Genomic DNA, 57,671 nt, shown 5'->3' with positions numbered 1-57,671 from the left:
TGATCCTGCAATTTTTTCAACATAGTCTCTGATTCAATCGCCAGCTTCGCGCTCGGTGCAGATGCTTTCTTGTATGCATCAAATGTGTATGCACCTAGCAGGTAACCAAGCGCAGCCTGTTCAACAAATGCCTCATCACCCTGCAGCTGATAGGTGCCTTGCGGTAACTGAGCAGGTAAATCACCAGCCAGCCACATATCATCCAGTGAATCGACCAGACTGAGTACGGCCTGAATGTCGCCGCTTTGAACGTCTGGGATCAATAAAGTTTTTTGTGCTTTCTGTCTGGTGGCCAGCGTGATGCTCTTGGCTTGTGGCGCATTTTCCTCTAGCCATTCGCTAAGCTGGTCTTCCTTTATGAAATGTACCGGTATTCCTTGTGATGAGTGAACAAGTAAATTACTCATACGTGCCTCTTGAATTACATAAACCTGACAAGAGAATACCAAGGTGGGAAAAATATTTCACTCACTGGATGCACAAAGCACAGTAATAAACTAGGAACAGTTATCTGCTGACTCTTAATCGGCTGATTTGTTAGAGTTTTTAGGCTTTTTACCTAATGAGAATGAGCTGGGTAGCACATCAACCCCTAACCACTGGCCGAGCTTAACAATCAGCGGAATGGTAATAGGCGCAAAAGGTAATAAAGCAAATACCCCAAGGCCCAGGCCCTTTAAAATATCAAAAAACTGATGATTTGCCGCCGCCAACTCTTGCTTAGACACTCCGCCCTGAGGGTATCGCTTGTATATGTCCAACATCTCTCGGGTTTCTTGCTTTTCCTGAGCCAATGCTATTTTCAAACCAACCAAAGCACGTCGGAGCTTTATTTGTTGACGCTTCTTACTGATCCTTGCAACTCGAATGGGTGCTTTGTGTACTACTTTAATTAATCGCATTAACATTCTTGGGAAATCTTAGTATCCCCAATATTAGCAGAAATAAAAACGAGACGTTAGCATACGTAAGTCTGATCAACAGCCCCTAACCAATTAGTCGAATACCCGCTTGGCAATAACATATGAGCGAGTTAGATGAAGAATACAACAGTTCACATTTTAAACATCTCGACAAAAAAACCCGACAGAGTGCGCAATAATGACATTTTGGTGAACATCTTTCATGCTGAAATGTACCTTAAAAACCCCCAAAAAAGATTGTTTTTTGTACCACAAACAAAAAGTTATTGAAAAATTTGACCTAGTAAAATTCACTGCTACCTTTAAAGGTGCAGTGAACATATTTGCAATTATCTTTAATAACTAGTACACATTAAGTTAATGTGAGATGTGCAACTTGTGTATATTGTAAGAAATGACAACATATAATAACTGGGGAAACAGGATGAAACTACAGACAAACGCGCTAAGTCGTGCGATTAAATTTGCATTAGCGTCAACAGCAACAATGGGGTTGGCGGTAACCAGCGTACAAGCAGAAGAGGCCGATGCCGGTGCCGAAAACAAAAAAATAGAGAAAATCGCGGTGGTAGGCTCACGTGCAGCACCACGCTCGGTTGGTGACTCTCCCGTCCCTATCGATATTATCGGTGGAGACGAGATAAGCAAAGCCGGTGGCGATGACATGCTGGAATTGTTGAAGGGGTCCGTTCCTTCACTCAACGTTCACGCCAATCCTATCAGTGACGCAGCCAGCCTGGTACGCCCAGCAAACCTGCGTGGCCTGCCAGCAGACTCTACTTTAATCTTACTCAACGGTAAACGCCGTCACCGCTCTTCCGTTATCGCCTTCCTGGGCGGTGGTATTAATGATGGTGCTCAGGGTCCGGATATTTCCGTAATCCCCAGCATTGCACTCAAACAAGTTGAGGTACTGCGTGATGGTGCTGCGGCACAATATGGTTCAGACGCCATTGCCGGTGTATTGAACTTTGTACTTAAGGATGCCTCAGAAGGCGGCAGCGTTTCCGTCAAGCAAGGCCAATACTATGAAGGCGATGGTGACACAACGACCATCGAAGGGAATATAGGTCTGCCCTTTACCGACCAGGGTTTTGCTAACTTAAGCTTCCAATATAAAGAAGCCGATCCAACCAGCCGCAGTGTTCAACGCCCTGACGCACAAGCATTTATGGATGCAGGTTTACAGGGTGTTCGAGACCCGGCTCAGGTTTGGGGTGCACCAGAGATCAAAGACGACATCACACTATTTGGTAATGTTGGCCTTGAACTGACCAACGATTCTCAGTTTTACATGTTTGGTAACTACTCTGAACGCGATGTGAAGGGGGGATTCTATTATCGTAATCCAACAACGCGTCCAGGCGTATACGGCGGTGTGATCCGTAATGTAGACGGCACCCCTGCAAGACGTCATTTAACAGACGAAGCGCAACAAGCAGCCTGGGACGCAGCAAACCCAACGGTACTAGTGGGCTCGTTAGACGGCTATGACCAGCAAATTAACTGCCCGGTGGTTGAAATTCAGGCCAATGGCCTGCCGGATCAAGCGGCGTTAGATTCACTTGCTGCCGCAAACTGTTTTGCATTTAACAATATCCTGCCAGCAGGTTTTACGCCGTTCTTTGGTGGCAACATTACTGATACTTCTTTGACCATTGGTACCAAAGGGGAATTCACTGATGGCTTCCTCAAAGGCGCCTACTACGACTTTAGTGGCTCGGTTGGCCGCAACGAATCGCGCTACTTTATAACTAACACGGTCAACGCGTCGTTGGGTCCGGACACGCCAATGGAGTTTAGCCCGGGTAAGTACATTCAGCTTGAGAAGAATTTTAACGCCGACTTCTCTAAAGGGTATGATTTTGACCTGGCCTACGATGTTAACGTCGCGGTTGGTTTTGAATGGCACGAAGAAACGTTTGAAGTGATTCCGGGTGATGAAGCCTCATTCATCGCGGGGCCATTAACGACCCAAGGGTTTGGTATCGGTTCGAATGGTTTTCCAGGCTTCCAGCCTTCAGCTGGGGGGGAGTTCTCGCGTCGTAACTACGCAGCTTACATCGATATCGAAACACCATTCACTGAAGAGTTTTTAATGGGTTGGGCACTGCGCTTCGAAGATTATGACTCGTTTGGCTCAACCACCAATTACAAAGTAACCTGGCAATATCATGTTACCGAAGACATTGCATTACGTGGCTCTGTCAGCTCAGGCTTCCGTGCTCCAACAGTCGGCCAGGCAAATGTGAGTAACGTACAAACCAACCTAAGTAGTGGTGTATTGGTTGACTCGGCGCTGCTGCCACCTACTAACCCAGTTTCCCAGATCCTGGGCGGTACCGAGCTTCAGCCTGAAGAGTCGCAAAGTTACACATTCGGTGGTGTTTATCAATCAGGTGACTGGTTCCTGACGATTGACTACTACAACATTCAGGTAGAAGACCGTCTGAGTCAATCGAATAAGATTGATTTGACCCAGGCACAAAAAGAAGCTTTGAAAGCAGATGGTGTACCTAACGTCGACAGCATTGCGCAGGTATCCTTCTTTACCAATGACTTCGATACCACAACTCAGGGTGTTGACGTTGTTGCTAACTACTCTATGGACCTGCTAGGCGGCTTTGCCACTTTCAGTGCTGCGTATAACTGGAATGAAACTGAAGTTGACGAGTTTTCTGTCATCACAGGTGATTTCAAGGTAGCCCGTCTTGAGAAAGACTTGCCACAGCACCGAGCAACCTATACCTGGACGCAACAATGGGAAGAATTCTCAGGCTTCCTGCGCTACAACTACTATGGCGAATATCAGGGTGTACACGTCGACTATGATGCTACCGCTATCATGGCTGACCCAACATTCACATTCGATGCCGAGTTGACTTACTTTGCAACTGAAAATATCAGCCTGACGGTCGGTGCTAACAACATCTTCGACCAGGATGCTGAGAAAGTGGTCGACTTCCTGGAAGGTGACAACACAGAGCTCACGCCTTCAAACACTTGGGGCGGTATCTACTACGAAACGTCTCCATTTGGCATTAACGGTGGCTTCTACTACGTAAAAGCAACATACACCTTTTAACGACTTACTGTAACCCAGAAACAAAGGGGGAAGTAGCTATAGCTATTTCCCCTTTTTATTTCTATCATGTATAAAAAACTATTTATAACCACATGTTACTGCTAGAAAGAGCCTCCGAATTACTCGAAGAAAATCGGCTTCGCGAAGCCGAATTTATGTTCAAACAAGTGCTTAAACAGAACCCAAAAAACGGCAAGGCCCTGTTTGGTCTTGGCAGGATCTGTATGCGGCTCGAACAATACGATAACGCTATCTATTATCTGAAACGCGCCTGCGAACACTTGCCTAAAATGCTCGACCCGCTCTATGCGCTGGCTGATGCGTTTGTCGCGGTTGGCTCACCCGTTGACGCAAAGACAGTACTTGAATACACCCTGAGCGTTGCCAGGCATAACGCCCAGGCTCACTATCATTTAGGGCAGTTTTATCTCGACTATGGATTTATCGACAATGCACGAAATGTGTTTGATGCTGGCCTATCTTGCCCTCATTCCGCCATTACGGTTTTTATGCTCCACGAGTTAATCAAACTCACAGAAGGCGAAAAACTAACCGAGTATTTAGCACTACTCGATACACTCGATGCAGACCTGGATAACCCCAGAATACACATTGTGGTTCATTACGCTAAAGCACATGCCTATGAAAAGCTGACAGATATTGATGCAGCTTTCGCACATTACCAGCAAGCCAATGCGGCCCAACATGCGCTCTGTGACTTTCACACCTCAGCCATGCAGCCCTTTTTTGAGTATTTAAAAAGCAGTTTTGATGAGGCATTTTTTTCAAAGCCGCCAGACAAAGTCAAAGCCACTTTTACCCCAGTCTTTATCGTTGGCCTGCCTCGCACAGGCTCCACTTTGCTGGAGCAAATGCTGATCCAGCACTCTCAAGTGGGTTCTATGGGGGAAAGTACGGTAATTAGTGACGATATTGTGCCTTATCTGAGCATGCGCAATGAAGCGCCCTTTCCGGATTGCACCAAAACACTAAGTACCTCGATGCTCGACCACTGCCGTAATTTATACGTTGATGAAATAAAACGCCATCGAGTTGCCGAAGAAGCCGTGATCAACAAGTTGCCTGCCAATTTCCAGAATATTGGCCTGATCTACAAAATGTTCCCGGATGCCCGTTTTATCCACATGACCCGGGACTTTATGCCAAATGCCTGGTCAGTGTATAGCAATCACTTTGCTGAAGATGAGCCTTACTTCTGCTCTTTACAAGAGTATCAGTTATATAGCGATTTGACCGATAACGTAATGACGCACTTTAAGACGATGCTACCACGCAATATCCACACAATGAGCTACGAAAAGTTGCTTGAGGAACCTGAGCGAGAGATCCGCAAGGCACTTAACTTTATGTATCAAAAGTACGAGCCTGAATGTATGGAGTTCTATAAAAGCCACAAGGTAGTGTCAACCCTAAGTAAAGCTCAGGTACGCAAGCCACTGAATACGGCGCCCCTGGTGAACTGGAAAAAGTTCGAAGTACAGATGCAAAAAGAACTGGCCCTGCCCGACTCGCATTGATCAGGTCTGTCCGTAACGTTCGAACCAGGCCAGTAGATCGGAAAACTGGTCGTGACGCGCGGCGCTGTGCGTTAGCATATTGATATGATCGTAATCATGCTGATGACCATAGCGCCGACCATACACAGTGATTTCCATAATGCCTGTGCCCGACTCAGCCATAAATTGCCTGATGTCTATCGGCTGTGCCAGTGCTTTATCTTTGACCCCCGCGATATGTAAAGTCGGTGGCAGTGCCGTGTCTTTTAATGCCGCAGCGTAATCAAAGCCGTCATCGCTGTCTACCCAAGGTCGGCGTTTCGCCCACTGCACACTCTGTGCATGAGATTTACGCGTTTCATTATCAGAGCCCCATTTAAGCTGACGAGCAGGCAAGTAGCCATGCTTCCTCACCTGCCAAAATGCGAGCGTATACCAGATCACATTGGCCTTTAGCAGCTTTTCTGGGTGTCGATTATAGAGGCTCCTTTTTGTGCCAAAGTAAACACACGCATTGATATGTTCAATCTCTTCAGGGAACCTGGCCAGAACACTATTCAATAACACCCCACCCCAAGAATGCGCTACCCAGAACTGAGGCCGTTTACCAGTCATTGCCGTGATGTGCGCCAGAATTGCGGGAATATCTTCGACAATTGATTCCGTCTGACCGTGTTTATCCCCTTTGCAGATGGCAGGTTTACTTCCCCCTCTGCCTCGTAAATCCGCCACAAAACACTGATAGCCCTGTTCGGCCAGAAAGGGGGCAAGGCCTTTATTGCTCTGAGTATAAAAGATCTTGCCATTTTCAACTGCACCATGGATAAGCAGCACTGCAGGGCCCATTTTCTGTTTCTGATAAATATGGCGAAGATGCAGCTGATACCCTTCCCCAACTGGCACATAAAGCGAGTTTTGTATGATCATGTCAGATTGTTACGTCATTTTTTAAACTCATCGTACCAGCGGAATTTTAACATCGCAAGCGGGCTCATTCGGTCTTTGCAGGGAAAGAGGCAGCGCAAAACACATAATTTCGATATAATGGTGTATCAATGAAGTAAGAAAACAATCATTTAATGCACCCCAGAAATAAACACCAACAGGGCTATGACTTCGCCCGTCTATGCCGGGTCAATCCGGCACTCACGCAACACCTGCGCAACAACCCGCATGGTGACAACACCATAGACTTTAGCGATCGCAATGCAGTGGTTGCATTAAATCAGGCACTGCTTGCCAGCGACTATGGGGTCAAACTCTGGCAACTGCCAGAACCTTTTTTGTGCCCACCTGTACCAGGCCGGGCTGATTATATTCATGCGCTGGCAGATTTACTGGCCGATGACAATCAGGGCGAAATCCCAACAGGGAAGCAGATCCGCTGTCTCGACATTGGCACGGGTGCAAACCTGATTTACCCGCTGATCGGTCAAGCTGAATATGGCTGGCAGTTTACTGGTTCTGACATCAACCCTATGGCCGTTTCGGTGGCACAAACCATCGCGAAAGCGAATGGACTGGGGATTAAAATAAAGCAGCAAAAAAATCAGCAGGCCATTTTCCACGGTATCATTGGTGCAAAAGAAAGCTACCATCTGACGATGTGTAATCCGCCTTTCCATGAAAGTGAACAGGCAGCTCAAGCGGGAACAGCAAGAAAATGGCGCAACCTGGGCAAAGCTCAAAAATCCGGGCAGTTGAATTTTGGTGGCCATGCACCCGAACTATGGTGTCCGGGCGGTGAACTGGCGTTCATTAAATCCATGGTCCACGAAAGCCAGGATTTTGCAGATCAAGTTGGCTGGTTCACTTCACTCGTATCGAAAAAGGATAACCTGCCGGCTTTGAAAAAAGCCCTGCAAGCGGTCAAAGCAACTAAAGTAAAAGTCATTGATATGCAACAGGGTCAAAAGGTCAGCCGTTTTATCGCCTGGTGTTTTTAACTAAGTTTGAGCTCAAAGTCTATTGAGCTCAGCCTTATAGTGCTTTCTGCAGACCGACACATAACGGTCATTTCCGCCAATCTCAACCTGGGCGCCATCAGCAATTGCATTTCCGGCCGCATCCAGTCGCAGAACGTGGTTCGCCTTGCGACCACAATGGCAGACTGTTTTCAATTCGATCAGTTTGTCGGCCCAGGCCAGCAAATACTGAGCACCTTCGAACAGCTCTCCCCGGAAATCGGTTCTGAGCCCGTAGCACAAGACCGGGATCCCGAGCAGATCAACCACATCGGTTAGCTGAGAGACTTGCTGTTTATTCAAAAACTGGCTTTCGTCGACCAAAATACAATCCAACGCTTGCTTATCATGCGACTGGTTGATTAGGTGCAACAGATCCGTTGCTGGCTCGTAAGTATGTGCATCCGCTTCAAGCCCGATACGAGAGGCGACCTTGCCAACGCCGGCACGATCATCAAGCGCAGCGGTCAGGATAAACGGATTCATACCCCGCTCACGATAATTAAATGCAGATTGCAATAATGTGGTAGATTTTCCGGCGTTCATCGCCGAATAATAAAAATAAAGTTGCGCCATATGCTCGTATCTGCCGCTAAAAAATTCGCGATAGTCTACCCAAACTCAGACAATTAAGCCAGCTTAGTCAAATACCTGCCATGGCACTTTTGTGGGGCTCCGACTGCTGTCCTGGGTATCACCTGGATAACTTTGACGATTAATGTACGCAATGTAGATATGGTGCAGCTCCGAGGTGCTTAAAGAAGACCATAAGGCTTTTGCTGTTGGCCCATGCAGCGCTTTAAATTGCTTCGAAAACGTCAGGTAACCAAAGCTGATATCCAGTGGCGGATAAACCGCAGCAAGCTGTCGTCGATAAGGAAAGGCTTCGACCGCTTTACCATCGACCTGGCACAAACCAAATGTGCCATGTACCTTGCCCTTGAGCACTAACTCAAAAGCATCACTTTGTGAGTCTGTGTTCAGGATCGTGTATTTATCACTCCCTACTGAATCGGCAACTGAATACCCTCTTGGCACAGCCAGATTGATGGGGTAACTACGTTCGTGAATCGCCGTTTTTAGTTGTGTCATGCCGACCAGACAAGTACCGAGTCGGCTGATAGAGCTCAGTGTGTCTGGGGATCCATCCTCATTAAGTGGATAAGACAAAAAGGCCTGACGCGCTTGTCGGTAACTGGCAATTACGGCATCAACACGATTGCGCTTGATCTCGTACAGACATCGTTGCCAAGGTTTGCGAACAAATTTAAATTGCACGTCATCAACCTGGGTTTCAAGGTGTCTAAGTATCTCAATCGTTGCGCCTGGGTTTTCCTGCGGCACGTCAAACCCGTTACCCAGGAAAAATGGCGGAATATGTTTATCTTCGTAACACAGTCTAATGGATACTTTCGCAGCAGCCTGACAGCAAACAAACAAAAATATCAACGACATTACAGTCAATCGCATTAAAACAGGACTTTAGGTCGGGCTTTCTTTTAGTATATAACTCACCTTAGAGCTTGGCTATGAACAGCATACATTACTGGGTAATTTTTATCCCTTCGTGCGCTAAAAGCCAGGATTTACGTTCCAATCCTCCGGCATATCCCGTCAACTTGCCGCTTGCACCAATAATTCGGTGGCACGGTACGATAATGCTGATTGGGTTTTTGCCATTGGCTGCCCCAACGGCCCGGACTGCTTTCGGATTGTCTAGCCTGGCTGCCATCCAACCATAAGTATTTGTTTCGCCATAAGGGATTTGTCGCAGCAGTTGCCACACAGCTTGCTGAAAAGGCGTGCCCTGAGTGTCCAGAGCAACATCAAACTCACTCCGTTGCCCGGCAAAATACTCGGTTAACTGAGTGCAGGCGCGCTTAAGGTGCTCATTGGTACCCTCTGAGTACACAGATTTAGGCGCGAAGCCAACATAACTCAGCCCTTTATCTGTTGCCTGTATAGCGATATCGCCAACCGGACTCGCCAGATAGGTTTGAATAGTCATAAATTACTCCCTGAATAAACGTGTCGTTATACCAATTTACTTAATTAAGTGTTCTATTTTGAGGCGAGAAAATAGGGTCGATAACCAGGCAAAAATTTCGCTATATAGTTATTCTAAATGAGAAATTTTTAACGCAGTTAGCGTCCTATTTGCTCCTTCAAATAGAGCATGTATTAAGTGAAATTGGTATTATTTTATTTGCTGCCATAACTGAAAAGTCAGATAGCTTCTAAATGGGGCACAGCCTGACTCATCTATCAGCCCGACCTTATCAATGGCTTTTTGTACTCCGAGATCCCCTCCCAGATAAATATCCGGCGCACTCAGACCCCGCATGCTCGCATAATCCACAGTCCAGGGGCCTATTCCTTTAATTGCCAGCCATGATTCTGGTGTGCAATCGGGATCGTCCACATGATGCTGCGCCAGGGCTATTATTGCCTGTTTACGGCGTTCAGGCATTTTAAAAAACGACAGCTCAGATGACGCAATAACGTCTGCTGAGGGAAATTGATAAGTGCCATTTTTCTGCTTTTCTCCCAGCTGTTCAACTAACTGGATCATTAAGTTCCTGGCAGCCACAACACTAATTTGCTGCCCTAAAACAGCACGTATTCCCGCTTCAAAGGGTGTCCATATCCCGGGTAATCTCAGCCCATCCTGAAGTGCCATGTCACTACAATGTTGCTGTAAATGCGTGTTGATAAACTCGGAGTCCGCATCTAAATCCAATACCCGGCGGATATTATTCACCACCAAAGGTAACCCTTTTAGATCGCTGATCTCAATCGTTACTCTGAAGCGGTTCTGAGACTCCTCATAATACGCCGTAAAGCAACCTTGATAATCGTCCAATCTAAAATTACGTCCATAAGAGGCGTCATCTAGCCACTCCAGAGGTGTCACCAAACGATGCGCTAAAAATTCGCGCATCGCCTGCCAGTTGTAGGGGGGACGAAAGGCCATCACCAAGTCAATCTGCTGACTGACCTCAGCACCGCGACGTAAGCTGGATGGCGTAATCTGATAGAGCCGACTGAATGCGTCGTTAAAGCGACGCTGAGAGTTAAACCCGCAGGCATATGCGACCTGGGTAACCGGTAAGGCTGTTTGCTGCAAAAGCTGCTTTGCTAAGTCACACTGTTTAAACAACGCATATTTTTTTGGCGCGATACCATAATACTGTTGAAACAGTTTGGTCAGGTATCGTGTCGTGATCCCCAATTTTTCGGCTAACTGAGTCACAGTTGCACTGCCCAGAAAACCACCATCAATCAATCTTTTCGCTCTGACCGCAGTGGTTTGAGTACCCAGCCAGGCATAGCTACCAGGCGCACTGTCTGGTCGACAACGAATACAAGGTCTAAAACCGGCCTGTGCCGCGCAATGCGCATGCTGGTAATACTGCACATTGTGCTCTTTTGCCGCTGGCGCCGGACATATCGGGCGACAATAAATACCCGTGCTCTTCACCGCAACATAAAATAAACCATCAAACCGTGCATCCCGGCTTTTTCGTGCCCTGGCACAAACTTCTGAAGAAAGCATACATCAACTCTTCTATGAGACTCAGACTCAGTGTAAAACCAGTCGTACAAAGGTACTGGCCATATTCGGAACCCAATAAAAAAATACCCGCAGGTTATACCTCTATTATGCGCGCATTGACGTCACATGAGTAGAGATAGCCCGTTAGAAAATCTACCTGTCCTATACCGAATTCTCACTATGGCATGACCAGTCCTCTGGGCTATTGCACCTGATTGCTATTTAAAGTCCAAAAACTGAACTGAAATGAGAATAATAATCAGTTGTTAATATGTTGATTTATATAGATTTTTTATTGACATGAAATTATATACACGTACACTGGCGTCAATTTAGAACGAATTGAGGTGACACTTATGCAAGGCAAGCAACAGGTAATTGATGCATTTAACGCACTACTGGCTAATGAGCTCGCAGCCATTGATCAGTACTTTATTCATTCCCGCATGTATGACGACTGGGGTTTGAACAAACTTTATGAGCGTCTTAATCACGAAATGGAAGAAGAAACCACACACGCAGACTGGTTAATCAAGCGTATCTTGTTCCTTGAAGGTGTCCCTAACATGACTAAACGCCGCGATCTGCTCATAGGTAGCGACGTAAAATCTATGATGGAAAATGATCTTAAGCTGGAGCTGGAAGTGGTAGAAAGCGTTAAACAGGCCATCAAGATCTGCGAACAGGAGCAGGACTACCAATCGCGTGCAGTCCTCGAAAAGCTGCTGTTTGATACCGAAGAAGACCATGTTTACTGGCTAGAACAGCAAATCGGTCTTATCGACAAAATCGGTATCCAAAACTATCTGCAATCTCAGCTGGCATAAGGAATCATTATGAAAGGCGATAAAGCGGTAATAACGGCACTGAACACCGTACTTGCAAACGAGCTGGTAGGCATTAACCAATATTTCTTGCATGCCCGTATGTTTAAAGATTTTGGTTTTTCGCAACTGGACAAAGCGGATTACAAAACATCTATCCAAAAAATGAAGAATGCAGATCGCCTGATTGAACGTATTCTGTTTCTGGAAGGCTTGCCTAACCTCCAGGACCTGGGTCGACTCAAAATTGGTGAAAACAGCGAAGAAATGATTGCGGCTAATATGGCATTTGAGCAAGCATCATTAGGGGATCTGGTTGACGCTATCGCATTGTGTGAAGAAAAACAGGACTACATTAGTCGTGAGGCGTTGGACAATATCCTCAATGAGCAGGAAGAGCAAATTGACTGGCTGGAGACCCAGCAACACCTTATCAAAGTCACCGGTATCGAAAACTACCTGCAGACGCAAATGTAATACTAAAAAAGGGCTTTGAAGCCCTTTTTTTGAGAAACTGGTTTGAACGAAAAATTGATTAAGCTACTTGCTCTGTCACATCTACGATATCAATTAGTTTTTCGTTCAGTATCTTCTTAGCGCAGTTACAACACTTACCACACTGAGATCCCACACCTAACTCTTTGCTCAAATCGCGCATAGACCTTGCGCCATCATCAATAGATTCGGCGATTTTTTTGTCCGTCACACCGTGGCAAATGCAGATATACATAACTGAAAACCATTCTCAATAACCTTAACTGCGGATAAGTTTAATCTAAACAAAAATGGTTATCAACAACAAAAACAGAAATAATGAGAATAATTCGTAGTTGCATTGATTGTGTTTTTGATACACCTTTTAGTTCAACGGTTTAGGTTTTATCTAAACCAGTGCTTTTTTACCCAAAAATTTGCCAGCTGAGGCATTTTTACGAATTCTCGTTCAGCTCAGCCCATAACTTGGTATAATTAGCATAATCTGAGCAATGTATGCCTCAGCGAATATGACAGCACAAAAGCGTAAAAGGACTGTTCACTGTTGTGCGCCTGGGAACGTGTGAATGAACAACTGGCTACAAGCAGCTTTATTGTCTTTTTTAATGATATATCACCACTTGGTGATTGCAGCTCCTTATTATGCAAATCAGATCAGCCGCTTGTCGACGCAGGAAGGGCTTTCTCAGTCGAGTGTCACCGCGCTGGTTCAGGACAAGCAGGGATATATCTGGATCGCGACCCATCAGGGCTTAAATCGACATGACGGTAACCAATTTAGTCCCTTCAAGGGGCAGGCACTGTTCTCAGGCAGTGACATTTTACTGCTCCAACTGTTAGACAATGATCAATTATTTATATCAACAGTACAATCAGGCGCGTTTCTGCTAAACACCCGTACTTTATCGCTGGTGAAATTGTTTAACCAGGGAGGACGTCAGGGCATAGTGCCAGATGCCGCGGTGAATGCCTTTGTGCAGTATCAAGATCAATACGTGATTGCAATTGAAAACGCCTTGTATCGCGTCGATACGCAGACACTTGCGTCGGAACGTTTGCTCACCCTGCCACATAACGCCTATGTTCGCACTATGCTGGCGTGGCATGATACTTTGCTCATTGGTTCAGAGTCTGGACTGTTTCAATTCAAAAATGAGCAACTCAGCTTACTGAACCACCAGGGCTCAGTAGCCAAGTCTGCGCTCAATAACAATGTAAAACTGCTCAAACAGGACCAGGCGTTGGGACTGCTGGTGGGCACAGTGGAAGGCTTGTTTGTCATTCCAGGTGATGCCAGCCAGCTAATAGACCAGCAGGCTTATGAACTTGTTTCACAACTCAATATCTGGGCACATGAAATCGGGCCATATGGAGAATACCTGGCCACAGATTCAGGTCTATATTTGCTCGACCGCCGTAATCATAGCGCCAGTAAGCTGTTTTCATTCAGCGAAAGCCGCTATTTGACACCGCAAAATACCATCCCTGTCATGTTATTAGACAAGCATGCAAACCTATGGATGGGCTCTAATAATAACGGGGCATTTATTTGGCCAACTTCAGCGTACCGATTTAAACTACTCGCCTCCCATAACAATAACTTCAATAACAATATCTGGGCCGTGCACCAAAAAAACGATGGTACACTTTGGCTTGGCAGCGATGATGGGTTACATCTCTTTTCCGACGGCCAGCAGGCAACCCTTCAACAAAGTTATTTTCGTAACCAAAGCCACAAACCGGCATATGGCAGCCACGCTGTCTACAACATCTATAGCTCCCCCTACCTGACAGACAATATGCTCCTGCTTGATACCAGAGCCGGACTTAAACAGTTTGACATAACAACCGGGCAAGCCTCTGAGCTCAAAGTCACCAACGCAAACGTTGCAATGACAGGAGAAGACCACTTAGTCGGCTCTATGCTTGTAGATCAGCGTACACTCTTGTTTCATACGCACCATAATATTTTCCTTTATGATATTGCCTTACAAACGATTACCACATTAAGTGAGTTGGAAGCACAGATAGATGACTTGCAAGCCCTGTTATTTCTGCCTGGCAGACCAGAAAAGCCCAATGAGTTGTTATTCAGCACCGCCAACGCGCTAGTGAGTTACGATCGTCTCAGCCACCAGGTCAATACTTTGTGGCAGGCAGACGCCGCCCCTGATAACGCCTACCCTATCGTAAATGACTGGATGAAGGATGGCCAGGGCCGACTTTGGCTGGCAACCAACACAATGGGCCTCATTGCACTCGACACACACAGTTTCCAGCCCATAGTACATATCACAGAGGAGCAGGGGCTTGCCACCAACACTCTTTACGAACTGGAGCGTGACCTGCACAACCAACTTTGGATAAGTAGCCAAAATGGCCTCTATAAACTGAATTTAGAAACGCTGCAGCTCGATCACTATGATCATCGTAATGGGCTGGTTACCAATGAGTTTAATCTCGGGGCCAGTCAGCCTCTGCACTCAGGAGATATGCTGTTTGGTACGCCCAACGGCGCAATAAAGTTCGACCCAAATGCCTTTACGCTGCCAGTAGAAACAGAGCAACTCGCCTTCTCCGGTGTGCAGCTGATGTCCAGGCCCATACTTGTCTCACCCGAACAACTCGACACGCAGACTTTACAGTTTGAATATGACGACATGGGGTTTCGCTTTGAGTTTAGTCAATTCAACATTTTTAATGTGCGTCGTAATTTTGTCACAGCTCACCTGTTAGGACCCACGACCCTGGAGGTCAAAGATGTTAAAAATAACTATTTATTTTTTAATACCTTGAAGCCTGGAAAATACACCCTGACACTGTCGGAGTTCCGACCTGGTGACACTGAAAAACGCATCCAGAGCCAGCTACATTTTGAGGTCAAACATGCCTGGTGGAATACACCGTTAGCAATCAGCAGTTACCTGTTGCTGATTGCAGGAATATTGACTGTGCTCTATCGCAGACACCAGGTCAAGCAACTTGCTCTGCGTCAGACCTATGACCAGTTAGTTCACGCAAAAGCCCAGACCGACTTGGCGCTTACCAAAACACAAAGCGGGCTGTGGAGCATGGATATGCAGACTCAGCAAATCACCTTACTGGGCAATGTTCAGGACGCCAGCCAAAGTAAGCAGCTCAGCTTGAACGCATTTTTCAACAAAGTTCACCCACAAGATCAGGAAATGGTACAACGCCAATGGGCACGCTTTATTGCCTCACCCGACAGCCAGCTCTCTATCACGTATCGAATTTATTCCAAACAACAAGGCTGGCTCTGGTATCACGATATTGCCAAGGTCAGCGAATGGGATGCCAAAGGTGAACCACTAAAGGCATCTGGTATCTACAGTAACATTACCGAGCAAAAAGCAAACCAATTGAACGCTGCTATGTTCGCCCAGGCCCTATCTCAGATCCAGGACTGGTTATTAATCCTCGACAGCAGCTTACAGCTTTTGTCTGTCAACCAAAGTTTATCATCATCTCTGGGGTTGGACCGATATGAGCCTCAAAAACAACTGACACTCAGCGAACTCAAAAAACGTCTTGGACGACAACAGCTGATAAAATTACTGAACGCACTGCGTAACATCCAACCTAAAGAGAACATAAAACTAGAAATTGATGTGACATTTGATGATCAGCGCCAAAGTGCAGTTCAACTCAGTATCAATGCCATTACAGATGAACAGGGTGAAATAGAATTTTTAGTCATCGTTGGTTCCGACTTATCTCAGCAAAAACAAGCACAAAGTGAGTTACGTTATCTCGCAAACTTTGACGCCCTGACCGATTTACCTAATCGCAACCTAATGCTGCAACACATTGAATTTGCAATTTATAATGCAACTAAAAGCAATTCCGGGTGCGCGTTGTTGTTTATTGATCTAGACAAATTCAAGCCAATTAATGACGCCTATGGCCACTCTGCAGGAGACCAACTCCTGATTGCCGTTACGAAAAGGATAAATAGCACCTTAAACGCGCACTGTATCCTGGGTCGCCAGAGTGGCGATGAGTTCATTGTTCTGATAAAAACTTTCGAAGACGTCGCCCAGGTCACAGAGTTGGTGCAACATATGATCACGTCGTTGTGCAATAAATACGAAATAGATGGTATCTCTATGAGCATCTCTGCCAGCGTGGGTGTCGCGATTTTTCCATTTGACGAACAAACAGCAGAAGGCCTGTTGCGAAACGCGGATATCGCAATGCTGCATGCCAAACAAAGCGGCAGAAACAACTTTAAGTTTTTTACCAGCGAAATGAATGCGCACCTGAGCAGAAAGCTCAGCTTAGAAGCGGCGCTCAAGGAAGCGGTAGCAGACGATCAGTTTTACAATCACTATCAGCCTATTGTGAACACCACAAACCACACTTTGACAGGTGTGGAGTTGTTAATGCGCTGGCAGTTGGGGTCAAAGCCTGTATCACCTGCAGAGTTTATTCCGATTGCTGAAGAAGTCGGCTTAATTGAGCAAATGACAACGCAGGCCTTACGTAAAGCTCTTGAGGAACTTACGCCATTTTTCCACCAGCAGGCCTCATTTTATTTGTCATTGAATCTCTCACCTCAACATATTATGCGTGATAACCTGGCCGCCTCTTTGGACAGTATTGTGGCGGAATTTGGCTTAAGCAATCATCAGCTTAAACTGGAAATCACAGAAACCAGCTTTCTGGCAGACCGGCATAAAGCCAGTAAAACACTGGCACAGCTTAAAAAATTTGGCTTTACATTACTGCTGGACGATTTTGGCACAGGCTACTCTTCGCTCACGTACCTAAGTCACTTTCCTATCGACATTATCAAGATTGACCAGAGTTTTATCCGCACACTGGAAACGCACCCTCATAATCGTTCCATCGTAAAGACCATCTATATGCTGGCGCAAAACCTCAACATGGCATGCATCGCCGAAGGGGTCGAAACCGCCCAGCAGCTTAGTTTCCTTCGGGATCTCGGCTGCGAATACATGCAGGGATATTATTTTTCTAAACCTCTTAGCGCTGCGGGCTTGTTTGAGCAATACCCGCCTGATGTGGCCAACGTGAGCTGACGTAGTTATGCGCTACGCCATCGAGCCAGGCATTGATACAGGGCATCAGGCTCAATGGGCTTAGAAACAAAGTCATCCATCCCTACCTGCAAACATTTCACTTTGTCCTCATTGAAGGCATTGGCTGTGATGGCAATGATATAAGGTGTACCGTATAGGTCAGGGTTTTGCCGGATCCGACGAGTGCAATCAAATCCATCCATATTCGGCATCTGACAATCCATCAGGATAACGGGCATATGGTTTCCCTCTAAGACAGACAGCGCATCCAGGCCGTCATTTGCTTTAGTCAAATTGCAGCCTGTATGTTCCATCAATTTTGCCGCTACGATCTGGTTGATTGGGTTGTCTTCAACCAGTAACACATTCACACCATTCAGATCCGGTGCACTGACATGCTGTTTTTCGTCTTGCTGCGCTTCACCCGGACTGGCAGGCAAAATCACAGTAAACGTGCTGCCTCTGCCGGCCTCACTTTCTAAACTAATTGTCCCCCCCATTGCCTCAGCCAGGCGTTTACATATTGTCAGGCCAAGCCCTGTGCCACCATATTTACGTGTTGTAGAAACATCAGCCTGAATAAACTCTCCAAATAGCTGCTTCTGTTTCTCTTTCGCAATCCCTACTCCGGTGTCAGAGATATCAATATGCAAGGCTTCGTTGACGTAACAGGCACTGAGCTTAATACTACCCTGCTCAGTGAACTTGCCTGCATTACTGAGCAAGTTGTTAATGATTTGCGTCACCCTCAACTCATCCAGCTTGAGGTACTCTGGAATAGAGTCGTTAACCTCATAGCTAAATGTCACCCCAGCCTTCACGCCAGTTTTGCAAAAGGACGTGGTCAGTGAATGTAACATCTTACGAAAGGCAACATCGTGCCTGTCCAGCTCCAGGGCGCCAGCTTCAATTTTGGAGTAATCAAGAATATCGTTCAGGATCAGCAGCAGGTTATGCGCAGACTGATAAATGATCTGCAAAGACTCAGCAACCTCTGTGTCATGGGTGTGCCGCTGCATATCTGCGGTCATGCCAATTATCCCATTGAGCGGTGTGCGTATTTCATGACTCATATTGGCCAAAAACAAACTTTTTGCTGAACTCGCTTTATTGGCCCTGTCGAGTGCATCAATTAGCTCTTCAGTTTTCTCCTGCACCTGGCTCTCTAATTGGGCATTAAAGTTGGTGAGCTGAGCATTAAGCGACTGATTTTCCTGATTGGCTTTTTGCAACTTTTTGAAGCTCATAGACAACTTAAACGCCAGCTGGGTAAATTGCTGCTGCAACGTAATCACTTCAAGAAAGGTTGCTTCTTCGCGAGGAGACAAATCATCATTACGACTGGCCGGGTCAAACCCGTTCAGCCGACTACTAAGATCATGCATTGGGTTGATCAGCATACGGGTTAATTTGCTAACCAAAACGCTGCTCAATGCAATAATAAACAGAGCCAGGAAAAAAGACTGTCCCCAGGCCGATGCAACCGCCATATTGACATACTTGCGCTCCACCAGACTGATGACCTGCCAGCTAAACTCCTCAGAACGCACACCACGACGGTAAAACACCTCTTCCGTCTTACCAACATACAGATTCAAATCATCATTGGTCAGCGAATTTAACGTCGCTTCGTCCAGTTCATCGAGCGTATTAAAGTCAGATTTCAGGGAGCTAAATACCACTTTATTTTCGCTATCCAGGATCATCAAGTGTCCCAGGTGCGACAAAATACGAGGAATAAATTGCTCAAATGTATTAAAAAATACGGACCCTTCCACAATCCCGGCAAAGTTCCCTCTCTCATAGATGGGGGCAGAAATAGCGACAATCGAATCATCACCAAACCCCCTACCCCGAAAAATGCCCGACACAAACCCATTGGGATAATACGGTGCCTGAATAAAATACTGACGATCGGATACTGCCGGCACTTCGCCAGCAAGGCTGGTCCTAAGCGTATCGGGGTAAAAGTGTGTAACCAGCCCGGATTCATCCGCGGTGATGGCAGTGCGGATATTCGGATAGGACTCGACCAGACGTGTGATTGTATGCTGTTGATCCAACCCGGCTTCAATATTGTGCGCAGCATCTGCCAAAGCACGGCGATGATTACCAAGAAAGCTGTCTATCCGCTGCGCCGTTGTGTTCGCAACATCACTCAGCTGCGCTCTCACCTCATATTCTATACGTTCATAGTGGCTATTGGTCAGCATAATCGTTGTCACCAGCACCACCAGAATAATAAGGTGACTGATCATGTAATTCAAAATGCGATACAGTGGCTTCGCCTGCCACAGTTGTTTGAATAAAAATAATGACAGTAAGTCGACAATAACCAGGCATATAGCGGCATTAATGAAGTACTTGGCCAGCGCCGTCATAATAACCAGTAAGTTGAGGTCAAGGGCAAACTTACCGAACAGGAAGAGTAATGGGATCCCAAACAGCACCCAAAATGCCAGGCCCCGCATAAATAAAGGTTTGTTAGGTCTGACACAAAAGATCTGTAGCCAGGCAATTTCTAACAAAAACACCGTAGATGGCCAACAGTGTCCCCAGCGGTAAAATATAAAGGCCGCACCAATTGCTACACACAATAAAGCATAGCGCCAGCCCAGCGACATCAATGCAAGAATAACGAACAGCTGACCAAGCAGAAACTCGGAACTATCCAGGAACCATAGGGGCAGAAGGTTAGCAAAGCCACCTAACAACCCGAGCACAACCGCAATCGCGATCTTAGGTAATGCTGTTATTTTCCCGAACAATACTCAGGCTCCTCTTGAACTTAACACCTACAGGAACCTGCACCTCACCTTATGAGTACTACGCAGGCCCTGAGTTTCGATCAGCTATACAAGTTATCACCTACAACACAAAAACCTGTGTTGCTCATTTTGATTAGCTTGCAATTTTTTTACTGATACTGTTAAAAAGTAAAGGAAAAACTGACTTTTGCCAAGTTTAGTGATCCGGACAATCGTGGCTTTCTATTTGCAAAACGCATTGTTTAACCGCATAGGTGTTCATCAAAGCACGTTCTACTTCGAGGCGACACGCTTCATCGTGCATTTCAATCGTGCAGTGATGTTTAAGCACAATATGCGCCCCAACGGTTAACTGATTGTCCAGCATAGTGACAGTAATGTTGTGAACACTCTCAACGTGTTCAGTCGACAGGATCAGCTGTTCCAGTTTTTCGACAGCCGGAAGCATTTGTGCTTTTTCCGTAAGACCCTGAATACAGGTATAGATCACTTTAACCCCAGTGAACAAAACAAACACAGATATAAGCATGCTCGAGGCAATATCAATAACCTGCCAGTTAGTCAGGTGGATCAGTACACCCGCAACAAAGGTAGAAATAGTAGAAAGCAAATCAAAAAAAGAGTGCAGAAAAACCGCATAAACATTGATGCTATCTTTACGCCCCTTGTATAACACCCATGCCGAGGCACCATGAAACAAGAACCCGACTGCTGCAATACTCGACATCGCGAAGGCGTTCACATTAAGGTCATAGCCCTCAGCATGATGTCCTAGCCGCTCACCGCCCTCAAGCAAGATAATTGCAGCAATAGATAGATACAGCAGTCCATTAAACAGACCGCCAGTGTACTCTGCCTTTTTATATCCGTCGCTGTAGGTTTTTGCCAACTTGATTGCAACAGACGAGGCGATTAACGCAATGAGCAAAGAGCTATTATGCACAAATAAATGCCCGGCATCGGCTAGCACAGCCAATGAATTGGCATAATAGGCACCTACAACCTGAATAATCATAAAGGTACATGTGAGCGCGAGGGCGATAAGGAGTCGATTACGAGACGCTTGGTGTGTTGTCAGATCGGTCATTCGAGCGGTTTAATGCCTTATAAAATACAGCTGGGGAAATGATAAAGAGTCGCAATTGTACCCTGATTTCAACGCCCGCGCATCAAAAATGTCAGTAGTAATATCAATCTGATTATTTCAATAGCGTATCCTACGTCTACAAATCTCGGCGAAAATAGGTCCAAAATTTAGTAAATGACACTGATCGTGCGAAATATAATCAAAATAAAATGTATTGAAGGCAGTGAGTAGCCAGCCTATTGACTTAGATTAACCTCCATCAGAAGGGCTGACGCAAGATTTTATTCAGGCACTCAATCGCTTATGGCCTTGCCCATAGCTTAAAACAGCCTGCTCAAACAAACTTACTTGCTCATGGCTAAACTGACACCGGGTATACCTGAGTATATCCAGAGAAACTTCACTAACCTTACAGCAATCTGTCGGCCGGGTTGGGCTAAACTCTGCGTCATCAGGAAACACCGCTAACCAACGTACACCAAATGGCGTGTTCAACACACCAGCCAGTGTCGAGGCGCGTTGTGCCGCTGCCGTGAGCGGATTTGCCAGGTAGTGAGTCTTGTTCTTATGCCGACAAGGCCAAACCTGACTGTCTGTTTCAACAGCAATCAACCCACTTTGCTCAACCACCATCACAACAAAAATGCCAAATGGAGACAACACAACACAATCCAAGGACAAAGCTTCGAGCTGTTCCGGATACAAATGACGAGTGAGAATGGTATAGTGTTTTGCGTCCAGCGATGTCGTTAAGCTGCGGTAAACCTGCCATTTCAGCTTATCAGCCTGTGCTTTATTGGCTTCACGTTTGCGCATATAAATGTAACGCGCAGCAGTCCATATAAGATAAACCAAAAAGCACAACGCAATCAGATTAAACGCGGTGAACTCTGGTTGAGATTGCACATCAGGTTGTACCTTAGTCAGAACATCCGCCTGGTGCGACGCGGCATTGGTTATCTGTACATCAGCGCCTTTATCTGGCTCGTTGCCAGAAGTTGGCTCTGCACTCAACACATGAGTGCTGACGATAAACACGCAAACCAAAATCCATCTAACCATACCGCCACCTTTTTTAGCGTTGAGCTAATGCGTTAAGCGTCCAGGCTTCTAAAATACCGTCACTACTTAATGTCAGGAGGGTATCTCTATCCGCCGCATACATATCCACTATGGTCGCCCCATCGTGAACAAAGTTAATTTGCCAGGTACCCAGCTCCTCGCCATTTTTCGCATTCCAGATGGTCAAATGCGATTTTGACGAAGACGTTGCGAGCAGCTCACTCCCTTTAATAAACAGCGCTTTACGAAATACTTTAAAACGCGACATATACTGTAGCTCACTGATACTCTGTCCATCGGTCAGGGATGTAACAACCTGTTCATTCAAAGCATCAGACGCAAACAAGGCAGAGAAGTCATCCCGCACTGCAACACTGGTCACCCGATGATCAAACTCTTTCATAAAAATAGGTTCTGCCGAGCCAAATTTCCACAGTGCCAGTTTGCCATCCTGAGCGCCGGTCACAAAGAGTTCGCCCTTATCATCCCAAAACACATGCTGAACCGGTCGCGAGTGCGGCGCAAATCGGTTGTTTATCTGAGTATGTAAATCGGCCATATTGATGGTGCCATCCGCCATCGCCACGATGGCTTTATCATTTTTAGGCGATATGGCCATAGCCGTGATCACTGCACCAGGTGTTACTCCACCAAATGCAACTTTGGTCACTAACTTACCTTTACTCAGTGACCAAAAAGCCAATTCTGACTCACTGGCAATCACTAACATCTTTAAATCTTCAGACAGCGCTATATCTCGAACAAACTCAGGCGTCTTTTCTTTGGGCACTGAAAACTCGACCTGTTGTGTGGCTACATCCCAAACCTGAATTTGTTTTTGATTGTCAAATGTGACGAGCTTAGTCCCGTCTTTTGAGAAATGGCCTATCGCAATGCCACTGTCATTCAGTCTGCCAACATTACCCTGACTTAGCTGGATTTCCTCATTGCATGCGCTCAACATTATCACACACAATGCCGCCAGCATTACCTTTAACCACATAACTCTACTCGTGACACCACTAAAACCGCCATTATACGTGTATTAACTGAGAGTAAAAAGTACACCTGAAAACGTATACCTAGTTTAACAAGACAGAGGGTAGAAGAAACCCGTTCCTGTTTCTATTACATCTCGATAACACCACACCTGAGCTATCGCCAGCAAGAACCACACCAGCCCTCACTCACGATTTAGTAAGGTACTGATCTGCCACAACTCAACAAAACCGTCACTACTGAGCGTGAGCAGTTCACCTTGAGAATTAGTATGCATATCAAGCACAGTAGCATCGCGACTCTGAGCCTGAATAGCATAAGCGCCAATTTCCTGACCGCTTTGCGCATCCCACAAAGTCCACCAGGCTTTTGTCGATCCCGTTGCCAAATAACGCAGATCTGAACTAAACGCAGCCGCTCTAAACCACCTGAAACGCTCTGGGTAGTGTAAATTAACGTCATATTCGGCATCTGAGTATACGGAGAAAATACGCTGTTCATTGAGTGCATCGGAAGCAAACAGCTGGGTCTGATCCGTACTGTGCGCGATGCTGGTAATTCGGCGGCCAAAATCAAAACGCCGCTTTGTCATCATAGTGCGGGCATCATATAACAGGACCAGGCCATCGTGCCCAGCGCTCAGTATACTTTGGCCTTGCCCACTCATCGCCACATGCATTACTTTGCTGTCATGGAACCTCGCCGTTTTTACTAACTGATTGTCCAAATCCAGTAAATTAACGGTGCCGTCGTTTAACCCTGCTAATAACAGATTGGGACGACTATATAAGCGTAATGCCGATACCTTTGCCAGCTCAGACGAAGGGTGTACCGCAACTGACCCCAATTGCAGCCCGTGTTCAACATCCCATAGCTCCACCGATTTTCGGTAACCTATTGCTAGTCGCTTATTGTCTTCACTGAGACTAAACGCCAATATTTTACCCTTGGCATTATCGAGCCCGCTAAAGGGGTCAGCCACAGCAAATAAAAGGGTCTGAGTATTGATATGGTATACCGCAAGTTTGTCACCCGGATTGTGTAAAATGGCAAAGTTGCCATCTACCGAAAACTGGCCCTGAACCGCGTTTTGTTGCAAGCTGACGATTTGAGTTTCACTATTTTGAATTGGCGCATCACATCCGGCTAACCCCATCACAGCCATTAAAACCAAACCTATCAAGAGATGTTTTGCCGATTGAGTCACCAGAACCACCGCCTGTTTTTCATGTAATAGAGTGTAATGTACAAATATCACCCAAATGTATACCTTTTGACCTGCTTGCCGTGAACTGGTTCATTAGGCAGCGTCTCTTATTTCCCCTGGCAGCGGAGTATGCTGCCAGTCTTCTCTATCTGGCGCTATACTTAACGTAAGGGGTTCGTTGGGGAGGCCACTATGCCTAGTCCACCAAAACGCGCGGCCAAAGGTCATGTGTCAGACCATGGCGCGGCATTAAATAAAGCGCTCAGTCCTGACAAGCGCAAAAAATTCGCTGAGAAAGCAAACCAGGCCTATGAGAAAAGGCACCCAGAAGGTACCAATATAAAAAAGGACATAGCCAAAAACAAGGCACAAAGGGAGACACGTTCCGTCGTTTATAAGCTGGAGCTGGTGTTATTTGTTATCGTCATTGGCGCCATTATCGTACGTGTTGCTTTTATGGATTGAGTGACCAGTCGCGCTTCGAAAGGTGGTCAATGTAAGAGGTTAAGTTGGCATCTCTGATGGTGTCTGTTGGCTCTATGAGCATATCAATGCGTTTGTATCACCCGTACCACGATTGACGCTTCGATGAATTAAAAATGTGAGGGCTACTGGACTTTAGCAGCTCTCACATTCATTTGGGCCATCATATAGCGATATTAACTAACATCGTTACCGGCCCTCACCTACTCGACGAGGCCTCTACTCTTCCAACAATTGATACAAGCGGCTGGTTACCCCATTCGTCCAGCCAAACCCTTGCTGCACCATGTACTCACCCCCTCCGGCACGCACACCTGGCTCAACCACATTGTATTTTTCGAGTAAACAGCCTCGCTGTTCAAAGTCACGCTCCAGCATAACTAACCAACGTCTGGCGACACTGATAGCCAGTTTACTATAACCATAATTCAGCATCCCCTTAACAGCAAACCACTGTAAAGGCGCCCAGCCATTTGGACTATCCCACTGCTGTGCCGTGTCAGTGAGAGTAGTCACTAACCCACCCGCTCGAAGAAAATCTTGTTCCAGGCGCTGAACCATAGCTTCAGCCTGGAACTGGCTTGCCAGGCTAAGAAACATAGGCACTACACCGGCCAAAGACATCACCTGACTGCGCGTTTGCAAAGCAATGTGATAATCCATAAACCAACCCTGCTCTTTGTCCCATAAATAGGCCTGGATCAGGCGTTTTCGCTGCTGAACAAGACTCAGGTAATGCGCACTTTGCTGACTATCTCCAAGCGCGGCGTAGCATTCACTGAGCTGCCATTCGAGCTGCTGCAATAAAGCATTTAAGTCAACAGGGATACGTTGTACCGTATTAATGCTGCACAACTGCGCAGGATCATCCAGCCAGCGACTACTGAAATCCCACCCTGACTCACAGGCCGCACGAATATTTCGATAAAAGACTGCACGATGTTCTGGCTCCAGCATGCTGGCAGCCTCAATGTCTTCTTTATAGGACTCAGGACGCGGCTCCGCGCTGTCATCCCAGAAACGGTTCATTACGCCACCACAGGGCATACGTACAACACGCCGGCTTTCAGTCAGCTCATCATTCAGTTTTTCGCTATCCGCCATCCAGAACGCATGTTCTTTTTGCAGTGCATCAGTCACTTTGCTCAACCATGCCTGATCCTGGTGATGCGTCTGCCATAGCAAAGATACCATCAGTGCTGTTACAGGGGGCTGAGAACGGCTGGTGTAATAACTGCGGTTGCCGTTTGGAACGTGACCAATACGCGTTATCAGGCTCACAAAGTTATCAAGCATATTTGACACTTGTTCAGTGTGACCGGCGTCAAGCAGGCCCAGCGCGGTAAAATAGCTATCCCAGTAATAAATTTCATTAAAACGCCCACCAGGTACAGTATAGCTGGCTGGCAAATCCAACAATGAAGAGGCGTTACCTGTTTGCGGTGCGCGTTCAAGGCGCCCCCAAAGCTGGTTAATGTAGTCTTTGACCGACGTTGCGCTCAGCGTAGCGAGCTCAGGCTGCGGTGCAAATTCAAAGTGCCGGGTTACAAAAGCGGCTAAGTCCTGTGGCGATTCTTGATCGTATAATGCGCAAGCCTGTTGCCAGCTAGTTTTAGGGATCGCATCCGCAAACTGTTTGCTGTCAGAAAAAATGCCCTGCGTTTGCACCGCTTTAAACAAGTTTGATTGTTCAAACTGCATCAATAACTCCTAAAGTGCGCAAGCGCTGGCCTGTGCCTGAGCGCGTCGCTTAAACAAAAATAACGTAATGGCAATGCCGCACATGGGGATCAAAGAGAGGTAAAACGCCTGTTGACCACCAATATATTCAAATACAAACCCTGTGATCAGTGAGCCTGTGGTTCCGCCCAGTGCAGAGAACACGACAATCAGGCCTGTCATAGGTGCGTGCTGTCTCTCATCCAGACTGCTCAACATTACTGAGTTAATCACCGGATAAATCGGCGCCATCATCAGTCCAATCAAAGGCATTAAATAAGCAGCCAACGGCGCATCAAACAGGCTGTTTACTTGTTTAGGTTGCAGGTTTTCAGTCATAGGGAGTGTCAGTAGCACCAGTGCTGCCATGCCAATCAGGCAGGCATTCAGTAAGCTGTACCAGTGAATATGCTTAAGTAACTGACCTGCTAACAGACGACCTATTGCCAGGCTGGCGGCGAAGATACTGGTTAACTGAACCGCAATATCCACTGGCAGATTCAGCACCTGGTTATTGAACGTTGGCAACCAGGTACCTACGCCTTGCTCAATCAGCACATATAAAAATGCAGACAACACAAACACCAGCACCAAAGGCTGATAAGCCAGTTTTAGCATACCGACGAACTCGTCTTTTAGCGGCTGCTCTTCACTGAAGTGTGGCTTTTTCATCGGAGCACTGGCAACCAACAATGCCGTTACTAGCGTTAGTGCGCCCAGCAAATAATAGACATTTAGCCAGGCCAGGGAATCAGCCTGCTCACCAATAAATGCCGCGAAGATCCAATACCCACTCAGCACCCCAACCATAAACAAGCCTTCAATGGTGTTAAGTAAGCTTGAATGCCCCTTCGCATCTTCGGTAACCTGGCCTATGAGGGCGTAAACAGTGACTTTAACGATCGCAAACGCACAACCGACACTGGCAAACAAAGCTTTTAGCGCCCAGAAAGCCCCAAGCATGGGTGTCAGTAGGCACATGACTGCAACCAGGAATAACGCCCCTAGCAACGCTAGTCGATAACCAATGCGCGGGATAAACGAGGCGACAAGAAAAGACACGATGGCGATAGGAATGTCTTTAAACCCTTCGAGACTGGCAGCCTGCGCTTTCGATACAGCAAAGGAATTAATCGCCTGTAATATCACAGTGCCAACACTGTTGAGTAAGATCGCAAACAAAAAGTAGCAGGCCGCCATGGCCAGCACGACTCTGGTGTGCTTCATAAGGATACTCTGTAACCATTCAATAACAGTCAGTCTAGCCGCGACCATTTATTTTTGCAATCGTTTGCAATTCTAAAATTAAAAATTTGTGCGGTTTGTTTACAGAGCCCGAACGCACGTTGCAAAAAATATTACTGAGATTAATTCGGCCTAAGTGACAGTCCTTAGCTCGATTGACGCACCACAAGTTCCACGTCAAGCTGCGTAGAATCAGGCTTGTCACCTTTCAATTGCGCTAAAAGTTTATCAACCAGTACCTGCCCGGCCAGGCGGGTGTTCTGCTGTATAGAGGTCAGCGATGGCGAGCTAATGTCCGCCATTGCAATATCATCAAATCCCACCATACGAACGTCGTTTGGAATACTGACATAACGCTCTTTGAGCGCCTTCATTGCCCCCAGAGCCACCATATCACTACATGCAAAGATACCATCAAAGCTTAGCCCTTCTCTCAATAAAGTCTGATTGATAATCTCATAGGCAGCCTGGCTGGTGATGTCGATTTTCAATAAAGAAGCGCTTGCCTGTGGCTCTTTACTCACCTGTTCGCAAAAGCCCCGATACCGCTCAGCCAGCTCGGCATGCGCCGGATCACCCATAAACAGCAAGCGACGAGCGCCCTGCTCCAGTAAATGCTGGGTTGCCATGCAACCGGCCAGGTAGTTGTCACTTCCGACAATCGGGTAGTCCCCCTCCGTCTTGGGGTCTCCCCATACCACCAGCGGCGTGCCGGCACTGGCTGCACGTTCAATACGCGCCTGCTGTTTACCCTGACCAACCACAATCACCCCATCGGCCCGACGACCATCTATAAAATAACCGTGCCAGTCATCACCTGCCATGTAAGAATTAGAGAGCAGTAGTTCATACCCCTGGCGATTAACCGCCAGATTAATATCGCTCACCACTTTGAGCAAAAACGGGTCATCGATGGACTGCTCGGTCTCAGCATCGAAGTTAATCAGTACCGCTATCACATTGGTTTTTTGCAATCGTAATCGGCTGGCAGCGGCATTCAGACTGAAATTGTGCTTTTTGGCCAGCGCCTGCAATTTTTTACGGGTTTCTTCCTTGATAAGCGGATTGTTATTCAGTGCCCGGGATGCGGTTGACGTAGATACGCCGGCTAATTTTGCCAGATCCGCGAGTTTCATTTTTTTTGACTGCATGTATAACGCACCACCAAAGAACCATTGTAACGAGTTGAATATATTAATTTTAAAGGCAATATCGATGCCCATTAACCGCATTATAGCGCAGCGTTTGCTAACCTGTCTTACCTTTTCTCTTTTTGATTTTTCACTCATCGGTCCAGTTACAGGTTTGCCATCAAGTGCTAAAAAAGTTGCAAACCGGCTATTGCAAACGTTTGCATAACGTTCTATTTTAAAATGACGCCGCGTGCAACCTGAGCGCTGATAAGTTCGAAAGAGCCATTATGAGCACGACAGAGCGGCGCATAACAATAGCAATGAGCACAGCCAAAGCTGTGCAGACACAGACAACACATATGACAACCAAGGGGGCAGTTCCTGTGAACCTAGGCAATAAATACTCTTTAATCGCATCCGCGGTGGCCGCAGCCATGGCCGTATCGGGCGCTGCACAGGCTGAGCAACAAGCCACTAAGCAAGACAAAAAAGTAGAAACCATCATTGTATCCGGTACTCCGGGCGGCGCTGGTATTCGTAAACTGGACGCCAGTTTCGCGGTAACCAACGTAGATGCGATCCAAATTGAACGTTTGGCGCCAAAGAGCACCGCAGATTTACTTAAATCTGTACCTGGTATCTGGGTAGAGAGCTCAGGCGGTGAATCGGGAGCCAACGTTTTTGTCCGGGGTTTTCCGGGCGGCGGAGATGCGCCATTCCTGACCGTTAGCCTGCAAGGTTCACCTATTTACCCCGCTCCCACTTTGTCGTTCCTGGAAAACTCTTCAATTTTCCGTCTAGATGAGACCATTGCCCGTATGGAAGGCCTTCGCGGCGGTCCTAACCCGGTGGTTTCAAACGGTCAACCAGGTTTGACGACCAACTTTCATCTAAAGCGTGGCTCAGAAGAGACCGAAGGCACTGTTAAATATACCACTTCAGATTATGGCTTACAGCGCATCGACGGCGTACTAAGCGGTGAACTGAGCGACGACTTCTATTACATGATTGGTGGCTATGCAAAACGCTCTTCCGGGATCCGCGATGCAGGCTTCACCTCTGAAAAGGGCCACCAGTTCACCATTAACCTGACCAAAGAATTTGATAATGGTGAGTTCAATGTCTATACCCGCCAAACAGACGACACTGGTGCCTGGTACCTGCCAACCCCACTTAATGTAGACGGTGTCGACGCTGGCTTTACGCAATTAGGCACCTTAAATCGTCAGGCCGTGATCCATGTTGCAGGCCAGGATATGGAAGTTGATTTAGGTGAAGGCCGGGGCTGGAAAGGCCATATCTCAGGCGGTAGTCTGAAACTCGAATTACCTAACGGCTGGCAGTTAATTGACCGTTTTAGCCTGACCAACGGTGACGCAAACACCTATGGTTTGGTGCCTGATGGCGCAGCGACAACCCTGGCGAGTGTAGCTGACGATGGCGTCAGTGCAACAGGCTCAGTCACCGGTACAGTTTACGACGGTGATACCATGGTACAAAACTATGGCCGCTGGGTCGTACTCAAAGAAATTGAGGCTTTTACCAATGACTTAGCCATTAGCAAAGAGTTCTCGTCGGTTAACAGTGCCTTTGGTGTTTATACAGCCACTACCTCAGCAAAAGACTGGTGGAGCCTGGGTAATTCCGCCTATCACGTGCTCGCCGCAGGCGGTGAAATGCTCACCGGCATCGAGTGTAATAACAGCGAAGACGGCTGTGGCTTTAATTACGATATCAACAGTACCGGTGATGCAACCACATTGGCGTTTTACACCACACATAGCTATCGCGCAACCGATGCGCTGACCTTAGATCTCGGCCTGCGTAGTGAAAAACACGAAGTAGACTATTCCGTTGATGAAGGCCTGGATGGCACCATCGACAAGTTTGTCACGTACGACGAGCGCAAAACGTCCTGGACTCTGGGTGCCGACTTTAAACTGGATGACCAAAGCGGCGTGTTCGCACGTATGAATAAAGGCTACAAAATGCCTTACTTCGACGATTTCCGCGACAACTATGGCGCTTATCAAGGCGGTGAACGCCTGATCAAAGAAGTAACCCAAGCCGAGATTGGCTACAAATACATGGGTGAAAGCAGCGATTTATTCGCCACACTCTTTGCCAACGAAGTGCAAGGCGATACCTTCGTGCGCAAGCCTGGCGACCCGGCTGAAATCCTGACCAATGAAGCTATGGGTATTGAGGTTGATTATAACTTCAATCATAGCTCTGGTTTTAGCGTCAATATGAATGCCACCTGGCAAAAAACTGAAATCACAGAAAGCCCGGACAATATCGGCAACGAAGCACAACGTCAGCCTGGCTGGCAGGTAAGGGTAACGCCGAGTTACGAGTTTGAACTCGGCGATATGTTTGCCACGGTATACGGCACAATTTCAGCCGTTGACGACCGTTTTGGTAATAATGAGAACACAGTAGTACTGGATGGCTACGAGAAGTTTGATCTGGGCTTCACCCTGGAGCCAACGGAGCAGGTAAAACTCATGGTATCAGTGGATAACCTCACCGATGAACAAGGTATCACCGAAGGCGATCCGCGTAATGCCGACGCCCCCAATGGCCGCTACATTATGCCACGTAGTGTGAAGCTCAGCGTCAGCTACAGTTTCTAACTACACACCCTGAAAATAAGACAGCCCGGGCACTTTGCTTGGGCTTTTTTATTTTTATCACTAAACTCATTAATACAACAATATGATGATGACTCTTTGCGCCGTTTCACTAACAAATGGGGGAAATATCATGAATATTGAAGACGTCCGTGACGGAGAATGGGTGGAGTATCATAAACACCCGGTCGAAGTACTGAGTGTAGACAGGCAACACAGCATGGTATTAATTTACGATGCGCGCTCGCAAAGCAAAGTTGAAGTGCACATTGATGAGCTAAAAGATGACCCGCAGTGTCACTGCGACTCATATTTGTATTTTTAATTCAGAGTATCCAAAACAAGGCCTGCCATACACAGTCTTTGGCAGAGCCTGTTTTCTCGAATCAATGTGAACAGATAGCTAACCACAGCCACCATCTCCGCCACCGCCCTCTGCGCCGACACTAAAACCACTATCACTGTATGTGCTGCCAGCATATACAAGCAATGACTCAAAATTAAACCTAGGCCAGTCGTGAAAACAATGCCTGCCCACATCCGCTCGCAATTCAGCATAGCTCAGACCAGTCTGGAGTGCGTCAAAATCAGCCTGAGAACAAAACATTGCATAAGCATAGGCCTGATTATGGTCATGACTAAAAACCTGACTAAACACTTCAGCGACCTGCTCAACAGAGTAATATTCTTGTCTGGTGTAGGATTCAACCAATCGCACAGGCAGCTGGCGTGCAATAGATTTAACCGAATTTTTCTTTTGCCAGAATGAAAACATCTATGTACTCCTTTGAATGTTCCTATTATGGTCAGAGTATCAGAGAAATATCACGATACCGCGCTCCCGTTACCTGATCCCTGACTCTTAAAACCCAGCATATCGTCAATCATCAGACGTTAAAAGTGCACCAAAGAAATGATACGCATCGCCTGGCCTGGATTTTTTGCAAAGTATGATTACACTTAATAGTCAATGCGTTAGAAAGGATAATCAAAATGAGCGTCAAACGGACCAACAAAGAAATAGCAAAAGATACAGCATGCCTGGCAGGCGAAGCCCTGTTAACTCCCGGTGTCAGCCTGCTGGCCCAGGGCAAAGGCAAACTGGGTCTGGCGCATGTAGGCGCAGGGCTTGCGGCTAAATTAGCACTGGGCCGGCCGGAATGCTGTTCGTTGCAGCAAACTCCTATTGCTTAAGTAAAACCGGGCAAAGCTTGTTCACCCAGTTTACCACCAAGAAAGGCGCAGGCGACCAAAGTCTGCGAGAAGACGTGTCACAGGCACTGGATAAAGGCCAACCCATTGAACAAGTAATTGAAAGTGTTATTGAAGATGTAGAAGATATCTATCACGAGAAAAAGTCTTCTTAAGTACGGTCCTTTAAATCGTCAGGAAAGAGCAATCAATCATTGGTTTACCCATTACCTCATCGCAGGTGCATTCTTTTGTTCAGAAATTTGTAATTGCCACAATGCAGCATAATCGCCATTTCTTGCCAGTAGCTGCTCATGTGTCCCGGCTTCACTGATCTCTCCCTCTTTAATGTGGTAAATCGTATCAACATACCGAATACTCGATAAACGATGAGCGATAATAATCACAGTACAAGTATGTGATATTAAATCAACAGCCTGCCTGATTGCAGCTTCTGTTTTATTATCAACCGCCGACGTGGCCTCGTCTAAAACCAGTATTGCGGCATTTTTTAACACCGCTCGCGCAATGGAAAGCCGCTGGCGTTGACCACCAGACAACTTGTGTCCTCTTTCGCCTATCTGAGCGTTGAAGCCATCGGGGTGAGCATCAATAAATTCATAAGCTTGCGCTATCTTACAAGCCGCAACGACTTCTTCAAAAGTTGCGGAGGGTCGACCATAAACCAGGTTGTCATAGATGGTGCCGTTAAATAAAAATGGCTCCTGGCTTACCAATGCGATTGACTGCCTTAAACTTTTTAAACTTACCTGCTCTATATTCTTACCATCGATATAAATTTGACCCTGCTGAGCCTGGTAAAAGCCTAATAAAAGCTTGATCAATGTGCTTTTACCCGATCCGGTTGGCCCAACAAACGCCACTTTCTTGTTAGCTTTAACCTCAAAAGAAACCCCTTTAATCACCTTATGCTTCGAATAACCAAAATGTATATCGCTAAATGCTATGCTGCCAACCCCAGCTGTAAGCTGTTGCTGGCCGTCCCGTGAAATCACTTCAGGTGCTATATTCAATACTGCATCCAGACGAGCCGCCGCAGCATGGGCATCTCTGTAAAGAGATTTCCCATATTCCAGCCCGGTCGCAGAATTTAATATGCTAGGGGCAATGCCAATCTGAACCATAAATTCGGTAGTACCGATACCACCACGCAACACGTTCATACAACCATAGACGACCGGCCCCATAATCCCCATAACAAAGATCAACTCGTTCATACTGGAGTAATAGGAGTTTTCCCTATCAAGCCTGACAGTATGTTCGCTGGCCGCATCTTTAGCACTGCAAAACCGCTCATACTCAATGTGTTCAGCAGTAAAGCTCTTAACTGTAGACAGACCATTCAGATTATTCGATAGCACTTTTCTGTGGCTGTCTGTCAGATCGCCCGTTTTGTTTGCCTGCTCACGAATACTCGCCTGATGACGTTTATTGAGCCTGGTAATAAATGGCACCGGAAGCAAACAAAGCGCGAAGGCCACCGGAGAGATAGCAAGTATAATCACAGAACTGAACAACATAGTTGTGGCTTTGTCTGTAAATTCAGCCGGTGTGTAATTAAGAAACCGCTTTATAATATCCACATCATGGCTAACTAAATGCTGCAGTTTGTCAGGGCTTTGACTGTCTAAATACGGCATAGGTAAGGACTGTATGTGTGCAAAGACCTGCTCACTCATCTTTTTATCTATTTCATTGGAATACTTGCTCCAATGTTTATTTTTATGATGTGCAGTGATCGACTCAGCGCCTTTAGACAGCCCAAATGCACCGGTAAAGAATGCCAGTTGAGCCCCTTGCGATAACCCCAATTTTGTTAGTACTGCAATCGGTGATAGCACACTTGAGATCATCAGGCCTGTCATAATGGGCGACAAGATCTTAAAAAATGAGTTGATGGTACTGGCTCTTATTGCCGTGTGCCTCAATGCCCGACATTGCTCATCTTCAATCCGTTGAACTAGGCTGTACAAGTGGTTTTCATTAAGCCTTTGTTTGAATCCAGCCAGCCCTTTGTGACGTGGGGTACTATGACTCTCTGCGCAACCGGTTTGTTTTTGACTGTACTGAAATGCTTGCTTTAGTAGTTTCCGTATTGTTTTCGTTTGCCAACAAGACGGATCAAACAACAATAAAACTCTGCCTGTCAGAGGATTGGCCGTCACTTGCACCATTCCGACCTGCTTATTCAAATAACTACTCAGATGCTTAGCAAGCAGTGGCTGGTTCAATAGACCCTCAATATGCCAACGCTCGCGCCCGGGCAAGGTTGACCTGGGATAAATGTGATGGTCAGTTAATAGTGCAGTGGTCATATCTATCCAAATTGGGTTGAGTTAAGTTGTATATATACACGTCTCGACGACTGCGAATTCGTCGCTACAAATACTGATTAAGAAAATTAAGATAGTGATTGGATGCTGCAATGAGGTTTGCTCTGCGATTAAACCCGTGCCCTTCATCTTCAAACAACAAATACTCCACTGGCACACCATTGCGCTTCACAGCCTGCACAATTTCATCACTCTCAATCTGTAATACTCTTTGATCATTTTTTCCCTGTACTACCAACAGAGGACGACAAATTTGCGAAGCATGAAACAAAGGTGACACCTGCTTAAGGCGCTGATGTTCCTGGGTAGGATCTCCCATAACATCATAAATTCGTTTGCGGACTCCCCCCATCCAGGGAGGTATACTATTTAAGGTACGCAACCAATTTGTCACACCAAAGATATTAATCGCCAGTGCAAATATATCCGGCTTGAATGTTAATGCCGCCAGAGCCAGAAAACCGCCATAACTGCAGCCCATAATGCCAATGCGCTGACCATCCACCCAGTCAAGATCACCAAGATAGTGTTTGGCATAAAGGCAATCTTCTAAATCAACATCACCGTGTTGCCTGTCTGCCATATGGAAGAAGGTTTTCCCATAGCCCGTTGACCCCCTATGATTCACAGCCAACACCGCATAACCATTACTCACCAAATGTTGAATCACAGGATCGAATTTTTGCTGTGACTGATCCCCGGGTCCTCCGTGTATCCAGAGCATGGCCGCAACAGGGTTATCGGGACTTGCTTCACTGGGACGATACAACAACGCAGGAATAGATAGCCCATCAAAACTGCGATAATGAACGACTTCAGCCCGCACAAGACGTTGCTGAGGCAGCTTAGGGTTTTGCGCCTGAATTAGCCGATTATTGCTCCCATCAATGTGGTGAATATGCAAATTGGCAGGACAAATACAGCTCTCGGTGTAATAACCAATCCGGCTTTCATCGGGCGAAAAACACAACCCAGTTGCGGCGTCTTCCTCGTTTGATAAAAAATAGGGCTTCTGTGTATTGGTATCTGTAACCTGGAGGCAGGTTTTAGCATCCCGGTTCACTTCACAGATTTGATAACGCCCCGAAGGCGAAAAATAAAATGCGGTCACATCCCAGCCAAGCCGTAGCAATTCGGCGGTTTTTCCCGTCACCAAATCTAACACCCACACATTCTTATGTTCACAATCTAGATCGCTTGTATAGAACACACTTTGGCTATCCGGGGCAAAGCTCATTATCATGTGTCGCGCCTGCATATCGTTTTTACCCACCCAACAACCTGGCTGGTATTCACAACGCTTACCTTTCGATGTGTCTAAGCGATAAAACACTAACTGATTTGCTCTGCTGTTTAATTCTTTTTCACACGCCAGCCACACCCCATCCCGGCTGATATCACAGACGTTAACCTGATCACAATTGGTAAAGACACGCTGGTTTGTATAATCAGCCGCACAATAGCAGTAGACATCATAAACACTGGCGTCTCGCTGGTTGTGCAACAGCCAAAATTGCTCACCGCTGTCATTCCACTGTAAAAAGCTGGCTTTAAGACCGTCACCGGGTGTTAAATCCCGACGCTGCCCGTCTGGTTCATGGACCCAAATATGATCAAGTTCATCTCCACACTGATCCTGGCGGTATAAAAATCGGCTGTCCCTGGGGAAATAACTAATGGCAAACGTCGGTTGAGTCGCGAAGTGGGTTAGTTGCTCAATTCTGTTGGCCTCAGTGGCGACCCGATATACATTCGCACAACCAGATTGATCTGAACTCAGCAAAAAGTAACGACCATCATATGAGCAAGATAAGCCAGTTAAAGTGGTGTTTTCATGAAAGTGAGATGCATCGGAGATATCAACGCTCAGCGGGATCATAAGCCAGCCTCCAGGGAAGCCGGGTTATTCAGGTGATGGCGAGCCAACTGAGTAATAGTCTCTATGCGTCCAATCTCCTTGTTGCATAAGTGCGCCTGTTGACACTTAATTTTAGCCCAGCCCTGTGGCTCAATTCCGGCAAGGTATAATTGCGCATAGTCCTCCAGATGCATATTCAAAATCGCATGATTAAAATCATCCCGATGGATCCAGACACTGGTCAAAGCGGCTCTGAAACAGTCATATTCTTTGCGACTTAGATGTGCCTGCTCAGCAATGCTATTCGTCCCATGCAACAGATGACTATTAAACTGTATTGTTGTCCCATTCACATAATCGTACACTTGCCGCTCAAGTGTGTGTTCATCATAACAAACCGATGAATTACCAATCTGCCTGATATCCCGCAACAGACCGGGAGCACTGCGATAATAATGCGTGTTAGTCTGTGCCAGTCGCTCATAGAGTGTAAAGTGGCTCGGGTTTTCACTATCAACCACAAATAAACCCAAATCACTTGCTGATAAACTCGGCATAGGATCTTTGTGCAGTGCAGTCCAGAGCGTGATCATTCTCGATTGATACCCATTGCTCGCGAAGTAATGAATACCACCATCCTGATGCATATTCTCCAGCCCTATTGTATCTTTGACTCTCAGTTTCCAAAGAGAAAAGTACAATGGGACATAGTGCTGATAAATATGCTGAAAATGCGTTTGATAAAAGCCCTTTGTCAAGTCATACAGTTGGACAAATGCCCCTCCGGTAAAGTCCTGAGACGCTTCAGTATGCGTAAAATCAAATGCACTATCCAATGCACTCACCATATGTTCAAACTCTGAAGAGCCGCCCTGCTGACTGACATTAATAAAATTATTAAGCATCATTCCATCGAGTCCAGTTGCGCTTTTGCTGCCTGTTCGCAGGTCTCCAGACCTGAAAAGTCGGGGTCAAGAAATAGCTCTCTTCCTTGTCCATCATTCAGTAAACGAGACAAGAAAAAGCCGACGCCAACCGTTCCGGTTGCATAATCTGTGGTGAGTCCGGCCAGTTTATCACCCGGGAACGCAACCCCTTCTCCTGCTGCACACTGATACAAACTCACTCTGTAAGCAATTGAGTTCGCCTCCCTGAGATACTGCGCATCTTTGGTTACCCGATATAAATCCAGAAAGAATGTACCTATACCGCTCATGCCAACAAAAGCGCCTGGATAGATACAAAACTTGCCTTGGGTTGCCTGTGCAATCTCTTGTGCAAGCGCGAGGTATTTGACCTCCCGAGTTACACTGTAAAAACGTAACAACACACAACCCACACCGACCGAGCCAAACTGCAAGTATGGATAAGTGGTTTTTTCATTGTAGTTTTTGCGCCAGACCAGCTCGTTATTAATTCGCTCACCTCTGTCAATTTCAAACTGCAGACAACGTGTAGCGAGGCGTAAGTCTTCCTGATTGTGCGTAACCTGGTACAAGCGTAAAAAGAACAGCGCTATACCGGCATTACCATGGAGCAGACCGGAATATGGCTGACCGTCCAGGTTTTTGTAATACAAGGTGCCCTGATGCTCGTGTAGCTGATCGGTGATTATCTCTGCAGCCTCTTTTGCCCCCTGCAAAAACTCGGGCTGTTGAGTTTTGCTGTAAAATTGTAAGCACGCTAATCCCCAACCAGCCGCACCGTAAAACAAATCACAGGCATCATGACGCAGGTCGTTTTTCAGTACCTGCTTCATTAAAAAGGTTGCATCTGACTGATACCCGCACTCATACATCACCCAGGCAATGCCAGACAGACCTGAGTATAAGCCCGGAGGCATGTTTGCCATATTCAGAGCCATGAGCTCATCAATGGCTTTTTGCATTAAAGGTTCGGCTACGATATTTGTGTACTTTCTGAGATAGTAAAAAATCCCAAACTGGCCATAAGATACGCTATAGGGGTGGGTGTTCAAGGCCCGATAGTCGACAGGAAAAGTGTTTTCTCCAACAGGGTTATCTATAAAATGGGCCAGGCCATCGGCCATCTTTTTCAATAATTGCTTACACTCGCCCTCATCCAGATTCAGCCTTTTTCGTTCAAATAAGCCTGTCTGAGCGGCTGGTGCCGATAATTGCCCCAACGTAGTGGCTATAACTTGTTTCACTTTGTCAACTTGCGCAGCCTGTAGCAGCATAGCAACCTCTGACATGCACTCAGGCAAACCATGGTTTTTAACCAATGCGCTTAAATATGTGTTCTTGATCGCCGGGTTTAAGGCAAAAAGTGGACACACCGGATGCAACAAATGAACACACAATGCACTCACAGCTTGCCAGTCCTCATCCACGGTGGGTTTTCTGCGTTTGTTTTTATCGTATTCGGAAAAACCACGACTGGTTATCCTGGCGTAAAATTGCTCGTTAAGTTGATCATATGCCCCCTCCAGGTCAATCAACTTAACCTCTAACGTCTCTGGGTGTATCAGGATATTTTGCGGTGCAATATCACCAATGATAACGCCTGTCTGGTGAACCAGCTCAACCGCTTCGATAATATTAGCTAATAATAAGAAATAGCGCTGGCAGAGCTGGAGCGCCTGCTCGCCTTGATCATTTATCAAAATGTTGTGATTTTCCCAATCTCTATAATTGAGGGTTTCAAAGGGGATATGTTCCAGCACTAAAAACTGATGCTGCCACTCTTTGAACACCTCGACGACTTTAGGCGTCACACCTGTGTGTTCAAGTCGTCGCAAAATATGGGCTTCGTGGTTCAAGCCAGAAATTGCGTCCTGCTCATTTAATAGGCTGCGGTTAATATGAGGACGCGCCTCTTTTATAACGACTGTCAAACCAGACTTTTTGTCCCTGGCAAGATATACCCCGCCTTTGCTGGAGTGACTCGCTAACGCATCGACGACTTCATAGCGTTGATTAAGCAACTCAGATTCTGATTCATCTTCAGGACAAGGAAATGGATCCGTTATCCCTTCGGGCAGGTGGAAATATGGTAAACGAAGATCAGTCTCTCCTGTCAACTCATTAATGACAACAGGTTTCGAAGCACCAGTCACATCGCATTCTTTATTACCAGTAAAGGTGCCATAGCGATAGAACACACAGCGGCTCTCTTTATAGGCACGATCGCTTAAGATATAAGGTCCATAGTACGCTTCCGTCACTGTGAAAAGCGCCTCTATAACGGCCTCAAACTCAGCTTGACTGGCTGGATAGGCAGTTAAAAACTTACCGGATGACACCTTATTACAAGCTTGTGAGTTAAAGAAATCCTGGACATGAGCATCAACCAAAAATTTAAATGCCACGCCAAACTCGGCCAGAACAGGAAGAATATGCTTGAGTGCCTCTGGGGTAAGGCTGGATATCAATGAAATATGGATCTTAAATCCGTGCCTGGGTAGTTCAACTGAATGAGGTTTAGCAACATACCAGGCCTCTCTTCGCCTGATTTCCCAGCTATCTCCTAATATTCCTTCAGCGATACTAAGGTAATTTTTATCTTTGACTTCATAAGACTGCACCTTAGTAAAGAACTTTGATTGACCAAATAAAAAGTGCGGCAGGTCGCTTACAGATATCCGCTTATCTATTGCATCACCCATATTCTTCCTTAAATAAAAAATCGATAAAAATAAATACCATGGCTATGGAATTAAAAAACCAAACCACACCAGACGTACAACAAAGCTTCTTCAGAAGCCTTGCTGTACATAATAGAGCAAAGCAACCAATATTAAACGCAGCTTATAAAGCAAAGTAATACATTAGAAACTGCGCTCAGACTTGGTTGGCTTTTATCTAATAGCAGAACTTACCAAACACTGATTTGTGAAGGGTGACAAGTACCTGCATCTGCATTGATTTTCTGAAGTTCGATTACTTTTTTCATGATTACATTCCTTATTAACTTTATTTAAACTTAGGTTTAGTGGTGCTAGTTAATAACCTAGCGTTAATTAATATAGCTTCTCATTTAACACTCGCCAGTTAAAAAACAAAAAACATTAAAGAAAACTTGAAAAACATTTCACCAACACTCAAGCAAAGAGGGAAGTCAATTTATTATCAATAACTTAACAACCAACGACCACAAACAAAAAACAGTCCACAACTTGTTAAAAAAGCACGTTCTCATTCAAGTAAAACCAGGTGTAATAAGGTGTAATGGAAAACACCGGATTTTCTCCTAAAGTTGATTAGATTTAGCTTGATACTGCGAACAAGTATTCATACAGAGACAAATGCAAAATTAGGAACAAGAAAACAAACTAAATACAAAGGAGGGTTTAGACATAAACATATCCACCAAATTAAATTACCACACTCAAGTTAGTTAGTGAGGTTTTGCTTGCATATTTTCTACAGCACCACCTCTCTAAGGTGTGGTTCAACCTTAATTTTAAATGCGTATACAATAAATACGCAAAGATAAGGGAATAAATGCAATGAACGATTTTAATGCGCCCGACTGGATGCAAAATAGCCTCCCCTTGATTGGCAATCGCAAGCTTGTCGACATTTGTATTACTGGTTCACATGACTCTGGAATGAGCCTGATCCAGGATGGCACAGTTGGCTCTAATCAATGTAATACCCAGACGCAAACTTATAACGTGGGTCAACAATTGGCACTTGGTGCCAGATACTTCGACATTCGCCCTATCATTGGCAGTGGTGACTATTACACCGGGCATTATTCAAAAATATCAATTCCCCTGTATGGTGACTCAATGCAAGGATCCAGAGGGCAATCGATTGAGAACATTGTTAACGAGATAAACGCGTTTACGGAACAACATGCAGAGCTAGTTATTTTAAACCTGTCTCACGATATGGACACCGACAGTGGTAATGAAAATTATCCTTCATTTACGCAATCTCAGTGGAATGGCTTATTTGAGGCGTTGGCACAACTCCAGGCACTTTACATCACCAGCCCGGATGAGAATTTCTGTCAGTCTACATTAAATAGCATGATTGGAGATGGCAAAGCCAAAGTCATCGTGATCGTTGAACCAGATAACGTCGACCTCGGAACTTATCTGGGGAAAGGCTTCTATCCTTATGCGAACTTCAAGGTATACAACGAATATGCCGATACCAGTGATTTTACCAAAATGGTAAACGATCAATTTGCCAAAATGGAATCTGTCAGAAGCCAGTCAGGGTACTTTTTACTGTCATGGACGCTGACACAGGGCGCTGAAGAAGTTGTTGCCTGCCTGCTCTCCGGTGACGCAGAGTCAATCCGCAGCGCCGCTAATAAAGCCAATGCACAGCTGCCATCGCTCATAGCCCAACATACAACCCCTAAGCTCTACCCAAATATCATTTATACGGATAACATCATTGACGATATTTGCGCACAAGCTGCCATGTCAATCAATGAAAAAGCTGAGCCTTAACGAGAGGCAAGCAGGTTGCTGAATACGGGAAAGCCAAAAGGACTCGCGACCCAGCTACCTTTGGTGTTATCAACGTCTGTCAGAGTGCCTGGCCTTCAGGCACTCACACTCAGACGTTATTGGTATTCAATCGTCCATTTCGCGTTATTATTATTCGCTTTGCCATAACGATTCAGGTGTAACTGTTGTGAGCTGGTGTCGAGCCAGACGTACTGATCCCAGCGCGTGTTCTTGAGATTCCATACACCGCCCTGATCTATCAACGAGAACCCAGAATCCTCGGCAGAATCCCACAATTTTACGTAACCACTGAAAGAAGCGCTGTAGCTGAGGAACAATTCAGCATTGTATCGACTTCGAAAATACACTTGCTGATCTTTACCTGTTACACCCACAAATGCCAAAGGTTGTGCACCACTGGCTTTTAGTCTTGCGTTATTTTCTAACCCTGACTCACTCGATACAGCAAGCCCAGTTTCGGCGCTTTTCAGGATCATCGCCTGGCCAGCATCTGCTGGTAAATCTGGCGCTGTCCAGCTATCAGGAGCAGTTTTCCAAAATGGTGACTTCCATTTCCAGTTATACGGCATATCCATCAGTGGATCGTTTAGGTCTTCGTAACCTTCGACGGCTTCAACATTATACAGACACTGACGACGCTCTTCGTCTAACTGGGCAACACGCTCTAGCTGACTAACCGTGCCAACATTCAGCTCGGCCATACATTGCTCCAGACTCTTGCCCTTGCCAGATTCACCAGGTGCCAACACATACGTGTGATCACGGCGGCTTTCATCGTCATACCATTGACGCATGGCCGTTTCATCGAAAGATAGCCAGGCGTTAACCAGCATTTGTGCCTGTGCTCGTGCATAGCTTTCTCTTTGCTCAACCGGAGTTGCCATAGTGCGAATAAACGCAGCCCACAGATCTTTACTCGCTTCCAGCGCCACCAGTGCAACCGGTTTCATGTTGCTGGGACGGTAACCCTCCCAGCTGCCATCTGTGCGTGTGCCCGGATGCCAGATCACATCGCCACTTTCATAGCTAATTGCATCGCCCGTTGCGTGGGTATGCTGCTCAGCACCTTCAGAACATAAATAAGCCTTTACTTGCCAGACTGTTTCATAGTTATCCTCAGGCAGGCGTACGGTGTGCTCCGGACTGAATGAGTCCTGGAACAGATGCACGGCACGGCCAAACAGGAAATAGTTATGGTCTACGGTGACAGCACTGGCGTAACCGCCACCATCCCACACCTTGATCTGCTTACTTTGCGCCATGGCAGCATTAACAAAGTGATCAATAAAACGTGCCTGTCCGCGCTTAGCCGCATCCACACCACCTGCGCCCCCTACATCATCATAACGACGCATAAAGTGATCCTGCTGTAAGTCGGCAGGCTCCTGAGCCACGGCGTTAAAACAATTTGGGCCGGTCGGATCTATGCTGGCATTGGTGACGTTAAAACCGGCGATATCAACCCAGCGCTCACCGACAATGGCCGCGAAAATTGCATCATATTCAGAGTAGTAGGTGTTGTCATTACGACGGTTAGCGAGAATTTTAGCCACTTCCGTTTGAGCAATATTCAGTTCCGTTGATTTCGCGAGGCCCTGACCCCAGCTCAGGCGGGGATCATTCGCATCTTCTACCTTAGTGTCTTGTGACAACAGCTCAAGGGCGGAGGTTCTGGTGAGCCACTCGTGACCAATGGGCATAACGCCGCTGCCGCCTAACTGGGTAAATGCGCTGACTTGAGTATTTGCTGCCACTGCAACAACACAGGCAAGATGTTTTAACTTCATAATTACTCCTTAACTAATTTTGCATCAGCATTGTCACATAATTGAAATATGAAATCTTTAATAAAAGCATAAAAAATTCATAAAAATTAAGTAATTTAGAATGTTAAATGAGCAATCCCGGTTTGATTAGTATATAAATTCAACAGAAAATGGTCTTACAAGAACCAAGTGCTTAACATTTATGAACTGGCTAAACACCATGGTGCCGGAGGTAACAAAGTTCAGCTGGGGTTAGCTAAAAAGGCAACAGCAAAGTAAGAAAAGGGAAACATAGTTCCCTTTCCACCTTACTCAGTGGTCAGTTTCGAGTGCGTTGTGTTAGCGTAAATCTGCCGGTGTGGGGTAATCCGGGTGTTCAACATTTCGATGCGACCAGACAGCGGGGATAGGTGATTCGCGCTTCTCTTCAATCATAGTGACCAAAGTTGACAAGTCATACTCTGGTTCACCATAGTATTCCAGCCAGCCTGCGGGCACGTCCTGAGGATCTGCCGCCTTGATCACATGGGCCATCCATTGTTTTCTGAGTTCGGCCCATTGCGCTGTTTGCATAGCACTTTCGGCTATGCCATCAACCGGCCGCAGTTCAATGTAAATTGTGCGACGCGGGCCTTCACTTCTTTTTGGCTCAGAGCTGTGCAATATCATCATATCCTGCACCAAAATATCACCCGCTTTGGCTGGTTGCTGCACAACACCCGGAATATCCCAGCCGTGCTGACTGGACAACTCATAAATATCTAACACCTTATGCTGAGTATCAGGCACATATCTTAAGCAGCCATCATCCAGATCGGCATCGTCCAGATACACACCTACATTTAAATAAGGGTAGTTACGCGGGTGTGGCGCGCCATGATGCCAGGCAATATGGGGATGTGGATGCGGATACTTGTAAACCAAATCAAGCTGCATAGGCACACAGCCTAACCCCACCATCTTTTCGCAGATGGCCATCATTGTTGGGCTGGCCAGCAGTTCCAGTACCAGTTCAGGGTCGTCAAACAGCAGATCATTGTAGCGAAACAGCTTAGGTTCGTCCGACTCCGTAGATAAAAAATACTGATTGCGCAGCGCACCTTTTGCCAGATCAGCCTTTGCTGAATCTTCCAACCTGACTGACAAGTCTCTCAGGCGCGCTAGCAAATCTTGTGACAATGCCTGCTCGAAGCGCACAAACCCATTTTGCTCGTAAAAGCTCAGCTTTTCCTTTTCTATTGATACCATAACCAAACTCTTTCTATATTAATAACCAACAAGTTAGCTTGGCTCAATATGGTAAAAATAGCAATTACGCTTAGTTACGCGACACGATTCCCAACGTTATTCTAACGACGCTTCCAAAGCGGATTGTACGTGAATGCGAGTCGTGTCATAAACCGGTATATCCGTATCTGAGTCACGAATGAGTAAAGCTATTTCGGTGCACCCCAGTATCACCGCCTCGGCCCCTGACGCCTTCAATGAAGCAATGATCCGTAAATAATCTTCACGAGATTTATCCAGTACTTTACCCAGGCATAACTCCTGATAAATCACATCATGTACCTTTTGCTGATCAGACTCGTTGGGTACACACACTTCAAGGCCAAACTTTTTCTCCAGACGGGTTCGGTAAAAGGCTTCCTGCATCGTAAATCGAGTCCCGAGCAGCCCCACTTTTTTGACCTTGTCCCGCACCAGCACCCGACCAGTCGCATCCGCAATGTGCAAAAGTGGAATACTGATGGCCTGTTGTACTTCGTCTGCCACTTTATGCATGGTATTAGTGCAGATCAGCACAAACTCCGCGCCCGCTGCTTCAACAGATTGCGCTGCAGTTGCCAGCAAGTCGGCAGCAGCTTGCCAATCCCCTCTGTGCTGCTGCGCTTCAACCTCAGCAAAATCAACACTAACCAAAACGATTTTCGCAGAGTGCAATCCTCCCAGCTGAGCTTTGACTCCTTCATTCAATAAGGAGTAATAGCTCACAGTTGACTCCCAACTCATGCCACCTATCAGGCCGATTGTCTTCATTTTGTCTGTCCTGTTGTTCTCATACTTGTTACCTCAGACTCTCACAACTAGCGGATAAATTGCAGCTTTTTTATTACCTTAATCAGCATATTCAAACAGACGACAACAACCAGCAGACGGTGTCATCATTTCGTTATTGTACCCGTTTAGATTAGTCCTCGCAGTTTTCATGCTTAATCAGCCAGAGCTCGCCACCTCTGTCTTGCGTGCTCTGGCCACAATAATTAGAAAGGATCAAACAATGAAATGTGGTACAAAAAGTCTGCTGGCATTATCTGTGGTATTCGCTCTGACAGCCTGTGATGGCGATGACGGGAAAGACGGCCAGGCAGGAACCAATGGCACAGATGGTCTAAACGGCAACGCCGGGCAAACAGGCAACAAAGGCTCTGATGGTGCTGACGGGCTGATCAGCCTGGTGAACCAGGCAAGCTTAACGATGGGCAATGAACACTGCTATTTTGGTGGCGTTGCGCTGCAATCAGGTATCGATAAGGATAGTGATGGCGCGCTGAGCGAGTCTGAGATCAGCCAAACCAACTATGTATGCCAACCCTCCCCGATGACAAATCAGGGGTCGCCACTGCCTTATACAGCAATGCGCAGCGACCTGCAAAATGGTGATATTGCAGGCAGTACCTTTGAAGTACGCAACGGTGGATATGGTTCAGACATGGTTGCTCACCCCACCAATAATACCCAATTCTATGCACTGACCGATCGTGGCCCCAATGCCACCTACACAGGTGACTACGGCAAAGGTAAAAAGTTTCCGACCCCAGACTACACGCCCCGTATCGGCTTATTTGAGCTACAAAATAATGGCCAGATAATTAAACTAAAAGAGATCTTGCTCAAACGTCCCGATGGCACGCCAATCACAGGCCTGCCAAACAGCTCAGATCTCGGCGGTACGGGTGAAACCCCGTACGATGCAGACGGCGCACCCATTTTGGTTGATAACACACAACCTTATGATGCACAGAATAACCCGCTCAAACTTGACGACTATGGGCTGGATGGCGAAGGTCTTGTTGCCCTAAAGGATGGCAGTTTCTGGATCAGTGATGAATATGGCCCACATATCGTTCATTACGATGCCAACGGTGTTGAACTATCCCGTATCAATGCATTCGCAGAAGATGACCGTGTAACACTGCACTTGCCTGCTGAGTTTGCTAATCGACGTGCAAACCGGGGCATGGAAGGCCTGGCCATTACACCGGACGAAAAAACCCTGATCGGTGTGATGCAATCGACTTTATATAACCCGTCAAAAGCCGTGAAAGACCTGGATATTGTTCGTATTGTGACGGTTAACCTGGAAACCAAAGCGGTAGGACAATACTTATATAAGCAGGAAAAAAATCAGAACTCAAATTCAGGGATCGTCGCCCTGTCAGCGTCAGAGTTTCTGGTCATTGAACGCGATGGTGCATTTTATAACACGACGCCAGACGCGATGAAGCGCATTTATAAAATCAACCTGAACGATGCCACTAATCTGGAAGAAATCGTCTCCTCACCACAGCTGATGCAGGATGAACAGCTCGGGTTAGTGATGAACGGCAAGACCCTGGAAGAGGTCGTCCTGGAACAAGGCTGGGAAGCTTTAAACGACGCAGGGATCGTGCCTGTGAACAAATCTCTGGTGCTCGATCTGGTTGAACAGGTTAGCTATCCACACGATAAGCTTGAAGGTATGTGGTTAATTGATAACTCCAGACTGGGTGTACTGAACGATGACGACTTTGCCACCTGGTCCACTAATGGCATGCTTGAGCAGAAATACCTGGATGCTGGCAAAACACAAGTGGATGGTAATCGCCTGTACTTATTTGAAGGACTCTCGCTCTCAAAATAAGGCGTAAGCTGGCCTTATAGCAAAGCCAGAATAAAACCTGGCTTTGCTGATTTTCCGAATGTCGAAGTCACTCAGGCCGTTAGAAATCGTAAGTCGGACAGCCCTTTTGCACATCGGTTAGCTCGGGTAAGCACTGAATCGCATTTTGCGTATACCACCAGCCGCCGGCAACCTTAGGCGTCATTGCTCGTGGTAACGCCTTGGTATCTGCCGTCAGGCCTTTGAGTTTTCTTTTGCTTAATTTCAGTTTCATTACAATGTTCCTTATATAGAGAAAACTCAATTATGAACACAGCAAACCTGAGTATGTCAACGAATTGAAACAAATATATTAATTACATTAATGATTACTGTGCTTTAAGCGCGTTTATCAGCGTATCGATATCTGAGCGGCTGACCCCCAGGTGAGTTACCAGTCTCATTCCCTGATAGCCAGGTGTGATCTGGATCCCCTGTTCGAGCAAGTTCTTGGCCATCAGCTGAATATCAACCTCTGTGCCAACATCCACATACACCAGGTTAGTTTGAACCGGGTAAGCAGACGCATCAAATCCTTTCACTGCATTAAGACGCTGTGCAAGATAGCGCGCATTGTCATGATCTTCACGCAAGCGCTCGACGTTGTTTTCCAGCGCATACTGGCCAGCAGCCGCCAGAATCCCTGCCTGACGCATGCCGCCACCGAGCATTTTTCTCAGCCGTCTTGCCTTGTTAATCAGTGCCTTGCTGCCCAAAAGCAAAGAACCAATGGGCGCGCCCAAACCTTTAGACAAGCAAATTGTCATAGAATCAAAATGCGCTGCAATAGCCCGAATATCGACTTCCAGTGCGACTGCCGCGTTATAGACCCGGGCACCATCAAGATGTAGCTGCAAACTGTGCTGATCGCAAAATGCACGAGCCTGAGCTAAATAGTCCAAACTTAGCACCTTGCCGCCAATGGTATTTTCCAGGCTCAACAGCCTGGTGCGGGCAAAGTGAAAGTCATCGGGCTTGATATAAGTGGCCAGCTTTTGCAAATCCAGGCTGCCGTCGGGTTCATTCTCCACAGGCTGCGGCTGAACCGAGCCCAGCACTGCCGCGCCACCAGCTTCATACCGATAGTTATGTGCGCTTTGCCCGCATAAATACTCATCTCCGCGCTCACAATGCGCCAGTATCGCCAGTAAATTAGCCTGAGTGCCTGAGCTGACAAACACCGCCGCCTCAAACCCATGACGCTGCGCCGCAAACTGTTCCAAATAGTTAACCGTAGGGTCATCCCCGTAGACATCATCGCCTACTTCTGCCTCAACCATAGCCTGAAGCATGGATTTACACGGTTTGGTAACGGTATCGGACCTGAAATCTATCATTGTTGTTCTTCCTGTTTACGGCGATATTGAACCGCCAGTAAAAAACATTTTTTGCTTTTACACAAGCAAGACACGGCGACTTGTGTTACTAACCCACATAACGCTTTTCAACCCGCCAGGGCGGGTTAAGTCGATTCTCACCAGCCCAGTATAATTTGATTTTGTTACCGGACGGATCAGCCACTATGGCTTCACGCCATAGGTAAGACTCGTCGGTTGGTGCTTGTAATAAACTGATGCCGCGCGATTCTATCATCGCAATCCAATCCTCAAGCGCTTCGTGCTCAAAATAAATCGTAGTATTGTGAAGAATATCGTCCTCACACAGAGACAATGAGAAAGTCGCCTCTCCTTCGGGGCAAACAAAACGAGCATAGTGGGGCGTATCGACTATTTGGGTAAAGCCCAGTTTAAGATAAAACTCGACGGCCTGCTGCATATTATGGACGCTCATCGTTACCTGATTTAAATTCATGTTCTCTCCTTTTTGGTCGTCACAACGCGATATCACGCTGAAAGAAAACCGAGAATAGAACCTCAACATAACTTTAGGTCAATACTTTGATATAAACTTTTGAAAGAGTGCAATACATAATCAGCACCATGCCGAAATAGGGGCTGATTTTCACCCCTGTCAACGATCCCGAATTTAGCACTGAATGACGGAGGTAGAGAGGTACCTGTATTAAAGATGCGAAATGAAAAGATGGCTGACAGGTTCTGTCTATCAGCCACATGAGGAAACTCTATTGCCAGGCACCCCAAAATCATCATTTCAGGGGCGTCTGGTGAGCCTAAGCCTTAGCCTGTGACTCAGTCAGGTGATGTTGTGCCGCCAGACCTCTGTCTTCGAGGATCACATACAGACACGGTAAGATAAACAACACCAGAAAAGACGACGCTGCAATACCAAACAGCAAACTCACCACCAGAGGCTGTAAGATCTGAGCCTGCAAGCTGGTTTCAAGCAGCAATGGTAACATACCCGCAACGGTCGTCGCTGTGGTAATAAACACCGCCCGAAAACGTTCCCTCGCCGCCTGCACCGCAGCCTGATGCGCATCCAGCCCCTGCTTTTGATGTTCCTTAATATAAGTCACCAGCAAGATGGAGTCATTCACCACAATACCGGCCAGCGAGACAAACCCCATCATACTTGGAATGGTAAAGTCATATCCCAGCAATACATGTCCCCAGAGTGCCCCGATCAGCGCCAGGGGGATCGCCAACATGACCATCACAGGCTCCATATAACTTCTGAACTGAAAACTCAGAATAATAAAAACCCCTACCAGCCCCATCAGAAACTTTTTACCAATTGACGACCCTGTGCTGCCGCCCTCTTTCACTTCGCCTTCGTAACTCACAGATAACGAAGGATATTCAATCAGTAAAGGGGCAACCACAGCTTTGTCGACTGCCGCAATGATCTCTCCGGTATTGGCAATCGCAGCATCCACATCACCAATAATGGTGACTGACCGCTGACCATCTACCCGATTAATGCGGGCATAGCCTCGCGCCGGAATAAGCTCCGCGACGGCCGATAATGGCAGTTGTCTGCCGTCAGCGAGGGTGATGGGGTAATTCTGTAACTGCCACCAGGACGATTTATCTTCTTTTCTGAGTCGTACGTCCAGCTCGATGGTTTCATCGCCGCGCTGAAACTCATCGGCTTTTTGACCAAAAAAAGCGGTTCTGAGCTGATTAGCTATGGTTGCGCCGTCCACGCCCAGCGACATTGCTCCGGGCAAAAGGCGTACCATCCACTCTTCTTTGCCCGGACGCAGGTCATCCATCAGGTTCTGCACACCGTCATATTCGGCCAGTGCCTGCTGAATAGCAAATGACGCGCTCGATAACATAGCAAGATCATCACCATATAATCGGATTTCTATCGCGCGCCCGGCTGGGCCCACAGCTGGCTGCTTAAATGCCAGTGCCAACGCGCCGGGGATCTCGCCAACCGCATCGCGCCAGCGGTCCTGTAACTCAAGCAGGCTGGTACTTCGGGTTTCGGCCGTAAGCAAATCAGCACGCACGGTAGCAACATGTGTTCCCTCTTCACCGGCATCCTGGTTACTGTTGTACTCAACAATGACGTTTTGGACCAACGCCTGCTGGTGTGGCTGCGCAGGTGTATACTCCTGGTTTAATTCGTTCAGTTCATGCACTGCACGGGTAACCAGCTGCTCCGTTTCATACAGTGGCGTGCCCTGGGGCATCAGCAGTCGCATTTCAAGAATGTCTCCCTCCAACTCAGGAAATGCCTTAAACTTCAAAAACCCACCCGCCATCAATGAAATGCTCAGAAAAAACATAGCCAGCACCGCACCGACCGCGGCATAGCGATAAGTTACGGCACGCTCAACCCATTCCACCAGCACCTCAGTGCGAAAACGCTCAAAGCGTTGATTGAAGCGCATTTTGAATCCTGATGCCGTTTCATCCTGCTTGTTGTGTAAAGAATGCAACAAGTGATTAGGCAGAATAAGGAAAGCCTCAACCAGGCTCACAACCAATACAGCCAGTAACATCTGTGGGAACACTTTCATGATCTGACCAATATCACCCGCAATAAATGCCAGGCCGACGAACACCGAGGCCGTAGTTAAAAAGGAAGACAAAACACCCGGCGCGACCTGCTTAACGCCTTTAATAACGCCCTCATCAATGTCTTCGCCTCGTTCTACATGACTGGCAATGCTTTCAGCAATCACGATCGCATCATCCATCAGTATTCCGATGGCCATCAACATACCAACCATAGAGATCATGTTGATGCTGACCCCGAGCACTGTCATCAACCAAAATGCGCCGAGAAAAGAAATAGGCAGCCCCATCGACACCCAGAATGAATAGCGCCAGGTAAAGAACAGCCACATCACGGCAAACACCAGTAAAAAGCCCTGCCATGAGTTGGTGCTGAGCATAGTCAAACGATCAGAAACGATTTTGGCCTGATCTGAAGTCAGTGCCATCTCGATCCCGTCCGGAATTTGCTGTCGTTCCCGTTCAACAAACTGATAAACCTGCTCCACCAAATCAAGTGCATCCTGCGCTTTGGTTTTCTTGATTTTAAGCAACGCTGCGGGTTTGCCATTGAACTCAACTTTCGCCTCGTCCAGTTCAAAGCGCTCTATGACTTGCCCGAGATCTTTAAGCTTAAGCTGACCGCCTGACTGAGTACTGGCGATCACCAATTCATCCAACTCTTTGGCGGTCACGCCTTGCTGATCAAAGCGAATTTGCAGCGTTTTGCCTTTGGTCTCTAAATTACCAGCGGGCAGTTTGATGTTTTGTCGCTCTATATGACTAACCACATCGTTTATAGATAGTCCGTACTGGCGTAACAGCGACAAAGACAATTCAACTCTCAGCTGACGATCTGAAAATCCATGGATCTCAACCAGAGAAATATCTGGCAATCTCTGGAGTTTGCGCTTTACAGACTCAGCGAAGTCTTTAAGCTCTGCTGCCGGGAGGTCCGCACTGATGGCTAAGGTAATGAGTGACTCCGTCCGGCCAAGCTCTTTGATAACCGGACTCTCAGCCTTGTCCGGAAAGGTATCTATGGCATCAACCTCGGTTTTTACATCCGACATCAGCCGGGTGATATCACCGCCTTCTTGTATCTCAACAACCATTTTGGCCATGCTTTCGCGCGCTTCACAACTGATCTGCTCGATATCGCTCAGCCCATCCATGGCCTCTTCCAGCGGCACACATAAAGCAAGTTCAGACTCTTCCGGGTTAGCACCCGGGTACGGCACGCTGACCTGAATCTGGCTGGGCGCTATTTCGGGAAAGGTTTCTCGCTTTAGCTGCGGGAGCGCACTCAGTCCAAGCACAATGATGGCCAGCATCAGCAGATTCGCCGCGGTCGGGTGGCGGGCAAAATAAGCAATCATAACGCCTGCTCCTGAGCCGCCTGTGCTTGAGTACGCAGCGCACGGCCAGGCACTGCCGGGATCACATCACTCAACACCAACACATCACCTTCGCTGACACCGCTTCTGATCACGGTGCGGCCATTGGATTCAAATGCCACTTCAACGTTGCGGATCACCAACTTTCCGTCTTCAAGCAAATAGAGCCTGTCGCCATGTAATGCCTCGGATGGCACGGATAATAGAGGCCGTGGAGCACCTTTTACTTTTACCTGTACGTACATATCACTGATCAAAGGTGGGCGCTTTCCGGGTTCAAACGCTTTGTAATCAAATGCCACATCAACGATCAAGGTGACAGTGTTGCCCTCTGGGTCGATACTTTCACCGACACTGGTCAACTTGCCCTGCCAGCTAAACCGCTTGTTACCTATATATAAGCTGGCCTCAGCGTTAAGGTCCCAAGTTTGTACATCCGGGAATTCTCCCTGGATCAGCTTAGGCGCAATATACTGCCCAAAATATCGCATGTCGCTCAACGCAACCTGTACAGGGATCTCCATTAAGTCAGTCCGATGCGCTGTCACCAAACTCTCACGCTCTGCAACGACCTGTTGCATCTCAACGCTCACGGCTGCTATTTGGGCATCAAACGGCAAAGTGATGGTGGTTTTTGCCAGTTTACGCTCTGCCTCACTCAATCTGGCCTGTGCCAGCTTCACTTTTGCCTCTGCCACCGCCATGTTGTCAGGATGCTGATCAACGGCATTGCGAACATCCAGCACTTTTTGTTCCTGAGCCCAGACATTCGCCTGCTCGGCATCAACCGTAGAGACTGACACTGAACCAGATTTAAGCAGGCCTTGCTTGCGCTTGAGCTCTTTTTGTAACACACTCAGGCGCTGCTCTTCCAGACGCAGTGATAAAACGAGCTTTTCATCATTAAGCTGGGTACGGGACAATTCGGCCCTGGCTGAATTTAAATCGGAGCGGGCCTGTGCCAGCTTAAGCTCATAGTCTATCGGGTCAATTTTTAGCAACACAGTGCCGGCTTTAAGCGCCTTGCCCTTCTCCAATTTAGGATGTCGATAAATAACCCGGCCACTGACCTCCGACAGCGCCTGCCAGCGCTCTTTAGGACGCACTCGCCCAAACCCCGTCACATAGGGTTCAATTGGGGTATTTTTAACCTCTGCGGTCTCAACCAATAAAGCATCTGTGCCATTGCTGTGTTTTTGAGGTGATTTTTTGCCCGATGCCAGGGCGATTAAAATCAAAATGCCCAGAGCTGGTAATATCAGCAACCAGCGCCTTTGTTGCCAGTTAATCTTCATGTTTCTCTCGCTCTTTAAAACACCCGTACTTAAACATGTTGGCATTATGGGTTGCCATTTTTGCCAGTTGTTCATCGTCAAACTCTATGCCCATGGCTTTGGCCATGCCTTCACGCATATACCAGGGAAAAATCAACAAACCCATGAGGTTTAAAATGAGTAACCTGTCGTCCAGCTCTTCTTTTATCAGCCCCTGCTGCTTAAACTGAGCCAGCATGCTAAAGAAAAAAGGCTTGCGACTGTTTTGTAGCGTGTCTATCAGATACTCGCGGCAAATTCCCTGCTCCAGCACGATTTCTTTGAACATCAAAATCGGAAATGATGGAGACTGTTTAATCACGTCATAAAAGATGTGAAAGACATCTTCCACATCGAATGCTCTGTCCTGGTCAATGGCCTGCTCAATACCGGCAATCACTTCACCAGTGACTTCCATAAACATCGCCTTATACAGGCCTTCTTTATTTTCGAAGTAGTAACGGATCAGCGCCGCATCCACACCAGCCTCTTGTGCCAGCATACGCGTGGTAACCTGCGAATAAGGTGCTGTGGTAAAACAGCGCCGGGCAGCCAGCACCAGACGTGCTCTGCCATCTTCATCGTTTTTATCGGGACGACCTCTGGTTTTCATATTGCTCCTGTCTGCGCCTGCTCATATCCTGAAATCGAACATAAAGAAGGCGATTAATTCAACACCTGATGAATAAACCAATTCTAGGGCACTGATAAATTTTGACCACAGAAACAATTCTCCAAATCACACTGCTTTGATGAATAGCAAACAAAGTGAGATACGCGTTTTTTGCTCCAGCCCCTTCAACACTGAGGTGTTTATAATCAAACAACGCCGACCTACGTATTTCATGTGCTTTATGTTTCAACAAAACCCTGCCGTCATCCCGGCCTCCGATCCGGGAACTACTCAAAAACCACTCAACTACCGAAGTAACATCCCGGAACTAAAGGCAAACCGTATAAAACAAACCATTGATATCGTGGATGAGTAGATCCCATGTCGAGCACGGGATGACGGAGAAAAGGGCTAGGTCAATAAATTAGAACGAGCCCGAGTTATAAACACACAGCTAAAACTGAGCAGGAAAAAGTAGAAAGTGGCTGCATCAGCTTCATGCAAAAATAAACGCCCAAAAAGTACACTTCTCATTACAACTAGATAGATGAGTATAAATCTCGCCAGTCCCGGTTGGTTCTTTCTATCAGGTCTACCTTCTAGCTCCAGCGCCAACGTTTGAGCAACTTTTCACGTCTAATTGCAGAAGAGATACACTCGCAAGTTTCAAAATACACAAGATTGAAGATCTAATACTTGGCTGTGAAGCACCCTTGATCAACCCTACTTTTGTGCTGCCAAACTCGTTGTTTAAGGTGTGTAGTTACACCAACATATAAAGTGCCATAAGGCGCGGAGGCCATAATGAAATTCATAATATATACAACAACTTGCATAAAGAAGTCCTTTTCTTTGCCTGTCTGCAAAACTCCAGCACAATAAAAACGTTGCCGCTTTTTCAGAGCGCCTGGATAACAAGTTCAGACCAAAGCCGCTAGATTCACTCCCTGACAACGTCGCTCAACTGACCAGAAACCCGCCAAGAAAAAATAAACAATTTGCTAACCTGAACTACGCATTTCGCTTCCCTACCCAAATGGGTAGTAATTTTACCGTTAAATAAGTTAAAAATAATGAACACATTAATATTAACCTGAGCTATTATTTAACATGAAAACAACAGGTGCATGCACTTACCTGAATGAAGGTAAGGCCAAAGGAAATTGCAGCTTGTACAGATAACTTATTGAATAATAAAACTTGAAGGAGCCAAGACATGTTTGAACAATTTAAGTCGTGGGCTACATCTGCTCATAAATCCGGCACGGATATGTTTACTTCAAACTTAGTCCCATTGAGCGATGTAACAATTAAAACCGTGTTTAATCAGGGTGTTCATGATATTGCCAAGTACTCTCGCAATGGCCGCTCAGTATATATCAAGCATGTTTATCTCAATCGCCTTAACGAAACGGTAAAGCCAAACATTAGCGCCAGTGATATCGACTTTTTTCGTTCATTAGACCAAATATTTCAATATTGTTATGTGCTGGTTTATGTCAAATGTAGTCGTTCCAGTAAATACGATAGTGCATTTTTTCTGGATGATTATGAGGCAATTAAAGGGATCAGCAAAAGTGAGGCCATGCAACGCCAGACCGATCTGACCTCCATCGCCCGAATAATTAGAAGTGAGTTGCTCTGACGTTCTGCCTGGCAGGTAACAAAGTTACAACCTTCAATGCCTAACGCAGTTTGTTTTGCTCAAGTAGAATAAAACAGCAAAAAGTGATACCCGAAGGTCCAGCTACAATGCCCCAACTTGGAATGGCGTGAACAATACAGAGGACAAAAGTGTCACTCGCTAATCTCAGAGCCCGCGTGCCTGCTCACTTCAACTATCCAGTCCTTGCAAAGGACTCCTGAGAACCTCTCCAGCCTCACCGGCACCTTGCTTCAAATACCCGATTAACACCTAATCAATGCCACCCGACCCTTATTCGCATACGTACTTTAAAGCTGCAGTGCTAAAAACGATGTGCAGTTAACTTTTGCTGCGTTACCTGAGCATAACTGTTAGCAAACTGACCTTCGCGGGTTTCAAAGATAATACCAAATTGATTAAATTTATGATCTAATGTCAAAATCCAATTTCCATCTATGTGATAGTGATTTTGCAGCCTTCTGAATTTATTAAGCTCTCCAAACAAACTAAAGATCCAAGAAAGAAAGTGCG

Annotated in this window: 46 protein-coding genes (1 of these 46 running past the window's edge); 15 read left to right on the top strand and 31 right to left on the bottom strand. The window is 46.6% G+C overall.

The window, feature by feature from the left end; all coding sequences use genetic code 11:
* Both IY568_RS06625 and IY568_RS06620 read right to left on the bottom strand, forming a co-directional pair.
* On the bottom strand, nt 1-407 hold the 5' portion of the coding sequence (locus IY568_RS06625; RefSeq protein ID WP_194867135.1) for a leucyl aminopeptidase family protein. Its footprint begins 961 nt before the window's first position; the window shows 407 of its 1,368 coding nt (coding positions 1-407); its start codon is at nt 405-407; its stop codon lies beyond the left edge, outside the window.
* Nucleotides 408-521: 114 nt separating this feature from the next.
* On the bottom strand, nt 522-902 hold the full coding sequence (locus IY568_RS06620; protein ID WP_138537946.1) for a hypothetical protein: 381 nt from the start codon (nt 900-902) through the stop codon (nt 522-524).
* 445 nt (nt 903-1,347) lie between these two features.
* Here IY568_RS06620 and IY568_RS06615 point away from each other — a divergent pair, with 445 nt between their 5' ends.
* Together IY568_RS06615 and IY568_RS06610 are read left to right on the top strand one after the other, a co-directional pair.
* Nucleotides 1,348-4,008: a TonB-dependent receptor plug domain-containing protein gene (locus tag IY568_RS06615; RefSeq protein WP_194867134.1), complete on the top strand. Its 2,661-nt coding sequence runs from the start codon at nt 1,348-1,350 to the stop codon at nt 4,006-4,008.
* A 92-nt stretch (nt 4,009-4,100) separates the two neighbouring features.
* Nucleotides 4,101-5,546, top strand: a complete 1,446-nt coding sequence (locus IY568_RS06610) for a tetratricopeptide repeat-containing sulfotransferase family protein (RefSeq protein ID WP_194867133.1) — start codon at nt 4,101-4,103, stop codon at nt 5,544-5,546.
* Here the strand turns inward: IY568_RS06610 and IY568_RS06605 are convergent, their stop codons facing one another.
* Nucleotides 5,547-6,452, bottom strand: a complete 906-nt coding sequence (locus IY568_RS06605) for an alpha/beta fold hydrolase (RefSeq protein ID WP_194867132.1) — start codon at nt 6,450-6,452, stop codon at nt 5,547-5,549.
* Between the two features lie 152 nt (nt 6,453-6,604).
* Between IY568_RS06605 and rlmF the strand changes: the two genes are divergently transcribed.
* Entirely contained in the window at nt 6,605-7,471 is an 867-nt protein-coding gene (gene rlmF, locus IY568_RS06600; RefSeq protein ID WP_194867131.1) for a 23S rRNA (adenine(1618)-N(6))-methyltransferase RlmF, read from the top strand.
* 12 nt (nt 7,472-7,483) lie between these two features.
* Here rlmF and IY568_RS06595 read toward each other — a convergent pair whose 3' ends face one another.
* From IY568_RS06595 to IY568_RS06580, 4 genes are all read right to left on the bottom strand, one after another.
* Complete coding sequence (locus IY568_RS06595) at nt 7,484-8,065, bottom strand: thymidine kinase (RefSeq protein WP_010380985.1); 582 nt, start codon at nt 8,063-8,065, stop codon at nt 7,484-7,486.
* Nucleotides 8,066-8,128: 63 nt separating this feature from the next.
* Nucleotides 8,129-8,944, bottom strand: a complete 816-nt coding sequence (locus tag IY568_RS06590; protein WP_125557201.1) for a hypothetical protein — start codon at nt 8,942-8,944, stop codon at nt 8,129-8,131.
* An 88-nt stretch (nt 8,945-9,032) separates the two neighbouring features.
* The gene (locus IY568_RS06585; RefSeq protein ID WP_138537951.1) at nt 9,033-9,497 is read right to left on the bottom strand and encodes a methylated-DNA--[protein]-cysteine S-methyltransferase; all 465 of its coding nucleotides are present in this window, start codon (nt 9,495-9,497) and stop codon (nt 9,033-9,035) included.
* Between the two features lie 189 nt (nt 9,498-9,686).
* On the bottom strand, nt 9,687-11,045 hold the full coding sequence (locus IY568_RS06580; RefSeq protein ID WP_194867130.1) for an AlkA N-terminal domain-containing protein: 1,359 nt from the start codon (nt 11,043-11,045) through the stop codon (nt 9,687-9,689).
* A gap of 356 nt (nt 11,046-11,401) precedes the next feature.
* Here IY568_RS06580 and bfr (IY568_RS06575) point away from each other — a divergent pair, with 356 nt between their 5' ends.
* Complete coding sequence (gene bfr / locus IY568_RS06575) at nt 11,402-11,872, top strand: bacterioferritin (protein WP_010380979.1); 471 nt, start codon at nt 11,402-11,404, stop codon at nt 11,870-11,872.
* A gap of 9 nt (nt 11,873-11,881) precedes the next feature.
* On the top strand, nt 11,882-12,346 hold the full coding sequence (gene bfr, locus IY568_RS06570) for a bacterioferritin (RefSeq protein ID WP_138537953.1): 465 nt from the start codon (nt 11,882-11,884) through the stop codon (nt 12,344-12,346).
* Nucleotides 12,347-12,404: 58 nt separating this feature from the next.
* Here the strand turns inward: bfr (IY568_RS06570) and IY568_RS06565 are convergent, their stop codons facing one another.
* Nucleotides 12,405-12,599 (bottom strand): (2Fe-2S)-binding protein, encoded by a 195-nt coding sequence (locus tag IY568_RS06565; RefSeq protein WP_010380974.1) that lies wholly within the window; start codon nt 12,597-12,599, stop codon nt 12,405-12,407.
* 331 nt (nt 12,600-12,930) lie between these two features.
* On the opposite strand from IY568_RS06565, the gene IY568_RS06560 reads away from it, so the two are divergent.
* A complete protein-coding gene (locus IY568_RS06560) occupies nt 12,931-17,427 on the top strand; it encodes an EAL domain-containing protein (protein WP_194867129.1) in 4,497 nt (1,498 codons plus the stop codon).
* A 5-nt stretch (nt 17,428-17,432) separates the two neighbouring features.
* On the opposite strand, the gene IY568_RS06555 is transcribed toward IY568_RS06560, so the two are convergent.
* The 5 genes from IY568_RS06555 to IY568_RS06535 form a co-directional block, all read right to left on the bottom strand.
* The gene (locus IY568_RS06555; RefSeq protein ID WP_194867128.1) at nt 17,433-20,195 is read right to left on the bottom strand and encodes an ATP-binding protein; all 2,763 of its coding nucleotides are present in this window, start codon (nt 20,193-20,195) and stop codon (nt 17,433-17,435) included.
* Nucleotides 20,196-20,391: 196 nt separating this feature from the next.
* The gene (locus IY568_RS06550; protein ID WP_194867127.1) at nt 20,392-21,282 is read right to left on the bottom strand and encodes a cation diffusion facilitator family transporter; all 891 of its coding nucleotides are present in this window, start codon (nt 21,280-21,282) and stop codon (nt 20,392-20,394) included.
* A gap of 285 nt (nt 21,283-21,567) precedes the next feature.
* A complete protein-coding gene (locus IY568_RS06545) occupies nt 21,568-22,344 on the bottom strand; it encodes a nuclease-related domain-containing protein (RefSeq protein ID WP_194867126.1) in 777 nt (258 codons plus the stop codon).
* Nucleotides 22,345-22,357: 13 nt separating this feature from the next.
* A complete protein-coding gene (locus tag IY568_RS06540) occupies nt 22,358-23,347 on the bottom strand; it encodes a WD40 repeat domain-containing protein (protein WP_138537956.1) in 990 nt (329 codons plus the stop codon).
* A gap of 180 nt (nt 23,348-23,527) precedes the next feature.
* Nucleotides 23,528-24,601, bottom strand: a complete 1,074-nt coding sequence (locus tag IY568_RS06535) for a WD40 repeat domain-containing protein (protein WP_164517454.1) — start codon at nt 24,599-24,601, stop codon at nt 23,528-23,530.
* A gap of 141 nt (nt 24,602-24,742) precedes the next feature.
* Here IY568_RS06535 and IY568_RS06530 point away from each other — a divergent pair, with 141 nt between their 5' ends.
* A complete protein-coding gene (locus IY568_RS06530) occupies nt 24,743-25,015 on the top strand; it encodes a hypothetical protein (protein WP_138537958.1) in 273 nt (90 codons plus the stop codon).
* Nucleotides 25,016-25,252: 237 nt separating this feature from the next.
* On the opposite strand, the gene IY568_RS06525 is transcribed toward IY568_RS06530, so the two are convergent.
* The 3 genes from IY568_RS06525 to IY568_RS06515 form a co-directional block, all read right to left on the bottom strand.
* Complete coding sequence (locus tag IY568_RS06525; RefSeq protein ID WP_194867125.1) at nt 25,253-26,734, bottom strand: trehalase family glycosidase; 1,482 nt, start codon at nt 26,732-26,734, stop codon at nt 25,253-25,255.
* Nucleotides 26,735-26,743: 9 nt separating this feature from the next.
* Entirely contained in the window at nt 26,744-27,979 is a 1,236-nt protein-coding gene (locus IY568_RS06520; protein WP_125557225.1) for an MFS transporter, read from the bottom strand.
* Nucleotides 27,980-28,143: 164 nt separating this feature from the next.
* Nucleotides 28,144-29,148: a LacI family DNA-binding transcriptional regulator gene (locus tag IY568_RS06515; RefSeq protein ID WP_125557227.1), complete on the bottom strand. Its 1,005-nt coding sequence runs from the start codon at nt 29,146-29,148 to the stop codon at nt 28,144-28,146.
* Between the two features lie 416 nt (nt 29,149-29,564).
* Here IY568_RS06515 and IY568_RS06510 point away from each other — a divergent pair, with 416 nt between their 5' ends.
* Both IY568_RS06510 and IY568_RS06505 read left to right on the top strand, forming a co-directional pair.
* Complete coding sequence (locus IY568_RS06510; RefSeq protein ID WP_416365158.1) at nt 29,565-31,766, top strand: TonB-dependent receptor; 2,202 nt, start codon at nt 29,565-29,567, stop codon at nt 31,764-31,766.
* Between the two features lie 130 nt (nt 31,767-31,896).
* Nucleotides 31,897-32,088, top strand: coding sequence for a hypothetical protein (locus IY568_RS06505; protein WP_125557229.1), 192 nt, complete (start codon nt 31,897-31,899; stop codon nt 32,086-32,088).
* Nucleotides 32,089-32,166: 78 nt separating this feature from the next.
* On the opposite strand, the gene IY568_RS06500 is transcribed toward IY568_RS06505, so the two are convergent.
* Nucleotides 32,167-32,538 carry a DUF6559 family protein gene (locus IY568_RS06500; protein ID WP_125557231.1) on the bottom strand — a complete coding sequence of 124 codons (372 nt, stop codon included), beginning with the start codon at nt 32,536-32,538 and terminating at the stop codon, nt 32,167-32,169.
* 218 nt (nt 32,539-32,756) lie between these two features.
* Between IY568_RS06500 and IY568_RS06495 the strand changes: the two genes are divergently transcribed.
* Together IY568_RS06495 and IY568_RS06490 are read left to right on the top strand one after the other, a co-directional pair.
* Complete coding sequence (locus tag IY568_RS06495) at nt 32,757-32,957, top strand: DUF6072 family protein (protein WP_194867124.1); 201 nt, start codon at nt 32,757-32,759, stop codon at nt 32,955-32,957.
* The gene (locus tag IY568_RS06490) at nt 32,924-33,130 is read left to right on the top strand and encodes a hypothetical protein (RefSeq protein WP_194867123.1); all 207 of its coding nucleotides are present in this window, start codon (nt 32,924-32,926) and stop codon (nt 33,128-33,130) included. The genes IY568_RS06495 and IY568_RS06490 overlap by 34 nt, the downstream gene beginning before the upstream one ends.
* A 51-nt stretch (nt 33,131-33,181) precedes the next feature.
* Here IY568_RS06490 and IY568_RS06485 read toward each other — a convergent pair whose 3' ends face one another.
* The 4 genes from IY568_RS06485 to lanKC form a co-directional block, all read right to left on the bottom strand.
* Nucleotides 33,182-35,290 carry an ABC transporter ATP-binding protein/permease gene (locus IY568_RS06485; RefSeq protein WP_194867122.1) on the bottom strand — a complete coding sequence of 703 codons (2,109 nt, stop codon included), beginning with the start codon at nt 35,288-35,290 and terminating at the stop codon, nt 33,182-33,184.
* A 64-nt stretch (nt 35,291-35,354) separates the two neighbouring features.
* Nucleotides 35,355-37,187 carry an alpha/beta fold hydrolase gene (locus tag IY568_RS06480; protein ID WP_194867121.1) on the bottom strand — a complete coding sequence of 611 codons (1,833 nt, stop codon included), beginning with the start codon at nt 37,185-37,187 and terminating at the stop codon, nt 35,355-35,357.
* Nucleotides 37,184-38,074 (bottom strand): hypothetical protein, encoded by an 891-nt coding sequence (locus IY568_RS06475; RefSeq protein ID WP_194867120.1) that lies wholly within the window; start codon nt 38,072-38,074, stop codon nt 37,184-37,186. Before IY568_RS06475 ends, IY568_RS06480 begins: the two co-directional genes overlap by 4 nt.
* Nucleotides 38,071-40,794 carry a class III lanthionine synthetase LanKC gene (gene lanKC, locus IY568_RS06470; RefSeq protein ID WP_194867119.1) on the bottom strand — a complete coding sequence of 908 codons (2,724 nt, stop codon included), beginning with the start codon at nt 40,792-40,794 and terminating at the stop codon, nt 38,071-38,073. The genes IY568_RS06475 and lanKC overlap by 4 nt, the downstream gene beginning before the upstream one ends.
* 843 nt (nt 40,795-41,637) lie before the next feature.
* Between lanKC and IY568_RS06465 the strand changes: the two genes are divergently transcribed.
* Entirely contained in the window at nt 41,638-42,597 is a 960-nt protein-coding gene (locus tag IY568_RS06465; RefSeq protein ID WP_194867118.1) for a hypothetical protein, read from the top strand.
* Nucleotides 42,598-42,713: 116 nt separating this feature from the next.
* On the opposite strand, the gene IY568_RS06460 is transcribed toward IY568_RS06465, so the two are convergent.
* The 3 genes from IY568_RS06460 to IY568_RS06450 form a co-directional block, all read right to left on the bottom strand.
* Nucleotides 42,714-44,405 (bottom strand): hemolysin D, encoded by a 1,692-nt coding sequence (locus tag IY568_RS06460; RefSeq protein ID WP_194867117.1) that lies wholly within the window; start codon nt 44,403-44,405, stop codon nt 42,714-42,716.
* Between the two features lie 318 nt (nt 44,406-44,723).
* The gene (locus IY568_RS06455; RefSeq protein WP_194867116.1) at nt 44,724-45,632 is read right to left on the bottom strand and encodes a phytanoyl-CoA dioxygenase family protein; all 909 of its coding nucleotides are present in this window, start codon (nt 45,630-45,632) and stop codon (nt 44,724-44,726) included.
* Nucleotides 45,633-45,728: 96 nt separating this feature from the next.
* Nucleotides 45,729-46,421, bottom strand: a complete 693-nt coding sequence (locus IY568_RS06450) for an aspartate/glutamate racemase family protein (protein ID WP_194867115.1) — start codon at nt 46,419-46,421, stop codon at nt 45,729-45,731.
* Between the two features lie 241 nt (nt 46,422-46,662).
* On the opposite strand from IY568_RS06450, the gene IY568_RS06445 reads away from it, so the two are divergent.
* Nucleotides 46,663-48,285, top strand: coding sequence for an esterase-like activity of phytase family protein (locus IY568_RS06445; protein WP_194867114.1), 1,623 nt, complete (start codon nt 46,663-46,665; stop codon nt 48,283-48,285).
* A 79-nt stretch (nt 48,286-48,364) separates the two neighbouring features.
* Here IY568_RS06445 and IY568_RS06440 read toward each other — a convergent pair whose 3' ends face one another.
* The 6 genes from IY568_RS06440 to IY568_RS06415 all read right to left on the bottom strand — a co-directional run bounded on the left by IY568_RS06440 (nt 48,365) and on the right by IY568_RS06415 (nt 55,495).
* On the bottom strand, nt 48,365-48,538 hold the full coding sequence (locus tag IY568_RS06440; protein WP_194867113.1) for a hypothetical protein: 174 nt from the start codon (nt 48,536-48,538) through the stop codon (nt 48,365-48,367).
* A 94-nt stretch (nt 48,539-48,632) separates the two neighbouring features.
* Nucleotides 48,633-49,640 (bottom strand): low-specificity L-threonine aldolase, encoded by a 1,008-nt coding sequence (gene ltaE, locus IY568_RS06435; protein WP_194867112.1) that lies wholly within the window; start codon nt 49,638-49,640, stop codon nt 48,633-48,635.
* 88 nt (nt 49,641-49,728) lie between these two features.
* Nucleotides 49,729-50,115, bottom strand: a complete 387-nt coding sequence (locus IY568_RS06430) for a VOC family protein (RefSeq protein ID WP_194867111.1) — start codon at nt 50,113-50,115, stop codon at nt 49,729-49,731.
* Between the two features lie 319 nt (nt 50,116-50,434).
* A complete protein-coding gene (locus IY568_RS06425; RefSeq protein ID WP_194867110.1) occupies nt 50,435-53,551 on the bottom strand; it encodes an efflux RND transporter permease subunit in 3,117 nt (1,038 codons plus the stop codon).
* Nucleotides 53,548-54,864 carry an efflux RND transporter periplasmic adaptor subunit gene (locus tag IY568_RS06420; RefSeq protein WP_194867109.1) on the bottom strand — a complete coding sequence of 439 codons (1,317 nt, stop codon included), beginning with the start codon at nt 54,862-54,864 and terminating at the stop codon, nt 53,548-53,550. Before IY568_RS06420 ends, IY568_RS06425 begins: the two co-directional genes overlap by 4 nt.
* Complete coding sequence (locus IY568_RS06415; RefSeq protein ID WP_125557261.1) at nt 54,854-55,495, bottom strand: TetR/AcrR family transcriptional regulator; 642 nt, start codon at nt 55,493-55,495, stop codon at nt 54,854-54,856. Before IY568_RS06415 ends, IY568_RS06420 begins: the two co-directional genes overlap by 11 nt.
* A 241-nt stretch (nt 55,496-55,736) precedes the next feature.
* Here IY568_RS06415 and IY568_RS25100 point away from each other — a divergent pair, with 241 nt between their 5' ends.
* Nucleotides 55,737-55,871 carry a hypothetical protein gene (locus IY568_RS25100; RefSeq protein WP_267251359.1) on the top strand — a complete coding sequence of 45 codons (135 nt, stop codon included), beginning with the start codon at nt 55,737-55,739 and terminating at the stop codon, nt 55,869-55,871.
* Nucleotides 55,872-56,711: 840 nt separating this feature from the next.
* Complete coding sequence (locus IY568_RS06410; protein WP_010380912.1) at nt 56,712-57,140, top strand: hypothetical protein; 429 nt, start codon at nt 56,712-56,714, stop codon at nt 57,138-57,140.
* A gap of 322 nt (nt 57,141-57,462) precedes the next feature.
* On the opposite strand, the gene IY568_RS24680 is transcribed toward IY568_RS06410, so the two are convergent.
* Nucleotides 57,463-57,671: hypothetical protein (locus tag IY568_RS24680; protein ID WP_228553167.1), on the bottom strand; the 209-nt coding region annotated here is incomplete at its 5' end.

This window comes from Pseudoalteromonas sp. PPB1 (assembly GCF_015356275.1).
Taxonomy (GTDB): Bacteria; Pseudomonadota; Gammaproteobacteria; order Enterobacterales; family Alteromonadaceae; genus Pseudoalteromonas; species Pseudoalteromonas rubra_D.
The sequence above is the reverse complement of the archived record's forward strand: the minus strand, read 5'-3'. Positions and strand labels throughout refer to the sequence as shown.

Coding starts and splice junctions, on each gene's coding strand:
- IY568_RS06410 (WP_010380912.1), top strand. CDS start 56,712: ATGTTTGAACAATTTAAGTCGTGGGCTACATCTGCTCATAAATCCGGC.
- IY568_RS06590 (WP_125557201.1), bottom strand. CDS start 8,944: ATGTCGTTGATATTTTTGTTTGTTTGCTGTCAGGCTGCTGCGAAAGTA.
- IY568_RS06545 (WP_194867126.1), bottom strand. CDS start 22,344: ATGGTTAGATGGATTTTGGTTTGCGTGTTTATCGTCAGCACTCATGTG.
- bfr (WP_138537953.1), top strand. CDS start 11,882: ATGAAAGGCGATAAAGCGGTAATAACGGCACTGAACACCGTACTTGCA.
- IY568_RS06510 (WP_416365158.1), top strand. CDS start 29,565: ATGGCCGTATCGGGCGCTGCACAGGCTGAGCAACAAGCCACTAAGCAA.
- IY568_RS06620 (WP_138537946.1), bottom strand. CDS start 902: ATGCGATTAATTAAAGTAGTACACAAAGCACCCATTCGAGTTGCAAGG.
- IY568_RS06480 (WP_194867121.1), bottom strand. CDS start 37,187: ATGATCCCGCTGAGCGTTGATATCTCCGATGCATCTCACTTTCATGAA.
- IY568_RS06550 (WP_194867127.1), bottom strand. CDS start 21,282: ATGACCGATCTGACAACACACCAAGCGTCTCGTAATCGACTCCTTATC.
- ltaE (WP_194867112.1), bottom strand. CDS start 49,640: ATGATAGATTTCAGGTCCGATACCGTTACCAAACCGTGTAAATCCATG.
- IY568_RS06565 (WP_010380974.1), bottom strand. CDS start 12,599: ATGTATATCTGCATTTGCCACGGTGTGACGGACAAAAAAATCGCCGAA.
- IY568_RS06485 (WP_194867122.1), bottom strand. CDS start 35,290: ATGACCACTGCACTATTAACTGACCATCACATTTATCCCAGGTCAACC.
- IY568_RS06520 (WP_125557225.1), bottom strand. CDS start 27,979: ATGAAGCACACCAGAGTCGTGCTGGCCATGGCGGCCTGCTACTTTTTG.
- IY568_RS06610 (WP_194867133.1), top strand. CDS start 4,101: ATGTTACTGCTAGAAAGAGCCTCCGAATTACTCGAAGAAAATCGGCTT.
- IY568_RS06420 (WP_194867109.1), bottom strand. CDS start 54,864: ATGAAGATTAACTGGCAACAAAGGCGCTGGTTGCTGATATTACCAGCT.
- IY568_RS06465 (WP_194867118.1), top strand. CDS start 41,638: ATGAACGATTTTAATGCGCCCGACTGGATGCAAAATAGCCTCCCCTTG.
- IY568_RS06515 (WP_125557227.1), bottom strand. CDS start 29,148: ATGCAGTCAAAAAAAATGAAACTCGCGGATCTGGCAAAATTAGCCGGC.
- lanKC (WP_194867119.1), bottom strand. CDS start 40,794: ATGGGTGATGCAATAGATAAGCGGATATCTGTAAGCGACCTGCCGCAC.
- IY568_RS06415 (WP_125557261.1), bottom strand. CDS start 55,495: ATGAAAACCAGAGGTCGTCCCGATAAAAACGATGAAGATGGCAGAGCA.
- IY568_RS06495 (WP_194867124.1), top strand. CDS start 32,757: ATGAGCGTCAAACGGACCAACAAAGAAATAGCAAAAGATACAGCATGC.
- IY568_RS06475 (WP_194867120.1), bottom strand. CDS start 38,074: ATGATGCTTAATAATTTTATTAATGTCAGTCAGCAGGGCGGCTCTTCA.
- IY568_RS25100 (WP_267251359.1), top strand. CDS start 55,737: ATGTTTCAACAAAACCCTGCCGTCATCCCGGCCTCCGATCCGGGAACT.
- IY568_RS06430 (WP_194867111.1), bottom strand. CDS start 50,115: ATGAATTTAAATCAGGTAACGATGAGCGTCCATAATATGCAGCAGGCC.
- IY568_RS06450 (WP_194867115.1), bottom strand. CDS start 46,421: ATGAAGACAATCGGCCTGATAGGTGGCATGAGTTGGGAGTCAACTGTG.
- IY568_RS06525 (WP_194867125.1), bottom strand. CDS start 26,734: ATGCAGTTTGAACAATCAAACTTGTTTAAAGCGGTGCAAACGCAGGGC.
- IY568_RS06605 (WP_194867132.1), bottom strand. CDS start 6,452: ATGATCATACAAAACTCGCTTTATGTGCCAGTTGGGGAAGGGTATCAG.
- IY568_RS06490 (WP_194867123.1), top strand. CDS start 32,924: ATGCTGTTCGTTGCAGCAAACTCCTATTGCTTAAGTAAAACCGGGCAA.
- IY568_RS06580 (WP_194867130.1), bottom strand. CDS start 11,045: ATGCTTTCTTCAGAAGTTTGTGCCAGGGCACGAAAAAGCCGGGATGCA.
- IY568_RS06455 (WP_194867116.1), bottom strand. CDS start 45,632: ATGGTATCAATAGAAAAGGAAAAGCTGAGCTTTTACGAGCAAAATGGG.
- IY568_RS06445 (WP_194867114.1), top strand. CDS start 46,663: ATGAAATGTGGTACAAAAAGTCTGCTGGCATTATCTGTGGTATTCGCT.
- IY568_RS06560 (WP_194867129.1), top strand. CDS start 12,931: ATGAACAACTGGCTACAAGCAGCTTTATTGTCTTTTTTAATGATATAT.
- IY568_RS06585 (WP_138537951.1), bottom strand. CDS start 9,497: ATGACTATTCAAACCTATCTGGCGAGTCCGGTTGGCGATATCGCTATA.
- IY568_RS06440 (WP_194867113.1), bottom strand. CDS start 48,538: ATGAAACTGAAATTAAGCAAAAGAAAACTCAAAGGCCTGACGGCAGAT.
- IY568_RS06460 (WP_194867117.1), bottom strand. CDS start 44,405: ATGAAGTTAAAACATCTTGCCTGTGTTGTTGCAGTGGCAGCAAATACT.
- IY568_RS06615 (WP_194867134.1), top strand. CDS start 1,348: ATGAAACTACAGACAAACGCGCTAAGTCGTGCGATTAAATTTGCATTA.
- IY568_RS06540 (WP_138537956.1), bottom strand. CDS start 23,347: ATGTGGTTAAAGGTAATGCTGGCGGCATTGTGTGTGATAATGTTGAGC.
- bfr (WP_010380979.1), top strand. CDS start 11,402: ATGCAAGGCAAGCAACAGGTAATTGATGCATTTAACGCACTACTGGCT.
- IY568_RS06505 (WP_125557229.1), top strand. CDS start 31,897: ATGAATATTGAAGACGTCCGTGACGGAGAATGGGTGGAGTATCATAAA.
- IY568_RS06425 (WP_194867110.1), bottom strand. CDS start 53,551: ATGATTGCTTATTTTGCCCGCCACCCGACCGCGGCGAATCTGCTGATG.
- IY568_RS06500 (WP_125557231.1), bottom strand. CDS start 32,538: ATGTTTTCATTCTGGCAAAAGAAAAATTCGGTTAAATCTATTGCACGC.
- rlmF (WP_194867131.1), top strand. CDS start 6,605: ATGCACCCCAGAAATAAACACCAACAGGGCTATGACTTCGCCCGTCTA.
- IY568_RS06530 (WP_138537958.1), top strand. CDS start 24,743: ATGCCTAGTCCACCAAAACGCGCGGCCAAAGGTCATGTGTCAGACCAT.
- IY568_RS06595 (WP_010380985.1), bottom strand. CDS start 8,065: ATGGCGCAACTTTATTTTTATTATTCGGCGATGAACGCCGGAAAATCT.